Raw genomic sequence first — 47,011 nt, 5'->3', positions numbered from 1 at the left:
CCCACACCACCCAAGGAACCGACAAGCAGGAAGTCCTCCGGATCGCCGGAGCCCTCGAAAACGCCTCCGAACACCCCATCGCCCAAGCCATCGCCGCCGCCGCGACCGACGCCACCGGCCCCCTCCCCACCCCCGAGGACTTCCAGAACATCCCCGGACTCGGCGTCCAGGGCACCGTCGAGGGCCACGCCGTCCTCGTCGGACGGGAACAGCTCCTGGCCGAGTGGGAGATCCGGCTCCCCGACCACCTCGCCGAGGCGAAGCAGTCCGCCGAGGCGGCCGGGCGTACCGCGATCACCGTCGCCTGGGACGGCGAGGCGCGCGCGGTGCTGGAGGTGGCCGACGCGGTGAAGGACACGAGCGCCGAGGCCGTGCGCCGGCTCCGCGCCCTCGGTCTGACCCCGATCCTCCTCACCGGCGACAACCGGGCCGTGGCGGAGTCGGTCGCGGCCGAGGTGGGCATCGACGAGGTGTACGCGGAGGTCATGCCGCAGGACAAGGTCGATGTGGTCAAGCGCCTTCAGGCACAGGGCCGTTCGGTCGCGATGGTCGGCGACGGCGTCAACGACGCCGCCGCTCTCGCCCAGGCCGACCTCGGTCTCGCGATGGGCACCGGGACGGACGCCGCCATCGAGGCCGGGGATCTCACCCTGGTCCGCGGCGACCTCAACGCCGCCGCCGACGCGATCCGCCTCTCGCGCCGCACCCTCTCCACCATCCGCACCAACCTCTTCTGGGCCTTCGCCTACAACGTCGGCGCCCTCCCGCTGGCCGCCGCCGGACTCCTCAACCCGATGATCGCCGGAGCCGCGATGGCCTTCTCCTCCGTCTTCGTGGTCGGCAACTCCCTGCGGCTGCGCACCTTCAAGGGCGCGTGAGCAGAAAGACACGTGAGCGCGGCGGGGCCGTCATCCGGTCCCGCCGCGCTCAGGCGCGTACGAAACGGAGCCGGGTCCCCGGTACCGCCTGCGCCGCCGGGGCGAGGGCCCGTTCGGGGACGACGCCGACGACCGGGTAGCCGCCGGTCGTCGGGTGGTCGTTGAGGAAGACCACGGGCCGGCCGTCCGGCGGCACCTGGATCGCGCCCAGCACCATGCCCTCGCTGGGCAGTTCGCCCGTACGGGACCGCTCCAGCGCCGGGCCCTCCGTCCGCAGGCCGATGCGGTTGCTGTGCGGCGAGACCCGGTAGGCGGCGGTGTGGAGCGTACGGAGCGCGGCTTCGGTGAACCAGTCGTGGCGGGGCCCGGGGTGGACCGGGAGCACCAGCTCGGCGGGGGCGCCGGGCCAGGGAACGGGCCCGGCGGGCGGCAGCGGCCCGCCCGACACCGGTTCTCCCAGCGGGAGTTCGTCGTCCTCGCCCAGCGGTGCCGGCCCGAGCCCCGAGAGCAGGTCGGCCGAGCGGCTGCCCAGCACCGGGTCCGGCGCCAGCCCGCCCGCGAACGCCAGGTAGCTCCGGAGCCCGGTCCCGGCGGGACCCGCGTCCAGCACCGCGCCCGCGGGCACCCGCACCGGCGCGCCCCACGCCACCGGCCGCCCGTCGACCGTCACCCGGCAGCCCGCCCCGCCGACGACGGCCACGACCGGCCGGTCCGGGCGGACCGCGCACCCGGTGAGCGTGGTCTCCAGGACAGCGGCGTCCGGCGGGTTGCCCACCAGCCGATTGGCCAGCCGGGCGGCGGGCGCGTCCAGGAACCCGGCGCGCCCGACCCCGAGGTGGGCCCAGCCGGGCCGGCCCGCGTCCTGCACGGTGGTCAGCGCCCCGGCCCGGACGACGCGCAGGCGGGAGCCGGCGGGCGGCGTCATCCGCTGCCCCTCCGGAAGTCCCCCGCCCGGGAAGCCGGAACCGAGCCCGTCCCGGCCGGCACCACCCCCGCCGCTTCCACTGCCTGCACTGCTTCCACCGCCTCCACCGCCTCCACCGGCACGAACCTCACCGGCGTACCCGGCTCCAGCAGCGCCGCCGGTTCCCGGCCCGGGTCCCACAGCGCACCCGGGTCCGGCATCCGCCCGACGATCTGCCAACCGCCGGGCGAGGGACGCGGGTACACCCCGGTGTACGGCCCGGCGAGGGCCACCGCCCCGGCCGGGACCCGGGTGCGCGGGGTCGTGCGCCGGGGCACGTGCAACGGCTCGGGCAGCCCGGTGAGGTAGCCGAACCCGGGGGCGAACCCGCAGAACGCCACCCGGAACGCGGTACGGGAGTGCAGGGCGGCCACCTCGGCGGCCGGGACGCCCCAGAGCGCGGCGACCTCGTCGAGGTCGGGGCCGTCGTAGACGACGGGGATCTCCACCGCGTCGCGGCCCTCGCGGTGCGGCGGCGGTATCCGCCAGGAGACCAGCTCCCGGGCGAACCGGTCCCGGGCCCCGGGCCCGCCCACCGCGATCCCGTCGAGCAGGACGGTACGGGCGGCCGGGACGATCTCGCGTACGGCGGGGAGTTCACCGCGCTCGCGGCGGCGGAGCAGTTCGGCGTGGAAGGCCTCGGCGTGCTCGCCGTCGGCCAGCTCGACGAGCAGCGCGTGCGGCCCGGCGGGAAGGACGCGTACCTGCGCGGGACCGGGACCGACACGGCGCGCCCCCGAACCCGAACTCGTCCCCGCATCCGGCGTACTCGTACGCGTACCACCCTGGCCGTTCACACGAACGCCCGTACCGCGACGCCCGCTTCCTCCAACGCGGCCCGCACCCGGCGCGCGAGGGCCGCCGCGCCCGGGGTGTCCCCGTGGACGCAGAGCGAGCGTGCCGAGACGGGTATCCGGCTGCCGTCCGCCCCGGTCACCGCCCGCTCGACGGCCATGCCGACGCTCCGGCGTACGACGTCGTCCGGGTCGTGCACCACCGCCCCCGGTTCACCGCGCGGTACGAGGGTGCCCTGCGGGGTGTACGCACGGTCGGCGAAGGCCTCCTCCACGGCGGGGAGTCCGGCGTCGGCCGCGTGGGCGAGCAGCCGGGATCCGGGCAGCCCGAGCACGGCCGGCTTCCCGCCCGCGAGCCGTACGCCCGCGATCACGGCGGCGGCCTGGTCGTCGTCCCAGACGGCCCGGTTGTAGAGCGCGCCGTGCGGCTTGACGTACGAGACGGTGGACCCGGCGGCCTCCGCGAAGACCCGCAACGCGCCTATCTGGTAGGCGATCTCGGCGGTCAGCTCGGCGGCCGGCACGTCCATCGAGCGGCGCCCGAACCCGGCCAGGTCCCGGTAGGAGACCTGCGCCCCGATCCGTACGCCGTTCGCCGCCGCCGCGTCGCAGACCCGCCGCATCACGGAGGCGTCGCCCGCGTGGAAGCCGCAGGCGACGTTGGCGCTCGTGACGCAGGCGAGGAGCGCGTCGTCGTCGGTCAGGGTCCAGGTGCCGAAGCCCTCGCCGAGGTCCGCGTTGAGATCCATCATCTTCATCACGGGCGCACGGTAATGACCGTTCGGCAGGCCGACAAGGGCCGGTCCGGAGGGCGGATGGGCACGGCTCCCACGCCCCCGGGGGCGTCTAGAGTCGCCCCATGACGGACAGCCCCCGCCCTCCGCACGAAGCAGCAGGACCGCGCGAAGCCGCAGAACCGCACGAAACCGCGGGACCGCACGGCACCGCCGCCCTCCGCGACCGCTGGCGGGACACGCTGCTGGCCGCGCGCGCCGGGGCGGACGGCCCCGATCCGCTGCCGTACGCCGAGAATCTCCTCGCCCGCTGGGCCGAGCCGCAGCGCCGCTATCACACGACCGCCCACCTGATCACCGTCCTGGACCGCGTCGACACCCTGGCCGGGTACGCCGACGATGTGCACGCGGTACGCCTCGCCGCCTGGTTCCACGACGCGGTGTACCGGCCCGACCGGAGCGAGAACGAGGAGCGCAGCGCCGCCCTCGCCGAGCGTGCGCTGCCCGAGGCGGGGGTGCCGGAGGCGGTGGTGGCGGAGGTCGCCCGGCTGGTCCGCCTCACCGTCACGCACGACCCGGCGGACGGCGACCGCGACGGCGAGGTGCTGTGCGACGCCGACCTCGCGATCCTGGCGGGCGGCCCGCAGGAGTACGGGGCGTACGCGGCGCAGGTCCGGGAGGAGTACGGCTTCGTCCCGGACGAGGCGTTCCGGGAGGGCCGGGCGGCGGTGCTGCGGCAACTCCTGGACCTGCCCCGGCTGTTCCGTACCCCGTACGGCGCGGCGGAGTGGGAGGCGCGGGCCCGGCACAACCTGGCGACGGAGCTGGAGCTGCTGACGTCGTCCGGCCCCCGCTGACCACCCGCCGGGCCCGGCAAATGTTCCGGTTCGTTCACGGTGTCGTCCCGGTCGAGCCCTGACCAGACCCGGCAACCGGAGTCACGGCTAACGTCTGGCATCGCAGATGCACACACTCTGCAAAGGCAGCCCGCTTCATCTTTCCGCTCATACGACTCCACGGGGGTACGGCGAAATGTCCAAGGGATACGGCAGCACGACGGTCGGCAGATCTTCGCGGCGGCGAGTACTGCGACTGGCCGGGGGCGGTCTCACGATGGCAGTGCTCGGCGCCGGCCTGACCGGCTGCGAGGACGAGCTCGCGACCGGCGGTACGGGCAGCACGCCGCCGCCGCGCAGTGCTTCTCCCGAGGAGAACGGCAAGGCCCCCGAGGACGGCCAGGCCCCCAAGCCGCTGTGGACGAGGACGACGGCGGCGCAGACCTACGGGGACAACGACGAGCTGGTGGCCGTGGACGGCGTCGTGATCGCGAGCGGCGATCCGCTGGCCGCCCTCGACGGCGCGACCGGCGAGGAGCGGTGGTCGCTGTCGGGCGGCGCGGTGCCCGGCGCGCCGCTGCTGCTCGGCGACGGCACCCTGTACCTGGCCAGCGGCAAGTACGACGGCAACGTCATCGGCTACGTACCGGGGTCCGGCAAGGAGGCCTGGCGCAGCCACCTGGGCAAGGAGTACCGGCAGCCGAGGCCGGTCGCGGTGGACGCGGAGCAGGTGTACGTCATCGCCGAGATCCTCGAACTCGACAATTCGTCGCACACCAACGTGATCGCCGCGCTGAACAGCAGCACGGGCAAGGTCGTCTGGAAGGAACAGCGCGACCTCGGCACCGAGCAGAACGGTGTGCACGCCGTCGTGCAGGGCCGCTACCTCGTCTACACCGACTTCAAGAAGAACCTCACGGTCCGCGACACCGCCACCGGCCGGCAGGTGTGGACGCAGAAGACGACGAAGACGAGCTACGGGCCCTTCGTCGTCCACCAGGACCTGGTGATCGTCCCGCAGGGTCAGCGGCTCCAGGCGTTCGCCCTGTCCGACGGGTCCGAGAAGTGGTCCGTGGAGACCGAGAAGTTCACCACGTTCCGGGAGCCGAGCCTCGTGGAGGACGTGCTGTACATCGCGGACAGCGGCCGCACGCTGTGGGCCCTCCAGCCGGGCACCGGGAAGAAGGTCTGGCAGTCCACGGCCCTCAAGGACACGGGCGCGCAGGTGCCGCGGCAGTTCGTCAAGGCGGGCGGCGCCCTCTACGGAGCCACCGACCTCGACAAGCAGGGCGGCGTCCACGCCTTCGACGCGAAGACCGGCGCCCTGCGCTGGACGTTCAACGACAAGTCCGGCGACTACCACGCGTGGCTGGTGGCCACCGACGGCAAGCACGTCTTCGCCCTGCACGGCAAGAAGCTGCACGCCCTTCCCGCGTAACGGGGACGTCGTAGCGGGCGCGGCTCCGCTCCGCGCCGGGGAATGCGGAAGCGTTCCCCGGCGTTGGGACGAGTCATGCCCGACTCTCCCTCCCGCCGCGCACCCATGCCGCTGGCCGTATACATTCTCGGCCTCTCGGTCTTCGCACTCGGCACCAGTGAGTTCATGCTGTCGGGCCTGCTCCCGCCGATCGCCGACGACATGAACGTGTCGATCCCGCAGGCCGGACTCCTTATATCCGCGTTCGCGATCGGCATGGTGGTCGGCGCCCCGCTGCTGGCCGTCGCCACGCTCCGGCTGCCGCGCCGCACCACACTGATCGCGCTGATCTCGGTGTTCGGCCTCGGCCAGATCGCCGGTGCGCTGGCCCCGACGTACGAGATCCTCTTCGTCTCCCGGGTGGTGAGCGCGCTCGCCTGTGCGGGCTTCTGGGCGGTCGGCGCGGCCGTGGCCATCGCGATGGTCCCGGTGAACGCGCGGGCGCGGGCGATGGCCGTGATGATCGGCGGCCTGTCCGTCGCGAACGTGCTGGGCGTGCCGCTGGGGGCCTTCCTCGGCGAGCACCTCGGCTGGCGTTCGGCGTTCTGGGCGGTCGGCGCGGCCTCGGCGGTGGCCCTGGTCGGCGTCGCCACGCGGATCCCGCACATCCCGCTGCCGGAGAGGAAGCCCGAGCTGAAGCGGGAGCTGGCGATCTACCGGGACCGGCAGGTCTGGCTGGCCATCGTGATCACCGCGCTCGCGGCGGGCGGGGTGTTCTGCGCGTTCAGCTACCTGGCGCCGCTGCTCACGGACGTGGCGGGACTCGACTCGGGCTGGGTGCCGTGGATCCTCGGCCTGTTCGGCGTGGGCGCGCTGATCGGTACGGTGATCGGCGGCCGGGTCGCGGACGCGCACCTCTTCGGGGTGCTGCTGAGCGGCATCACGGCGTCCACGGTGTTCCTGGTGGCGCTGGCCCTGTTCGCGTCCAGCCAGATCGCGGTCGTCGCGCTGGCGTTCCTGCTGGGCCTGTCCGCCTTCTTCACGGCCCCCGCACTGAACGCCCGGATGTTCAACGTGGCCGGGGCCGCCCCGACGCTGGCCGGAGCCACCACGACGGCGGCGTTCAACCTGGGCAACACGAGCGGCCCGTGGCTCGGCGGCACGGTGATCGACCTGGACTTGGGCTTCGCGTCCACGGCCTGGGCGGGCGCGGCGATGACGGCCCTGGCCCTGGCGGCGGTGGGGATCGCACTGCACCTCCAGCGCGGCGACGGCGAGGGCGGCCGGTCACGCTCGCGGCTGATCGCGAAGAGCGCGGCAGCCGGTGAGGGGCGTACGGCGGGGGCTGCCCCGCGGGCACGGGTGCCCGCGGCCGAGCGGGCCGGGACGGCCGACTGCGCGGCGGGGAAGCAGGGCAACCCCTCGCTCGCGTAACCCGCGCCTGCTCTCCTCTTTTCTTTATCTTGCTTTCTTGCTTTCTTGCCGGCCGCCTCAGCGATCGTTCGCGGGGGCGGCCGGCGCATACGTGGCGTCGAGGACCAGGGAGAGCAGTCGGCCCGGCTGCCCGGCGTCCCGGCTGTGCGTGGTGGACAGCGCGATCCCGACCACGAGGCGGACGAGATCGTCGGGCGTCAGGTCGCCGCGTGCCGTGCCGTCCGCCTGGGCCCGGGCGAGCAACCCGCTCGCCGCGTCCAGGATGAGGCGGTGGCAGTCCACCAGCCCGCCGCCCGCGTCTCCGCTCCCCTGCTCCTCCTGCTTCCCCTGCTTCCCCTGCTCCTCGACCAGGTGCGCGCCCGCCAGCCCCTGGTTCACCTGGGCATGCACCAGGAACGCGTGCAGCCAGGCCGTCAGCGCCGCGTCCGGGGGCTCCGTGGCGCCCAGCTCATCCGCCCGCGCGCACAGCACCGCGATCCGTTCCCGCAGGACCGCAGCGAGCAGCGCCGGCCGGTTCGGGAAATGCCGGTACAGAGTCCCCGGGCCTACGCCCGCACGCCGGGCGATCTCGTTGAGGGACGCCTCGGGCCCGGATTCGGCGAACACCTCCTGGGCCGCGGAGACGAGACGCTCCCGGTTCAGACGGGCGTCGGCCCGTCGTGGCCGAGGTTCCGTTCCCTGACCGTACGCAGTCGTCATCGTCCGTCTCCTCGTTCCCCGCCACCCCTAGCCAAAACGGAGAGGCTCTCCGTATGGTAGCAATCATCAATACGGAGAACCTCTCCGCTTAATGCCGCCACGGCAACCCGAGGGAGCACGCGCACATGACACCGAATCCGAAGCGCACGACACACACAGCGCACGCATCCGCGGGCGAGCCCCTCGGCCGGGTCGGCATCTGGACGCTCGCCTTCGACGGGCAGCCGGCCGGGCGCGTACGGGAGGCGGCGGCGGAGATCGAGGAGCTGGGCTACGGCACGATCTGGTTCGGCGAGGCCCTGGGCCGCGACACCGCCGGACAGGCGTGGTTACTGCTGTCGGCCACCCGGCGCATCCCGGTCGCCTCCGGCATCGCGAACATCGCCTTCCGCGACCCGATCGCCATGGCGACCGCCACCCGTACCCTCGGCGAGGCCTTCCCCGGTCGGTACGTCCTCGGCCTCGGCGGCCACCGGGTCGACGACACCGTGCACCTGATGGACGGCTACCCGATGCCCGCGCGCGGCCGGGCCGTGACGACGATGCGCGGCTATCTGGACTCCATGGACGCGATCCCGGCCCACGGCCCCCGGCCCGACCCGGCCCCGCGCCGGGTCCTCGCCGCGCTCGGGCCGAAGATGCTGGAGCTGGCCGCCGACCGGACCTGGGGCGCCCACCCGTACTTCGTCCCGGTGCGGCACACGGCCGAGGCCCGCCGGATCATGGGCCCCGACGCGTTTCTCGGAGTGGAGCAGGCCGTGATCCTGGACACCGACCTGGACCGGGCGCGCGCCCTGGCGACGGAGCATGTGGCGATGTACGTGCGGTCGGCGCCGCACCAGGAGGCGAGCGTCCGCCGGCTCGGCTTCGGGGACGCGGACATCACCGGTACGCCGAGCCGCCGCCTGGTCGACGCGATCGTCGCGTACGGGGACGCCGACAGGATCCGCGAGCGCGTCGCGGAACACCTGGCCGCCGGCGCCGATCACGTCTGCCTCCAGGCGCTCACCGCGGACCCGGCGCACCTCCCGCTCACCGCCTGGCGCGAACTGGCCCCGGCGACCCTGACCCCGTAAGCCTTCCGGGCCGAAGCTCCCGGACCACGACGGCGGCTTCCCCGGACCCGGCCGCCCGGAACGACCGTGGGCTACGCCGGCGCCGGCCGCCCCTTAGGCCTCCGGAGCCCCGCCGCCGTCAGCCGCCGGACCAGCTCCTTCGAGCCGATCTCCCGCGCCCCGGCCCGTACGGCATCCGCGTAATGCGCCTCCGGTACGTCGTAATGGTCGCGCTCGAAGGCGCGGGGCGGGCAGCCGATCGCGGCGGCGAAGGCGTGCAGCTCCTCGAACGACACATCGCTGACCAGGTGCGACCAGAGGCGGCCGTGGCCGGGCCAGGTGGGCGGGTCGATATAGAGGGTCACCGCCGCAGCGCCCCGCCCAGCGCCCCCACCGGCGCCACCGCCACCGCCGCCTTGGTGCACACCCAGTGCGGGTCGGGCCCGAGCTCCGGCTCCACGTCGAGCGCGTGCGGCTCCTCGTCGGTGCAGACGGGGCACAGCGGCCACCGCCCGTACCGCTCCAGCAGCGCGTCCTGCACGTCCTGGGCGACCAGCCCGGCCACGAACTCCGCGCCCTCGGGCCACTGCTCCACCCACCACCGCCGGTGGGTCACCGCGTCCTCGACCAGCGAGACGATGTCCGCCTCGGCGACATCGCCCGCCGCCAGATCGGCCATGACGAGCGCGCGGGCGGTGTGCAGGGACTGCTCCAGGGGATTCAACTCCATGCCCCCATTGTGCGGCCCGCGCGAGGGAGCCACTCCCAGGATCCGCCCCCGGAGGCACCGCCAGAGGTAGGGACCAAAGGGGGGTTGACGGACCCCGATGTTGAAAATATCTTTCAGATGTGACCCAAGACGTGAAGGAAATTTTCAGCGGCGAATCCCCGCCGGCCCCCGCGGCCCTCGCCGCCAAGGTCCGGACCCTCGCCCCCTCCATGACCCGTTCGATGCAGCTGGTCGCCGAAGCCGTGGCGGGCGACCCGGCCGGCTGCGCCGCCCTCACCGTCACCGGTCTCGCCGAGCTCACCGGCACCAGTGAAGCCACCGTCGTCCGCACCGCACGCCTCCTCGGCTACCCGGGCTACCGTGATCTGCGCCTCGCGCTGGCCGGCCTCGCCGCGCACCAGGAGTCCGGCCGGGCCCCCGCCGTCACCGCCGACATCGCGGTGGACGACCCGATCGCCGACGTGGTCGCCAAGCTCGCCTACGACGAGCAGCAGACCCTCGCCGACACGGCCGCCGGGCTCGACACCGTACAGCTGGGGGCCGCCGTCGCCGCCGCCTCGACCGCCCGCCGCATCGACATCTACGGCGTCGGGGCGTCCTCCCTCGTCGGCCAGGACCTGGCGCAGAAGCTGCTCCGGATCGGCCTCATCGCCCATGCCCACATGGATCCGCACCTCGCGGTGACCAACGCGGTGCAGCTGCGCAGCGGCGACGTGGCGATCGCGATCACGCACTCCGGCTCCACCGGCGACGTGATCGAGCCGCTGCGGGTCGCCTTCGACCGCGGGGCGACGACGATCGCGATCACGGGACGGCCCGACGGGCCCGTATCGCAGTACGCGGACCATGTGCTGACCACGTCCACGGCGCGCGAGAGCGAGCTGCGGCCCGCCGCCATGTCGAGCCGCACGAGCCAGCTGCTCGTCGTGGACTGCCTGTTCATAGGCGTCGCGCAGCGGACGTACGAGACCGCCGCGCCCGCCCTGGCCGCTTCCTACGAGGCCCTGGCCCACCGCCACAACCCCCGCACCCGCTGACCGCCCCGGCCACGCACCCCCCGTACGCGTACGAGTCCGAGAACACCGAGAAAGCAGAGCCGCACCCCATGACCTCCACCACCGACGCGAACACCGACACCTCCGGCACCCCCGCCACCGGCTCCACCGAGAGCTACGGCGAACTCCGCGCCCAGCTGGCCACCCTCACCACCGAGGCGTTCCGCCCCGAGCTGGCCGAGATCGACCGGCTGGCCACGCAGGAGATCGCCCGGATCATGAACGGCGAGGACGCCACCGTCCCGGCCGCCGTCGCCGAGCGGCTGCCGCAGATCGCCGCCGCCATCGACGCCACCGCCGCGCGCATGGCCCGCGGCGGCCGGCTGATCTACGCGGGCGCGGGCACGGCGGGCCGCCTCGGGGTGCTGGACGCCAGCGAGTGCCCGCCCACCTTCAACACCGACCCGTCCGAGGTCGTCGGCCTGATCGCGGGCGGCCCCTCCGCCATGGTCACGGCCGTCGAGGGCGCGGAGGACAGCAAGGAGCTGGCCGCCGCCGACCTGGACGCGCTGAAGCTGAGCGCCGACGACACGGTGGTCGGCATCTCCGCCTCCGGCCGCACGCCGTACGCGATCGGCGCGGTCGAGCACGCCCGCGCGCAGGGCGCCCTGACCATCGGGCTCTCCTGCAACGCGGACTCGGCCCTCGCCGCCGCAGCCGAGCACGGCCTGGAGGTCGTCACCGGCCCCGAGCTGCTCACCGGCTCGACCCGGCTGAAGGCGGGCACGGCGCAGAAGCTGGTCCTCAACATGATCTCGACGATCACGATGATCCGGCTCGGCAAGACGTACGGGAATCTCATGGTCGACGTGCGCGCTTCCAACGAGAAGCTGCGCGCCCGCTCCCGGCACATCGTGTCCCTGGCCACCGGCGCGTCCGACGCCGAGATCGAGGCCGCGCTCGCCGCCACCGACGGCGAGGTCAAGAACGCGATCCTGGTCATCCTCGGCCAGGTCGACGGCCCCACCGCCACCGGGCTCCTCACCGAGTCCGACGGCCACCTGCGCGCCGCCCTCGCGGCCGTACGCACCACCTGACCCACCCGGGTTCCCCACCCCACCCCCCGCACAGCAAGGCACCGAGCACCATGGCCACAGAAGACAAGAACCGCGCCACCGCCGCCGCGATCCTGCCGCTCGTCGGCGGTGCCGCGAACGTCGCCTCCATCGCCCACTGCATGACCCGGCTCCGCCTCGGGCTGCACGACCGGTCCCTCGTCGACGACGAGGCACTGAAGGCCCTGCCCGCCGTGATGGGCGTCGTCGAGGACGACACGTACCAGATCGTGCTGGGTCCGGGCACGGTCGCCCGGGTCACCCCGGAGTTCGAGCACCTGGTCGAGGAGGCCCGCGAGGCCGCCCCCACGCAGGTCACCGTCTCCGCCGAGGAACTGGCGGCGCAGGGCGCGGCGATCAAGGCCCAGCAGAAGGCGAAGAACGCCACGCCCTTCAAGCTGTTCCTGCGCAAGATCGCCAACATCTTCGTGCCGCTGATCCCGGCGCTCATCGGCTGCGGGATCATCGCGGGCCTCAACGGTCTGCTGGTGAACCTGGAGTGGCTGCCCGCCGTGACGCCCGCGCTGGCGGCGATGGCGTCCGGCTTCATGGCGCTGATCGCGGTGTTCGTGGGCTACAACACGGCGAAGGAGTTCGGCGGCACGCCGATCCTGGGCGGTGCGGTGGCGGCGATCATCGTCTTCCCGGGCGTCGCGAACATCGACGCCTTCGGCCAGACCCTCTCCCCCGGCCAGGGCGGTGTACTGGGCGCCCTGGGCGCAGCGGTCCTCGCCGTGTACGTGGAGAAGTGGTGCCGCCGGTGGGTGCCGGAGGCGCTGGACGTCCTGGTCACCCCGACCCTCACGGTGCTGATCTCCGGCCTGGTGACGATCTTCGGCCTGATGTACGTGGCGGGCGAGATCTCCTCCGCGATCGGTACGTTCGCCGACTGGCTGCTCTCCAACGGCGGCGCGGGCGCGGGCTTCGTGCTCGGCGGCCTGTTCCTGCCCCTGGTGATGCTGGGCCTGCACCAGGCGCTGATCCCGATCCACACCACGCTCATCGAGCAGCAGGGCTACACGGTCCTGCTCCCGATCCTGGCGATGGCCGGTGCGGGCCAGGTGGGCGCGGCCATGGCCGTCTACTTCCGCCTCCCCCGCAACGAGTCGATCCGCCGCACCATCAAGTCCGCGCTCCCGGCGGGCCTGCTGGGCGTGGGCGAACCCCTGATCTACGGCGTCTCGCTCCCCCTGGGCCGCCCGTTCATCACGGCGTGCGTCGGCGGCGCGTTCGGCGGCGGCGTCGTCGGCCTGTTCAACCAGCTCGGCGACACGGTCGGCTCGACGGCCATCGGCCCGTCCGGCTGGGCCCTGTTCCCGCTCCTGGACGGCAACCACGGCCTGGGCTCGACGATCGCGATCTACGCGGGCGGCCTGCTGGTGGGCTACGTCGCCGGCTTCCTGGCCACGTACTTCTTCGGCTTCAGCAAGGACCTGCTGACCGAGTTCAACGTCTCCCAGGAACCGGCCCCGTCCACGGTCGCCGCCACGGGCGGCCCGCAGCCGGCACCGGACGCAGCCCCGGCGGACGGCCCCGATGGCCCCGGCTCCGGCGGCACGGATCCCGGCACGTCCCCGGCCAAGGCCCCGGCGGGGGTCTGACCTCCGGAGACCGACTTCCGGAGACCGACGACTGAGGGCCCGGGATGTTCCCGGGCCCTCAGCCGTGTCGCGGGGAGGCCGCCACAGGACCCGCTCGGCCAGGCGGTGCGCCGCCTCACCGCGCTCCGGTGTTTACCCGACAAAGGCGGTGCGGAGAATGTCGGGTGATCGGGTCCGGTGTCGCCGCACGATGGCGGGCATGGATGACACGACCTTGGTATCCCATTTCCTCCGCGACGGCTTCGTGAAGTTGGAGGGCGCTGTCGCGCCGCGCGTGGCGGCGGACTGCGCGCGGCTGCTCTGGCGAGAGACGGGCTGCGACCCGGACGACCCGTCGACATGGACGCAGCCCGTGCACTGGGTGGCGGGCATGGCGCAGGGGCCGTTCGCCGCCGCACCCAACTCTCCGTCCCTGCACCGCGCGTACGACCTGCTCGTCGGCGCGGGACGCTGGGAGCCGCGCTACTCGCTGGGCACGTTCCCCCTGCGCTTCCCGCACGAGGAGGAGCCGGACGACGCGGGCTGGCACATCGAGGGGAGCTATCTGCCGGAGGGCGAGAGCTGGTACTTCACCAATCTGCGCTCCCAGGGCCGGGCGCTCCTGATGCTGTTCCTGTTCAGCGAGGTCGGTGAGGAGGACGCCCCGACCCGGATCCGGGTCGGCTCGCACCTCGACGTGCCGAACGTGCTGGAGAAGTACGGGGAGGACGGGGCGAGCGGGCTGACCCTCGCGCCCGATCTGGTGGCGGCGTCCGACCACCGGCCACTCGCCCTTGCCACCGGGTCCCCGGGCGACGTCTTCCTGTGCCATCCGTTCCTGGTGCACGCGGCGCAACCGCACCACGGGGTGCGGCCGCGCTTCATGGCCCAGCCGCCGCTGATGCCGGCCGCGCCGTACGAACGGGAGCGGGCCGACGGCACGTACTCACCCGTGGAGATCGCGATCCGCCGGGGCCTGGGACAGGACACCCCCGGTCCGGACGGGGACCGCACCGACCGCGGCGACGCAGCGTAAACGAGCCTCACGACCATCACCGGCAAAGTGGCCGTAAGGGAAGAGCCATAAGGGAAGAGGAGAGAGGCAGGCATGCTGGAGCGGCTGAACCAGGCCATGGAGCACATCGAGTGCCATCTCGACCAGGCCGTCGGCATGGAGGAGGTGGCACGCCTCGCGGCCACCTCCGAGTACCACCTGCGCCGGATGTTCTCCGCGCTCGCGGGCATGCCGCTGTCGGAGTACGTCCGGCGCCGTCGGCTCACCCTCGCGGGCGCCGACGTGCTCGCGGGACATGAGACGCTGCTGGAGATCGCGGTGCGCTACGGCTACAGCTCCGGCGAGGCGTTCGCGCGGGCGTTTCGTGCCATGCACGGCATCGGACCGGGCGAGGCCCGACGTACCGGCGCAGCGCTCAGCTCCCAGTCCCGGATGGCTTTCCGCCTCATCATCGAAGGGAGCAGCAGTATGCGATACCGCGTCGTGGACAAGGCGGACTTCACCGTCGTCGGGCTCAAGACCCGGATACCGCTGGCGCATGCCGGGCCGAACCAGGCGATCATGGACTTTGTCCGTGGGATCGGCCCACGAACCCTGGAGCGCCTGGAGAAGCTGTCGGACCAGGAGCCGCACGGCATCGTCTCGGCCTGCGACGGCATGGACCCCAGCCGCGCCGAGGGCACTGAACTCGTCTACCACCACGGCGTGATCACCTCCGCGGCCGCTCCGGAGGGCATGACCACGTTGGCCGTCCCGACCGGCACCTGGGCGGTCTTCACCACCTCCGGGCCGACACCGCAGGCCATCCAGGAGCTGTGGCGGGACGTGTTCACCGAGTGGTTCCCGTCGAACCCGTATCGCATCCGCACCGGCCCCGAGATCCTGCGCACCCGCCTGTCGCCGGAGAAGACCGAGGCCGACGCCGAACTGTGGCTCCCGGTGGAGCCCGAGCACGGCTGAACCGTCAGGTCACGCCTCCGTGCGGGTATGCATGGCCGAGCAAGGGAGCGGCGGTCTCCTCTCCTGACGCCTGGGTCCGAGGATCCGCCTCGCGCATCGTCCGACCGCAGAACTACGCCTCAGGTGCCGGTCCGCCCCGGTCTCCGGCCCGATACGCCCGCCCGCCCCGCTGACTAGCGTCGTCCCCATGCGTATAGGACTGCTCGGCACCGGAAATGTCGCCCGCGCCCTGGCCCACGGCTGGCGCGCCGCAGGACACGACGTCCTCCTCGGATCACGTCGGCCCAAGGAACGCACCGACCTCGGCCTCCCCGTCGCGGGACTCGACGAGACGGCCGCGCACGCGGAGGCCCTGGTCAACGCCACCCCGGGCGGCGTCTCCGTGGAGCTGCTGCGCTCCATCGGGGCCCCGGCCCTGGCGGGCACCCTGCTGATCGACGTCGGGGTCGGCCTCTCCGACGACTTCAGCGCCCTCACCCACCCCAACAGCAGCCTGGGCGAACTGATCCAGGAGGCCTTCCCCCTGACGCCCGTCGTCAAGACGCTCTGCACGATGGACTCGACCACCATGACCGCCCCGGGCGAACTCACCGAGCCGGGCACGGTCTTCCTCTCCGGCGACGACGCCGAGGCCAAGCGCACCACCGGCCGGCTGCTCACCGACCTCGGCTGGCCGGAGTCCTCCCAGCTCGACATCGGAGGCATCACCACGGCGCGCGGCCAGGAGCACTTCGCGTTCCTCTTCATGGGCATCGCGGGCGGGGTGGGCTCCCACACGTTCAACATCAAGGTGGTCACCCGCCCGGACGCCTCATAGGGCCTTTCGTTTGGATCAGGTCGGGTCAGGGAGCGGGGTCCGGTGCGTGCAGCTGCAAGGCGGAGGATTGAGGCAACGCGGATGGGGCCTCCCCCGCTCGAGCGAAGCCGAGAGCTTGGGGAAGTTGGTGATTGACGACAACGCCGCAGATGTGCGTGCCGGGGCACGCGAGCCCCGGCATGATCCAAACGAAAGGCCCTAGGTCAGGAGGCGCCGGCCGGCGAACATCATCGCAGTGGGCAGTCGCGTGGAGACCACTGACGCGTCGTGCCCGGCGTAGGAGAGCAGCTGGTCCGTGCGGCCCTTCTCCAGGTGGCCACCGGCGGGCACCGTGTCGGCGTGCGATCCGATGAGCAGCCAGGGCCCGGAGGGGCGGTATCAGCGCTTGGCGCCGACGGCGACGCCGGTGATGATCGCGCCCATGCAGAGAATCTGGATGGGCGCTATGTGTTCACCGATCGCGAGGTACGCGACACAGGCGACGAACACGGGCTGGAGGTAGTAGACGATCCCGGCGCGGGTGGCGCCGATGAGGGAGACGGCCTTGTTCCAGGTGTAGAAGGCGATCGCGGACGAGGCGATGCCGATGTAGAGCAGCGGTCCGACGGTGGCGCCGCTGGGCGTGAAGGCCCCCTGGACGACGAGGGACACGACGTACACGGGGGCGAGCATCACGGTGCCCGCGGCGAATGTGGCCAGGAGGAAGCTGGGGCCGGAGATCGTGGACGGCTTGCGCTTGAGGAGTGCCGAGTAGGCGGCGAACGTCGCCATCGCGGCGAGCATCCACAGGTCTCCGGCTCGGAAGTCCATCGAGAGCAGGGCGGTGATGCTCCCCTTGGAGATCAGGGTGACCACGCCGACGAACGCGATGACCATGCCGGTGGCGCGGACGGCGGTCATCCGCTCCCCGTCGAAGAAGGCGAACACCGCGATCACCGCGGGGGAGGCGGCCGCGATCAGGGCCAGGTTCGTGGCGGACGTCGACTGCCCGGCGATGTAGATCAGGGTGTTGAACAGGGTCACCCCCAGCAGGGCGGCGACCACGATCAGACCGGCGTGCCGGCGCACCGCCGGCCAGTCGCGCAGGAGCCCCCGGGCAGCGAAGGGGGCGACGGCGACGAGGGCGATCACCCATCGCCAGAAGGACGTCTGGACGGGGGGAATGACATCGCCCAGATGACGGGCGACGACGAAGTTCCCGGACCAGATGGCGGTCGCGCCGAGCGCCAGGAGGGGGCCGAGCCACAGCCCGGGGCGGAAGCCGGGGGAAGTGGCGGGCGCGGAGGGCGAGCCGGTCACGGAAGGGGTGGCGGCCATGGAAGGGGTGACGGCCGTGGAAGATGTGGTCGGGGTCAACGTAGGTCCTCAGCTGCATCGTCATGCGGTAGTTGTGGTCGGGGCGGGACAGGCCGGGCAGGCGGGCTGACCGCACGGGAGGGCGTCCGCCCTGCGTGGAATCAACACTGCTCGCCCGGCAGCCCGAAAGGAAGAAGATCAACTTGGCAAGGGGTGGTCTGGCAGCCTCCTGCCTCAGGGCCGACCCGGCACCACGTGCCAGCCGGTCAGCGCCGGTGAGTCCGCCAGCGCCCGTCGGGTGATCCCGCGCGCCAACGCCACGGCCTTCTCCCGCGTCGGCGCTTTGACGAAGAACGTCAGATGGCCGATTCCGCCGGCCTCGGGGGAATCGGCGTGCAGATGCTCCACTCCGCGTTCGAAGGAGGCGACGAACCACAGGATGTCCAGCACATCGGCAGGCAGGTCAGCGCTTTGCGGCCCCCTGAGGGCCACGGTCACCATGAGCATGCGCCGATCTTGAAATGCGAGACGGACATTGCCCAGGGTTTCGCCCGGGCAGGAGGTTTACGGGCAGCAAGCTGCCTGGCCGGGGCTATCGTCACCATCGGCGCGACAAGGAACCGAACGGGGGGAACTCCATGTCGCAGCAGCTGCACGCGCTCGGAATCGGCCACACCGCCGAAGCGGTCTACCGGCTCATGCTCGAACAGCCGGAGTACGGCGTCGCCGAGCTCTCGGCAGCCCTGGCTCTGCCCGACGGCGACCTACGCGCAGCCCTCGACCAGCTCGCCGAACTGAGCCTGCTGCACACGTCCCCGCACGCGGAGGACGTACTGCGCCCGGTCCTCCCATCAGTCGGCATCCACCTGCTTCTCTCCATACGGGAGAGAGAACTACGGCGCTCCCAACAGGAGTTCGCGGACGCCCGGATCGCCGCCCTGACCCTGCTGCGCCAGCACACCGAAGCCGAGTCGAGCCGCCACCACGTCGAGGCCCTCACCGGCGTCGAGGAGATCCGGATCCGCTTGGAACAACTGGCCCACGACGCCACGGCACCCCTGATGTCCTTCATGCCCGGCGGCGCTCAGACCCGGGCCACCCTCGACGCTTCCCGCCCTCTGGACGCCGCCCTGCTGGAACGCGGCATCCCCGTGCGCACCCTCTACCAGGCCTCCGTACGCAACGACCCCACGACCCTGGACTACGCCCGATGGCTCACCGCCCAGGGCGCACACGTACGGACCGCCGCGGTCCTGCCCCTGCGCATGGTCCTGTTCACCGGGCGCGCCGCCCTGCTGCCCATCGACCCCGAGGACACCGGCCGGGGCGCCCTCCAGCTGCAGGGCCCCGGCATCCTCACCGCGCTCGCCGCACTCTTCGAAGCCGTCTGGGACCAGGCGGACGACTTCGGCACCGCCACCGACCGCGAACACGACGGCAACGGACTGACCGGCCAGGAACGGCAGTTGCTACGCCTGCTCGCCCAGGGCCACACCGGCACCGCCGTCGCACGAAGGCTCGGTCTGGGGGTGCGCACCACCCGCCGCATGATGGCCGAACTCATGACCCGCCTGGGCGCCCGCTCCCGCTTCGAAGCCGGCGCCGAAGCCGTACGCCGCGGCTGGCTCGACCAGAGCGCGTCCGGCGCGTGGCCGCGCACAGGGAAACGCGCGGCGGACACCGGTCACGAATAATCCCCCTGCCGGCCGGAGATAAATTTGCCGACCCCCTCCGTGTGTAGGTAGGGCGTTAGCGGGCACCTGAATTTCGGAGGTTGATAATCATGGTTCCCCTGCTACTCGTTCTTCTGCTCGCCCTGGTTCTCTTCGGTGCTGGTTTCGCGGTCAAGGCTCTCTGGTGGATAGCCGTGATCGTGCTGGTTCTCTGGATCGTGGGGTTCTTCGCGCGTCCCGCCGCAAGTGGTGGCCGACGGGGCCGGTGGTACCGCTGGTAGTAGCTTCTGGCCAGTGGGAACGGGGGGGGGGGGGGGGGGGGGGGGGGCGCGGGCCCCCCCCCCCCCCCCCCCCCCCCCCCCGCCCCTCCTTCTTTCGTCGGTCGCGTGCTCATCCGCCCAATACGGCGGTGACATCCGCATGGTGGTAGTAGACCTTGCCGGAGACTTTCTGGCGGCGCCACCGGTGCTGGTTGGCGAGCCGGTAGATGCTGCCGGCCGGCATATCGCTCAGGAGCCCGATGTCCGACACGCTGTACCAGGTGCGGCCGGAGGCGGAGCGATTCTGTATCCGCATTTCCAGTGCGGTCCACTCCTCGTAGCCCCACCGATGCGATGCGTCGGCGCTGCACCGTATCTCCGAGGGCCGCGGGTTGATACCCGAAACAGTCTTCACCACGGCCCGGAGTTTCCCGGGGCAGTCGGCCCGCACGCAATTGCCGACCGGGACGGTGCGCACCGGCCGGGGCTCACAGACACGGTGGGCGGCCCGGGCGAGGGCGCCGAATTCCTCGGCCGCCTCGGGCGCCGCGCCGTGGCAGGACAGCCAGGTCAGGTTCGCACCGACGAAGCCGGCCAGCAGGTCCACCCGGCGTGGCGGCGCCTCGATACCGCGCTCGTCCGCGACGAGGGACGCCCAGGACGCCAGCAGCGCGATGATGCGGGAGCGCACGTCGGACGCCGCCGTGTTGAACGGCATTCCCTGTCCGCGACCGGAATTCGACACCTTTTCCCGCGGCGTGTGCGTGCCTCCTAGCAGAGCTCCACAATGGAGGTAGAGGGCGGGGAGTTCCCGCAGGAAGGCGGAGAGCTTTTCCGTGCATGTTTCGCACAGAACTCTCTGTGTGTTCCCTGTGGTACAGCTGTGTGAACGGTCGGTTTCTTTGTGTTTCACATCGCTGGACGGCAGACATCCCATAGCAGTGTTTCACTTCCCCCGGCTCCGGCATGTACCGATTACCTATTCGCGCTTCAAAGGTATTCGACAAGAAGTCCGGACGGCAGTGCATCCATCACGAGCACACAGGGGAAAGTTCCGACTTGATCATGGTAAATTCATGCCGCTTCCGTGCTCGGCTCACTGTCGGGTCGATGGGATCTCGGGTATACCAGTAGCAGGCGTTCGTGCGGCCGTTCCGGACGCACGACGAAGCTCCTGCCGGGGCGGATTCAGGGTCCGGTCCGACAGGAGCTTCGATATCTGACGGGAAGTCACCCGACGGAGGAAGGTGAGGCGGGAGCCGAGATTATTCTTCGCACGATTCCCGCAGGATGGTCACAGCCAGCCGGCATTGAGGGCGATGCGGACAGCGTCCACGCGTGTGCGCGCGTTGAGTTTTGTCGCCACGGTGGTGAGATAGTTGCGTATCGTGCCGGGCGAGAGATGGAGGCGTGCCGCTATATCTGTCACACCCTCACCGCCGGCGGCCAGCCGGAGCACTTCCATCTCGCGGTCGGTGAGTGGAGGAGTCGGTGCCTGCCAGGCGGATACGGCCAGATCCGCGTCGATGACCCGGCGCCCGGCTGCGAGTTCCCGTACCGCGCTGACGAGGTTCTCCGGTGGCGAGCCCTTCAGCAGGAACCCGCCGACTCCCATGTTCAGCGCCCTGCGCACCGTCGCGGGCCGCCAATGGTTGGTGAGAATCAGGGCGCGCGTCTTCGGTAGTTCGGAGTGAACCTTCTCAACGGTTGAGAGATCGCTCTCGCCGGGCATATCAATGTCGATCACCGCGACATCCGGCCGGTGCAGACGGGCCGTGGACAGTATCTTCGAGCTGTCGCCCAGTTCTGCCACGACGTCAATGTCCTTCTCTCGCGTCAGCAGCGCGATCAAAGCCCCCCGTACCATGTGCACGTCTTCGGCGAGCAGAACCTTAATCACATGCCCTCCAGGGTGAACGAAGGGGGATGGCCCCCTTGCGGCACTGGTCGGACAGGATCCTATCTGCTGATTAGAATTTTTTACAGGATTCTTTACCTTACGCGAATGAGTGTCCAGGGAGCGGACGCCCTAGGATTGCCCGTTGAAGCCCGTTCGGGCATGCGTATGCGTTCGAGTGGCCTTCCGATTATTTCAGGCCATGGCCGCTCTCCTGCGCATCACAGCGCCGCTCGGGCCTTCAGCGGCTCCCACCATGTTCGGTTCTCCCGGTACCAGGAAATGGTCTCGGCGAGCCCCGTGGCGAAATCCTTTCGGGGTTGGTATCCCAGCTCGGTCCGGATCTTTGTCCAGTCGACGGAGTAGCGCCGGTCGTGCCCCTTGCGGTCGGTGACGTACTCCACGCTCTCCCACCTCGCGTCGCACCCCACCAGCAGCAGCTTCAGCAGTTCCAGGTTGCTCAGTTCGGTGCCGCCGCCGATGTTGTAGACCTCGCCGGGACGGCCCGCGGTCCGCACCAGTTCGATGCCGCGCACATGGTCGTCGATGTGCAGCCAGTCGCGGACGTTGCCCCCGTCCCCGTAGAGGGGAACCGTCCTCCCGTCGAGCAGGTTGGTCACGAACAGGGGGATGACCTTCTCCGGAAAATGGTGGTGCCCGTAGTTGTTGGAGCAGCGGGTCACCCGGACGTCCAGCCCGTGCGTGCGGTGGTAGCTCAGGGCCAGCAGATCGCTCGAAGCCTTGGAGGCGGAGTACGGGGACGTGGGGTCGAGGGGATGGTCCTCCGACCACGACCCTTCGTCGATCGACCCGTACACCTCGTCCGTGGAGACATGGACGAAGGTCCGGGAGCCGGCCCGCAGTGCCGCGTCGAGCAGGACCTGCGTGCCCAGCACATTGGTCCGCACGAACGCGGCCGAGCCGAGGATGGAGCGGTCCACATGGGATTCGGCGGCGAAGTGCACCACGTGGCTGGCCCGTTCGGTCAGCCGGGTGACGAGCGGCTCGTCGCAGATGTCGCCCCGGACGAAGGAGAACCGGGGGTCGTCGCGGACCTCCCGCAGGTTGTCCGGGTTCCCCGCGTAGGTCAGCTTGTCCAGCACGGTCACCGTGACATCGCCCGGACCGGCGGGGCCGAGGAGCGTCCGTACGTAGTGGGAGCCGATGAAGCCCGCGCCTCCGGTCACCAGGACCGCGGTCGGGCTCATGAGGAGATCTGCACGCGACTGTGGTCGCCGAGGACCAGCCGGTGGGCGTGCGGAACGGCGGGCGCCGGGATGACGGTGACGTTGCGTCCGATCATGGATGCCTCGACCCGTCCGACCCCCACGATCGACGACCCCCGCAGCATGATGGAGAACTCGATCTCGCTGTGCTCGATCCGGCAGTCCTCCGCCACCGAGGTGTAGGCGCCGATGTACGAGTCGCTGATCACGGTGGACCGGCCGATGACGGCGGGGCCGACGATCCGTGATCTGCGGACCTGCGCCCCTTCCTCGATCCGGACCCGGCCGATGATCTGGCTCTCCTCGTCGACGTCGCCCTCGATGCGGAGCTCCAGGGTCTCCAGGACCAGCCGGTTGACCTCCAGCATGTCCATGACGTTGCCGGTGTCCTTCCAGTACCCGGGCACCGTCGTCGAGCGCACGTCCCGCCGTTCGTCGATGAGCCATTGAAGGGCGTGGGTGATCTCCAGCTCCCCGCGCAGCGACGGCCGGATCGCGCGCACCGCCTCGTGGACGGCCGGGGTGAAGAGGTAGACGCCGACGATCGCGAGGTCGCTCCGCGGCACCGTGGGCTTCTCCTCCAGGGACACGACGCGTCCCTCCCCGTCCAGCTCGGCCACGCCGAAGACGGTGGGGTCGGACACCCGGGTCAGCAGGATCTGGGCGTCGGGCCGCTCGCGGCGGAAGTTCTCCACGAGGTCGGTGATGCCGCCCACGATGAAGTTGTCGCCGAGATACATGACGAAGTCGGAGTCGCCGAGGAACTCGCGGGCGATCACGACCGCGTGAGCCAGCCCGAGCGGCTTGTGCTGGGGGATGTAGGTGATGTCGAGGCCGAACTTCGAACCGTCGCCGACCGCCTCGCGAATCTCGTCAGCGGTGTCGCCGACGATGACGCCGACCTCCGTGATCCCCGCCTGGGCGATGGCCTCCAGGCCGAAGAAGAGGACGGGCTTGTTGGCGACGGGCACCAGCTGCTTCGCGGTGGTGTGGGTGAGCGGGAGCATGCGGGTACCGGAACCCCCGGCCAGGACCAGCGCCTTCATGACGCCCCCTCGGGCGGGCGGACGGGTTCTTCGCGTGTCACGGATATATGCAACGACATTCAGCAGCCCCCCAGCGCCGACCGGTCGGATGCCGGCCGTCGCGACGATCACTTGTGTGTGCACGTGCCTGACAGACAAAAACGTGGGTGCTCCGGGCCGGGGCCTCGTCGCCCCGGGGGCGGCCGGGTCGGTCCACCGTGCCCCGCACCACCTATCTCCCTACTGGTGTATCTTCGTCATGAAGATATTTTCCCTCGGGTAAGTTGTCAAACCCGGTGACGGAGCGTGTCACCCAGGCAGATCGGGAAGTTGGAGTATGTCGATGGAGGAAGCGGACTCCGGTGCACTTGAGGCCCAGCGCGACCGCCTCATGGACGGGCTCCGGGCGTTCGGTGCGAACTACACCGAGTTCACGCAGCGTTTCGCGACCTGGCTCGGGCTGCACTCCACGGACGCCGCGGCCCTGACCGAAATCCTCTATGCGGAGGACCAGGGTGTGCCGTTGTCCCCCGCCCGGTTGAGCGAACGGATCTCCCTCTCGTCCGGCGCGACCGCGACCCTGCTGAACCGGCTGGAGACGGCCGGGCACATCGTGCGTACCCGCGAGCACACCGACCGCCGGATCGTGACGCTGCGCAGCAGCCCGGACGTCAGGCCGCGGGCGGAGGAGTTCTTCGGCCCCTACGCCCAGCGCATGGCCGAGGCCATGGCGCGGTACAGCCCCGCACAGCTCCAGCAGTTCGAGGACTTCATCGCCCAGCTCCGCGACACCATGGACTCCCTGCTCGCCGACGAGTACGACGAGCGCCGCCCGAAGGGATCCCACACGAGGAACGGGACTACAGAGTGAGCTCATCGAAAGCGTCAGCACGCGCGGCCGGGTCCGCGGCGGACTTCGACCGGGTGATCCGGGTGAGGGGAGCCCGCGAGAACAACCTCACCGGCATCGACCTCGACATCCCCAAGCGGAGTCTTGTCGTCTTCACCGGAGTCTCCGGCTCGGGCAAGTCCTCGCTCGCGTTCGACACGATCGCCGCCGAGTCGCAGCGCCTCATCAACGAGACCTACCCGGCCTTCCTCCAGTCGCAGATGCCGACGCTGCCCCGTCCCGACGTGGACAGCCTGGAGAACCTCAACGCCGCCATCGTCGTCGACCAGGAGCGCATCGGAGCCAACTCCCGCTCCACCGTGGGCACCGCGACCGACACCTGGACGATGCTGCGCATCGTCTTCGCCCGGGTGGGATCCCCGGCCGTGCCGAGCCCCAGCGCCCTCTCGTTCAACGACCCGGCCGGCATGTGCCAGGAGTGCGGAGGCGTCGGACGTGCCTCCTCCATCGACGTCGAGGGGATCTTCGACCGCTCGCTGTCACTCAACGAAGGCGCCATCACCTTCCCCAACTTCGCCGTGGGCTCGGTGTTCTGGAAGATCTACACCGAGTCGGGATTCTTCGACAACGACCTGCCGCTGGGGAGGTTCACCGAGGAGGACTGGGCGCAACTCCTCACCGGGACCGGCGAGGTCGTGAAGACCGGCGGCTACAACATGGCGTACGAAGGCGTCCTGGACAAGATCAAACGCCTCTACCTCTCCAAGGACGCCGAATCGCTGCGCCCGCACGTCCGGCGCGCCGTCGAGGCGATCGGGACCACAGGCCCCTGCTCCGCCTGCTCCGGAACCCGGCTCAACGAGGCCGCCCGCGCCTGCCGCATCGACGGGGTGAGCATCGCCGACTGCAACGCCCTGCAGATCACCGAACTGAGCCGGTGGGCCGCCACGTTGCCCGCGAACGGGATCGGCCCGCTCAAGGACGGCCTGGTCTCGATCCTCGACAACCTGGTGGAGATCGGGCTCGGCTATCTCAGCCTCGACCGCGCCGCCGGCACGCTGTCCGGCGGCGAGGCCCAGCGGATCAAGATGGTCCGCCATCTGGACTCCAGCCTCACCGAACTCACCTATGTCTTCGACGAGCCCACCGCCGGTCTCCACGCCCACGACACCCGGCGCATGATCGGCCTGCTCGAGCGCCTGCGGGACAAGGGCAACACCGTGCTGGTCGTCGAGCACAACCCCGAGGTCATCGCCGCCGCCGACCATGTCGTCGACATCGGCCCGGGCGCGGGGCTCAACGGCGGACACGTCATCTACCAGGGCGATGTCGCCGGGCTGAAGACGTCGGGCACCCCGACCGGATCCCACCTCTCGGTCCGCCGGCCCCTCAAGACCGAGGTGCGCGAACCCGTCGGCTCGCTCGACATCAAGTCGGCGTCGCTGCACAACCTGCGCGACGTCAGCGTCAGCATCCCGCTCCGCGTCCTCACCGCGATCACCGGCGTGGCCGGAGCGGGCAAGAGCTCCCTCGTGCTCGGGTCCCTGCCCAAGGAGGCGGAGGCCGCGATCGTCGACCAGTCGCCCATCAAGGGGTCCCGCCGGTCCAACCCGGCCACGTACACCGGCATGCTCGACGGCATCCGCGAGGCCTTCGCCGCAGCCAACCGCGTCAAGGCCGGCCTCTTCAGTGCCAACTCCGAAGGCGCCTGCCCCACCTGCAAGGGGCTCGGCGTCACCTACACGGACCTCGGCTACATGACCGCCGTGCCGACCACCTGCGAGAAGTGCGAGGGGCGCCGCTTCACCGACGAGGTCCTCGCCTACCACCTGCGCGGCCGGAGCATCGCCGACGTGCTCGCGATGGCCATCGACACCGCGGCGGACTTCTTCACGGAGCGGTCCGTCACCCCGGTGCTCGCCGCGCTGAAGGACGTCGGGCTCGGATACATCAGCCTCGGCCAGCCGCTCACCACGCTGTCCGGCGGGGAGCGCCAGCGCCTGCGGCTCGCCATCGAGATGCGCAGGAACGCCGGGACCTACATCCTCGACGAGCCGTCCACCGGACTGCACCTGGCGGACGTCGACAACCTGATCCGCCTGCTGGACGGGCTCGTCGACGGCGGCGCCTCGGTCATCGTCATCGAGCACAACCTCGACATCGTCGCCCACGCGGACTGGGTCGTCGACCTCGGTCCCGGCGCCGGGGACGACGGCGGTCGCATCGTCTACGAAGGTCCTCCGGCCCTGATGCCGAAGACCGGGGAGTCGATGACCGGGCGCTTCCTGCACGCGTCCCGGACCTAGGGGGTGTCCGGCCCTGATCCGCCGGACACCCCCCGGGCCCCGGCGCAACGCACCACGCACGACGGGGCCTTCCGGACCGATCGACCGGGATCCGGAAGGCCCCGGAGCGTGCTCAGCCCCGGCGCTCGGCCGTCACATGCCAGACCGGCATCGTCGCCCGTCCCGTCCCGTCCAGCTTCAGCCCCGCCAACTGGTCGGCCGTGACCTCGGCGTCCGGGTACTCCTCCTTGATCATGGCCGCGATGTCCTCGGGCCGCAGCGAACTGGCGTACGCCACCGCCTCGACGGCCACCACGTCCCAGACGCTCCCGACCATCCGGCGCAGGTTCACCGCACTGTGCCGGTGCGGCCCGGGGAAGGGGGCGTCCAGCTCCTCGGCGAAGCAGAACATGTGCAGCCGGGCCCCCGGCCGGCAGGCGTCGTGCAGCACCGTCAGGTAGCGCTCCCGCTCGTCCTCGGCCAGCGCGTGGAAACACGCACTGTCCACGACGGTGTCGAAGCGCCCCTCCACGCCCTGCAGCCGGGTGGCGTCCGCGACGAGGAAGTCGACCTCCACCCCCTTGGCCTCGGCCCTCAGACGGGCCTCGGACACTGCCGTCGCGGACACGTCGACCGCGGTGACGGCGTGGCCCCGGGAGGCGAGGTACGCGGCGTTGTCCCCGAGCCCGCAGCCGACGTCCAGCACGTGCCCGGCGATCAGCCCGGCCTCCGCCACGGCGACCAGGGCCGGCTGCGGCCTGCCGATGTCCCAGGGCTGGACGGGCGGGGCGTCCGCCGCACCGGTGTACATGTCCTCGAAGTCGTACCGGTCGGGGATGTGGTCGGAGGCGTAGGTCATCTGGTTCTCCCGCACTCGGGGCGTGGACGCGGACGTCGTCGTGCCGGACGACGGGAGCCGCACCGACAACTGGTGGTGGAACACGTCCAGGGGATCGAAGGCCGCCTTCACGGCCTGCAACCGGACGTAGTTCTCCTTGTAGTAGAGCTCGTGCCACGGCACGCCCGAGGTGTTGAACTCCGGGTCGGCCAGGTCGATGTCGGGATAGTTGATGTACGAGCCGTCGGCCAGCTCGCCGGAGACCGGCGCGCCGCCCGTGTCGCCGAACAGCTCCCCGTACAGGCCGCGCAGCCAGGCGATGTGGACCTCGTCCTCGCCCGGGTCGTTCCAGGCGGCGGAGTAGGCGGCCTTGATCACCGAGTCTCGCTGGGCGGACGAGGTGTCCCCGGGATCGACCGCGTTGATCGCGCCGCCGTACCCGTTGAGCATCATCAGCGACTCACGGCCGAAGTAGTCCTCGCCGGTGAAGTGCCGGTACAGCCCGGCGATCTGTTCGTCGGTGTGGACACCCCGCAAGTAGGCGGCCTTCGACTTGGTCCGCGCGCCCAGGACCGGACCGGAGTCGCCCTGCCCCATGTGGCGGGCCGCCGTCAGCCACGGCAGCTCGTAGCGGATCGCGAACGGCTCCACCCCGACGCCCTCGTCCACGGCGGCGAGGAAGGACCCCATGGCGGCGTCGGCGTCCGGCGCCGTCGGGTCCATCTGGACGAACATCGTCAGGTCGCCGCCGGAGCGGTGCCGGACCCACAGGGAGGCGAACAGGCCCGCGTACGGGGAATCGGCCCCGCTGTGCTCCACGTGCCAGGCCATGAAGTTCTTGATGATCCGGGTGAACGCCGGCAGCTCCACCTGCTCCCACGACCAGGTGACCATGGCGAGCAGCAGGGAGGCCGGCGGCTTGGGCAGCAGCTCGGCGGGGTCGGTGCCGGTGGCCCCGGGGGAGCGCATCCAGAACCGCGTGACGATACCGAAGTTGCCCCCGCCGCCCCCGGTGTGCGCCCACCACAACTCCCGGTGCGGATCATCCGGTTCGCGGGTGGCGACCGTGACGGCCACCTCGCCGGCCGCGTCGACGTGCACCACTTCGACGGCGTACAGATGGTCGGCGACCAGCCCGTGCAGCCGGGACAGCGGACCGTACCCGCCGCCGCTGATGTGGCCGCCCGCGCCCACCGCGGTGCACACCCCGGCGGGCAGCGTCACGCCCCACTCGCGGTAGAGCGTCTTGTAGATGTGCCCGACGGTCGCCCCGGTCTCGATCGCGACGGCGTCGCGCTCCGGGTCGTGGTACACCGCAGACATCAGCGACAGGTCGAGGACGACCCGCACCCCGGGGTCGGCGATGAACGCCTCGCCGCAGTGCCCGCCGCTGCGGACGGCCACCCGCCGGCCCGCGGCCAGGGCCCGCCGCAGCGCGTCGGCGACCTGTTCGGTGGTGCGGACCAGCTCGACGTGGTCGGGGCTGCCGACGAACCGGTAGTTGTCGCCCCGGACCAGTTCCGCGTAACGGTGGTCCTCGGGCCCGACGACGACCGGCCCGGGAACCGGCCGTGCCCCGGACTTCCCGTCGTGGGCGAACGGGGGGATCGTGGCGGTCACCGGTCACCGGCCGGCTGGTCGGCGGCCGACCGGGAGTACACGACCTCGTAGGTATTCGAGGAACGGGACGTCAGCAGCGGTCGCGCCGCGGCTCGCATCGCCCGGGAGTGGGCCGGGCGGTCCTCCTCGGGCAGCTTGTGGAACCGCTCGTAGGACTCGCGGTCGTCCCACTGCGCGTAGTTGACGACATAGTCGCCGTCGAGGCCGCGCAGGATGGAGTTGGAGCGGAAGCCCGGCACCTCCCGCATCCACTCGTCCGGCTCCGTGAACAGCCCCACCAGGCGCGCCTGGTCCGACGCCGCGACGCCCATGATGACGATCACGGTGAAGTCGTCCCGGTCGGGCCCGATCTCGATGTGCTCCAGCGAGGCGTGCAGCCGGGTGGAGACCACCTCCGTCTTGAGCAGGTGGACCGAGGTGGTCAACTCGCTGAAGTGGGGCACCGTGTTGTGCTTGAAGTTCTCTCCCTCGTAGCGCTCCTGAAGGTCTGCCACGCTGCGCCACTGGATGTAGTTCGCGGCGCACGGTCGGTCCAGCCCGCCGTGCAGGGTGGAAGACCGCCAGCCCGGGTAGTTCGCCCCGTTGATGATCCCTTCCATGGTGTCGAGCAGGGTCTTCTGCGCATCCGGGCCCGTGGTGTCGAACAGGTTGAACACCGTGAGCGATCCGTTGTCCGGTGTGATGAACGGCATGGGTTCCAGTCCTCCGCTTGGTCGGGTCGGGGTCAGGCGCGGACGGCTTCGACGACGCTGTGCAGCCCGGCCCGGACGATCCGGGTGAGCTGGAGGCCGGCCCGCTCGAAGAGGTCCGCGAACTCGGCCCGGGTGCGCTGGCGGCCGCCGCAGAGCACCAGCATGTTGAGGTCCATCAGGGTGACCGTCGGCGACGGCTCGCTCCGGTCCGGCATGACCGCCTCGACCAGCAGCACCCGGCCGCCCTCGGCGAGCGCCTCCCGGCAGTTGCGCAGGATCGTGAGCGAGTGCGCGTCGTCCCAGTCGTGGATGACGTTGGAGAGCAGATAGGCGTCGGCGCCCGGCGGTACGGATTCGAAGATGTCGCCCCCGGCGATCTCGGCCCGGCCGTCGGTGCCGGAGTCCTTGAACGCCGAGCCCGCCCCCGCGACCACGTCCGGCTGGTCGTACAGCACACCGCGCACGTCAGGGTTGGCGGCGAGCACCGCGGCGAGCAACGCGCCGTGACCACCTGCGACGTCGACCAGCGTGCCGATGCCTCCGAAGTCGAACGCGCCGACCACCGGGGCGATCAGCTGGCGCGAGGCCTCGCTCATGGCGTTGTCGAAGACGCCGGAGACATCGGCCCGCTCCCGCATGAAGTCCCAGACGTCCTGGCCGTGCACCTTCGCGAAGGCGGGCTCGCCGGACCGGACGCTGTCGGCGAGACCGGCCCAGGTGTTCCGGTCGGCGGGGAGACCGACCCACCGGGCGAAGTTCCGCATCGAGGTGGGGGAATCACTGCGGAGCGCCTCGCCGACCTCGGTCAGGGCGAACACCTCGTCCGCGCGCTCCTCGACGAGACCGATGTCGGCGCCCGCGCGCAGCAGCCGGTAGAGCGTCGGGCCATGGGCGCCGACCGCCTCGGCGATCTCGTCCACTGGCCGTGCGCCGTCGGCCAGCGCGTCGGCGACACCCAGTTCGGCGAAGGCGCTCACGGCCGCGGCCATCCAGCTCGCCGTGGCGAGCTGCAGCACGCGGACTGAGGGCGGCAGGTGAGGTGGGGTCTGCATGGGTGCGGAACCTTTCGGTCGCGAGAGTACGGAAGGAGTAAGTACGAGGAGGCGTGGTCAGACGCGGAGTGCGGCGCGGACGGCCGTGATCACGTCCGACACGTCCCGGTCGCTCAGATGGGGTCCCATGGGCAGGCTGAGCACCTGCCCGGCGATGGACTCCGCGATCGGGTAGGAACCGGCCGGCCACCGGTGGGCGTCGGCATAGGCCTGTGACAGATGGACCGGGACCGGGTAGTGGACCAGTGTGCCGATGCCCGCTGCGGTCAGGCTCTTCTGCAGCCGGTCCCGGTCGTCGCAGCCGACGACGAACAGGTGCCACGCGGGCTCGGTGTCCGCCGGAGTCTCCGGGAGACGCAGGCCCGGAAGTCCTGCGAGCCCCGCCCGGTACTGCCCGGCGATCCGTGCCCGGCGGTGGTTCCAGCGGTCCAGATGACCGAGCTTGACCCGCAGGAGGGCCGCTTGCAGTTCGTCGAGGCGGGAGTTGGTGGCACGGATCTCGTGGTGGTACTTGCGCCGGGAGCCGTAGTTGCGCAACAGCCGGAGCCGGTCGGCCAGTTCAGCGTCCGCGGTCAGCACGGCCCCGCCGTCGCCGAGCGCCCCGAGGTTCTTGCCGGGGTAGAAGCTGAACGCGGTCGCGGTGGTTCCGGTGCCCACCCGGCGGCCCCGGTAGCGGGCGCCGTGGGCCTGGGCGGCGTCGTCCACCACCGCGAGGCCGTGCGCCTCGGCGGTCCGCCGTAGCGCGTCGAGGTCCGCGGCCTGGCCGTAGAGGTGGACCGGCATGACGGCCCGGGTGGCCGAGGTGATCGCCGCCGCGACCAGGGCGGGATCGAGCAGATGGGTGGCCGGGTCCACCTCGACCGGCACCGGGGTGGCTCCGGCGGCCGATACGGAGAGCCAGGTGGCGATGTACGTCGCGCTGGGGACGATCACCTCGTCGCCCGGGCCGATGCCCAGGCCCCGCAGCGCCAGTTCCAGGGCATCGCAGCCGCTGCCGACGGCCACACAGTGCTCCGCACCGCAGTAGGCGGCGAACTCGGCCTCGAACGACTCCAGTTCGGAGCCCAGGAGGAACCAGCCCGAGTCGACCACCCGGTGGTACGCCGCGTCCAGCTCCTCCCGGATCTCCGCGTGGGGCGCCTTGAGATCGAGGAAGGGAATGTTCACCTCAGCCGTCCGGCATCCGCCGCGAATTCCTGATACTCGCGGTAGTAATCGGCCTCGTCGTAATGTTCGGAGGCCAGGACCAGCGCGACCGCGCCTTCGGAGAAGTTGGTGAGGCCGTTCCACACCATCGGCCCGATGTAGAGGCCCTGATGCGGACTGTCCAGCCGGAAGACCGCCGTTTCGGCGGTGTCGTCGACCGTGACGTCGAAACTGCCGGAAACGGCGATGACCAATTGCTCCAGATTGCGGTGGGCGTGATCGCCGCGCATCGAGTCCACCGGCAAGGAGTAGAGGTAGAAAAGCCGCTTGATATCGAAGCCGATGTCCTTGATTCCCTCGACCACGGACAGGTGGCCGCGGTTGTCGGCGATGGTCTGGAGATCCATCAGCTCGCAGGGGCGCACCGTGCCGACCCGACCCGGCGCGGCGGCGGCTGTCATCGCCCCTCCCGCGCCTCGTCGCCGGACGGAGCGGAGGGCGCGGTGGCGAGGAACAGCCCGCGCCCCGAGGGGCCGCCGACCACGTACGCGACATCCAGCCCGGCCCGCTCGAAGGCGGTCTCGTAACTCTCGCGGGTGAACAGCGACAGCACATGAGTGTCGGAGAACCGGCGCAGCCCGGTGGTGGGCTCGCCCACCGTGTACTCCACGGTCATCCGGGTGGAGTCGCCCTCACGGACCGTGTGCGAGACGCGGGCGATGGTGCGGCCGTCCACCTCCACGACGGCGGCCCCGATGTACCCGTCGAGGAACTCCTCGGGGAACCACCACGGCTCGACCAGCACCACCCCGCCCGGCGTCAGATGGCGCCGGAACACCGCCAGGGTGCGGTCCAGCTCCTCGGTCGACTGCAGATACCCGACCGAGCTGAACATGCAGGTGATCGCGTCGAAGGTGCGGCCCAGGTCGAAGGAGCGCATGTCGTCGTGGTGGACCGCCACGCCCGGCAGCCGCTCCACCGCCAGCGCGTGCATCGCGGGGGCGAGTTCGACGCCCTCCACGTGGTCGACCGACTTGCGCAGTGCGTCCAGATGGGCACCGGTGCCGCAGGCGACATCCAGCAGACTGCCGATGTCGGGCCGCCGCTCGCGCAGCAGCCGCAGAACGTCGTCCGCCTCCGCCCCGTAGTCCTTGCCCCGGCCTCGGTAGACGGCGTCGTACACGTCCGCGTGGTCCGCTCCGTAACTGCTCACGACTGCACCAGCCTCTCCAGGTCGGCGACGACCGCGTTCGGCGTCGGCAACGAGTGGAGCTCGGCGGCGAGTTCGCGCGCCTGCCGTGCGTAGCGCTCGTCGGACAGGATCGTGCCGCACGCCTCGAACGTGCCCTCGGGGGAACCGGCGTCCCGGTGCAGGACGAGTGCCGAACCCTGCTGCTCCAGCAGCCGCAGCGAGGGCTGGAACGCCTCGAACTGATTGAGCACGACCTGCGGTGTGCCGGCGGCCATCGCGTTGAGCGCGGTCAGCCCGCCGCTGTGCACGATCGTGTCGCAGGTGCGGACGAGGAACTCCAGCGGCACCCAGCCGCTGCGGACCTGCGGGAAGCGGGCGCGCAGCTTCTCGGCCGCCTCGTCGTTGGCCGCCACCACGATCTCGGCGTCCAGGTCGGTGAGCCGGGATATCAGCCCGCAGAGGTGGTCGAAGATCTCGGGCATGGCGGTCCGGAAGCTGCCGTAGGTGACGCAGATCCGGGGGCGCTCACCGCGTTCGTACATCCACGGTTCCAGCGTGCGCTGCCGGTTGCCCGGCACCCACCGCATCGGGATGCCCGGGGTCGCGCCGGGCGGCAGCAGGCTCGGCGGGCAGAGGTCGATGAACAGGTCGGGGTCGGGCAGCCGGTCGAGCCCGATGGCCGACAGCTCGGGGGCGAGCTCCTCGTTCGCGTACCGCTCCCCGCCGTCGAAGTGCAGCCAGTCCCAGGCCTGCCGGACATGCGGGATGCCGAGGTGGGCCCCGAGCAGCGCGGCGGCGTACGCGTCGGTCCCGCCGATCACCAGATCCGGGCTCCAGCTCTTGGTGAGTGCCAGGAGCCCTTCCAGGCTCACCGCTGCCTGTCGGCCGAACCACCGGCCGACATAGGGGAGTTCCTGTTCGGGGGACCACGGGAACTCGATGGGTCCGCCGGGCCGGTCCAGTTGCTTGATGCTCTCGGTGGTGTGCTCGGTCACCACGGCCACCGGGGGCAGTCCCACACCCTCGATGGCCGGGGTGAGTTCGTCGAAGGCTGCGACGATGATCTCGTGACCGGCGTTGCGCAGTGCCGTCGCGAGCGGAGCCAGGGCGAATACGCCCGCAGGGCTCGTTCCCGCTGCAATGAAGAGGGCTTTCATTCTTCTCCTTTTGGGCACACGAAAAAACGCCGAGAAAATATCTCGGCGTTCGCTGTCCGCTGCGGGTCGATGGGAAACCGTGGTGTCGGGATCGGGGGCCGTAAATCAAGGCCCGGACACACACATTCCAATATGAACAACATCTTCTTCATCGCAGGTCGTGTTGTCAAGGCCCCTTGTTCCCTGCGGTGTTGCCCACCTGGACTAACGAACGGGCCGGCCCCCGCCGCCATGGCGGGGGCCGGCCCGGGGCGCCGGGGCTACCGGGCCGGGGCGTGCAGCGCGAGGATCTCGCGGTGCAGTTCGATCAGGCGCGGTACGTCCTCGCGGTCCGCCCGAGCCATGCCGCACTCGGTGCAGATGCCCCAGGGGTGAGCGTCCGCAGGCAGGTAGCGGTCGATGAGGGCGATCTGCCGTCCGGTCGTGCCTTCGGCCTGGATCCCGGGATGGTAGGGCACGACCGACAGGTAGATCTCGGTCTCCGGGGCGGTGCGGAGGCCGGCCAGCGGCGCGAAGTAGGCCTCGTCGTCGCGGTCCTGCGGGACGGTGAACGAGATCCAGGCCGGGGCGCGCCCGGCGGCCACGGTCACCGCGTTGGCGATGGCGACCTGGTTCGCCAGGGATTTCGGCTCGACCATGTGACGGTGCTCGAAGTCGCCGTAACACAGGTGCAGTCCGGCCGGCACGGCCGCGGGCAGGTGGTCGACGAGCGCCGCGAGCCGGGCGGTCAGCGGTTCGAGCAGCTCGGGCTGCTGGTCGATCGTGACGGTCTCCACCGCCACGTCCCACTGCACGGCGAGATCGTCGTGCGGAACGCTCCGCACGAGCTCGTCCAGGTCGGCGAGGAGCGCGCGCTCGTAGGACGGTGCGATCCGGTCCTTGTCGTCGGGGTGGAAGAGCATGCCGACCGCGACCGGGGTCGGGTACTCGGCCTGCATCCGTACGCCGGCGGGGATGACGCCCTCGTCGCGCAGCCCCGTGAAGACCTCGTAGGACTTCCGGTACTCGGTGGCGTAGCCGAGATCGCCCCAGTCGATCGTGTCCGGGTCGGTGTTCCCGGCGAGGGCGGCGGTGGGGCCGCCCGTGTACGCGTCGTCGTCGCCGCCGACCTCCCGCAGGCCGGATGCGGCGAGGACGCGGGGGAGCTGGAAGCCGATCCACTGGGAGCGGCCGCCGGTCTCCCCGTCGGGCAGCCGGCGGACGCCGACGGGGACCCGTTCGGCGAGTACTCGCATCACCGTGGCGGGGTCCGGCAGGTTGACCCCGCCGTTGAAGTGAACTGCTGAGGGGGGCATGGGAGGGCCTCTCGGTTGTGCAGGTGCCTTGCTGCCGCGGTCAACGGCCCCCACCCCTCTTTGGTTACCCCGCCACGCTCGCTACCCGAGTTGACAAGGCACAGCGCGCAGAGTTACCTTCGCTGTAAAGATACACCAGGGTGGAGGAACCGTGAGCGCCACAGAAGAATCCCCGTCCATGCGTCAATGGCTCGGCCTCGTCGCCGTGTCCTTGGGCGTGGCTCTGATCGTTGTCGACATCACCATCGTCAACGTGATCCTCGCCCCGATCATCGAGGACCTGGAGGTCACCTCGGTCGAGGCCCAGTGGGTCCAGGAGTCCTACGCGATCATCTTCGCGGCCCTGCTCCTGATCGCCGGGCGCCTGTCCGACCTGCACGGAGCCCGCAAGATCTTCCTCATCGGTCTCGTCGTCTTCGGGTTCACCAGTCTGGTCGCGGCGGTCGCCCCCAACGGCGGCCTGCTGATCCTGGCCCGCTTCCTGCAGGGAATCGGCGGGGCCATGATCCTGCCGACCTCGCTGGCCCTGGTGAACGCGACGTTCACCGGCAAGGCCCGAGGGCAGGCGTTCGCCGTCTGGGGCTCGACCATCGGAGCCGCGGCGGCCGTCGGTCCACTGCTGGGCGGCTGGCTCGCGGACTTCTCCTGGCGCTGGGCCTTCGGTATCAACATCCCACTCGTGGCGCTGATCATCGCCGCAGCCCTGTACTACCTGCCCGCCTCTCCCCGTACGCGGGGCAGCATCGACGTCCTCGGCGGCGTCCTGTCGGCGATCGGGCTCGGTTTCCTCGCGTTCGGGCTGATCGAGGGCCGTACGTACGGCTGGCTCAAGACCATCGAACCGCTGGAGGTCGGCGGCATCTCCTGGAGCGGCGGCCCCTCCCCGGTGTTCGTCGCGTTCATCGTGTCCGTCCTCGTCATGGTCGTCTTCTGGCGGCGCCAGGCAGCACTCAGCCGGCGCAACGAGGAGCCGCTGATGGACGTGCGGCTGTTCTCCATCGCTTCCTTCCGCAACGGCAACGTCGTCACGCTGGTCGTCGGCCTCGGCGAGTTCGGCATCATCGCGGTGATGCCGCTCTGGCTGCAGTTCGCCCTCGACTACAGCGCGTTCCAGGCGGGTCTGGCGCTCGTGGCCCTCGCGGCGGGCAGCTTCTGTGCCAGCGGCGCGAGCTTCTCGATGTCCAGCACACCGATCACCCTGGTGCGCCTCGGCCTGGTCCTCGAAGCGGCGGGCCTGGCCATGCTGGGTCTGATCGCGGCCACCGACAGCGCCTGGTGGCTGATCGCGATCGCCCTGTTCATCTACGGCATCGGGGTCGGCTTCGCCACCGCACAGGTCACCAACATCGTGCTCGTGGACGTGCCCGCCGAGAGTGCGGGGCAGGGGTCGGGCATCCAGAGCGCGTCCCGCGAACTCGGCGCCGCGCTCGGAATCGCCGTGCTGACCACCCTGTTCTTCACCACGATCACCTCCAATCTGCGGGACAGTCTGACCGGCTCCGGGGTTCCCGACGAACAGGCCCGGGAGCTGAGCGGTGTCGTGACCGACAGTGCGGGTTCGGTCATCCCGGGTCTCGCGGCGGACCCGCAGACCTCGTCCGTCGCCGACGCGGCACGCCAGGCGATGGCCGACGCGATCGAGGTGTCCAGCTATGTGTGTGCCGGGCTGCTGCTCCTGGCGCTCGCGGCCACGCTGTTCGTCAAGCCCCGCAACCCCGGCGGCGGGAGCGCCGCCGAGGAGAAGAACGAGGTGACGAAGCCGGAACCGAGCGCGCACTGACGCGACCCGGCACGCCCCGCACCAGCCCGCACCGGCGCCTCGGCCGGTGTCCCTGATCGACCCGGTCGGGGGGCCATCCCCCGTGCCCTCTGACCGGGTCTTCCCCGTGTCCGCCCACCGGCGGGCGAGACCGTCCGCCGTGAGGCCGCCCGGATGTCCGGGCGGCCTCACGGCGTTCAGCTGTCGGGTCGGTCGGCGGGCGGGCCCACCGCGGCCTTCGCCCGCGGTCCGGTCGGTACGCCCGCGGCCTCCGGCGGTGGCTCCGACCCCGGCCGGCCCCGCAGCATCCTGGTCATCGGCACCTCCACCCACCGGTACAGGGCCCAGGCCGCCAGCCCCGCGGCGGCTGCGTAGAGGACGAGGAAGCCGAGCGTTGCCCAGAGAGGAAGCGCCTGGGTCGGCCGCGAGATCAGCCCGAGATCGAACAGCCACGGCTTGAGACGGCCGAGCGTGTTCAGTACGAAGATCATGTGCACCGCGTAGAAGCAGAAGGAGATCTTCCCGAGGAACACCATCAGCGGCCCGCGGAACGGCGTCCACTTCCCGGCCCGGTCCGCGTCGGCCAGGGCGGCGATCAGCAGGGCGATGGGGATGAGCATCCCGGCCGCCCGCTGGAGCGGCGGCGGCAGCTCCCGGTTCAGCAGGAAGCCCACCGCGCAGATCCCCAGGGCCACCCGGAGGCCGGGCCCCCGCCAAGCCCCTCTGCGTACGAGCAGCGCGACGATCATCCCGATGACGAACTCGGTGAGCCGCATCAGGGGGAAGACCTCGGTGAACCAGAGCATGAACTGGCTGTCGTACCCCTCCAGCGGCACGACCGGCGCAGGCTCGGGGGTCCGGAGCGCGAAGACCCGGTCGGCCAGGGTCGGCCCCAGGAAGGTCAGCGCCACGCAGACGACGGCTGTGACCTGCAGGGTGCGGGTGGTCGCTCGCACCATCGCCACCAGCAGCGCCGGGAAGCACAGATAGAAGAACGCCTCACAGCTCAGGGACCACATCACCGGGTTGAGCCCGAAGACGTAGGACTGGTCCGGGATCCACGACTGGACCAGGAAGGTGTGCGCCAGGACGGTGCGCCAACTGGGCCAGAGCTCCGCGGATATGAAGGTCAGTAGCACGGCCAGGACCGAGCCCGCGACGTACACCGGGAAGATCTTCGCGAACCGGTGCCGCCAGAACAGCCGTGCCCGGCGGTCCGTCGGGGTGGACCAGGTCAGCACGAAACCGCTGAGGACGAAGAAGAAGGAGACCCCGATGAATCCGGTGCCGAAGACGCTGCTGACGCCGCGGTCCACCCCGGAGGGCTCCTGCGCTCCGACCTCCGTCCCCAACTGCAGGGCGGTGAAGTGGAGTCCGAAGACCAGGAGCGCGGCGATCCAGCGCAGACCGGTGAGAGAGGGGAGCATCCCCCGCCCGGGGGACTCGGTGCGTAATTCGGTGCTCATGCCGTTGGTCCTTTCGTGAACCGCGATGGGCGGGACCGGGCCCCGGGCCACAGGGCGGGGACCGGCAGGGCGCGTGGGCCCGTGGGCGGACGGTGAACGACCGCGCCCGCGGAGGGCGCGGACCGGATACGCGCGGCAGCTTCGCGGTGCGGCGACGTGAGGAAGGAGAAGAAAGACGTGAGGTGGGCCGGCGCGACGAACGCGATGCGGGCCGAGGGATCCTGCCGGCGAAGACGGGCCGGTACGGCGATGCGCAGGCATCCCCAGGATGAACCGAATCTTCTTCACCGCAGGCCGACGTGTCAAGGACGGGCCGGGAGAAGGCCGTCGCGCCGTTCGGCGAGGACGTCCTCGACCGACGAAAAGGCCCTCCTGCGTGGAGGGCCTCACGGTCGTGCGGTCGGTGCGCCCCCGGCAGGACTCGAACCTGCGGCCAAGCGCTTAGAAGGCGCCTGCTCTATCCACTGAGCTACGGGGGCCGGGAGTCCTGATCGGTGGTTCCGTGGCCGTGCCGGGACAAGGATAGGGCTCCGATCCCCTGGACCCGGTTGCTTCACCTGCGTGGCACGATGTGGAGGTTCGGTGAAGCGAACCGATAATCGCAGGTAGGTGCGATTCCTGCATCGGTTTTCGCCCCCCTCGCGCCGGGTGTTGTGCACTCGTTATGCCCCCGCCCCACTCGTCCCCTCTGTCCTGACTCTGTCCAGAGGGTGGAACCGCCGCGCAGAGGGGGCTATACGCTTCAAAAAGCCGCCAAAATTGGGCATTCTTCGCATGTGGTGACCATGGACGTACGGCCTCAGCTCATCGACGCACTTTCCGCCCTGCGCGACCGTGTCGCCGCCGTGCGTCTTCCACTGCCCCTGCCGGGGGCCGAACGCGCCCGGCAGACCAGGGTCGAACTCCTCGCCCAGCTCGACGACTACCTCCTGCCGCGCCTCAAGGATCCCGAGGCGCCGCTGCTCGCCGTGATCGGCGGATCCACCGGGGCCGGGAAGTCCACCCTGGTCAACTCGCTGGTGGGCTGCCGGGTCAGCCAGGCCGGGGTGCTGCGGCCCACCACCCGGACCCCGGTGCTGGTCTGCCACCCGGACGACCACCACTGGTTCGCCGGGGTGCGGGTGCTGCCGCAGCTGACCCGGATCTGGCTGCCGCCGGGGCAGGCCCCCGACCCGGACGGGCTGGACGACCTCGCCGCGCGGGGAGGGGACGGGGAGACCGCGCTGCGGGTGGAGACCGCGGTGAGCCTGCCCCGCGGGCTCGCGCTCCTGGACGCCCCCGACATCGACTCGCTCGTCGTCCGCAACCGCGTCCTCGCCGCCGAGCTCATCTGCGCCGCCGACGTCTGGGTGATGGTCACCACCGCATCGCGCTACGCCGACGCGGTGCCCTGGCATCTGCTGCGTACCGCGAAGGAGTACGACGCGGCCCTCGTCACCGTCCTCGACCGGGTGCCCCACCAGGTCATCGCCGAGGTGTCCCGGCAGTACGCGGCGCTGCTGACCCGGGCCGGACTCGGGGACGTACCCCGGTTCACCATCCCGGAACTGCCCGAGTCCGCGGGCGGCGGCAGCGGACTGCTCCCCACCACCGCGGTCGCCCCGCTGCGTGCCTGGCTCGCCCACCGGGCCCAGGACCCCGCCGCCCGGCAGCAGGCGGTGGGGCGCACCGCCTCCGGCGTCATCGAGTCGCTCAACGTACGGATGCCAGGACTGGCCTCCGCCGTCGCCGCCCAGTACGCCGCCTCCGTACGGCTGACCGGGGTGGTCGAGGACGCGTACGGCAAGGAGGCCGCCCGGATCCGGCGGCGTCTCAAGAGCGGGGCGGTGCTCTCCGGGGACGCGCGGACCCGGTGGCGCGGCTACCCGCTCTACAGCTCGCCCGAGGAACTCCTCGAAGCCCTCGTCGACAGCCTGGTGGCCCTGCTCCAGTGCTCGGTCTCCGCGGCCGACGAACAGATCCGCACCCAGTGGCGCCGCGAACCCGCCGGGGCCCTGTTCCGGTTCGAGGAGGCCGGGCGGGAGGCCGGTGGCTGGGGGCCCGCCGAGGACGTCGAAGGGCGCATCGCCGTCGCCGTACGCCGGTGGCGACGGGTCCTGGAGGAGCTGGCAGAGGAGGAGGTGCGCCAGCTCGACCGCAGCGTGGCGCCCGCCCCCGAGAGCGTCGCCGCACTGCTCGCGGCCGCCCTCCTCGGCGGACGGCGCGCCCGTGCGGCGGGGGAGCAGCTCGCCGAACGCATCGGGGCCCAGGGCGCGCTGCGCCTCCGCGACAAGGGCGGCGATCTGCTGACGACCTACCTCGACCAGGTCTTCGGCGGCGAACGCGACCGCCGCCTCGCCCCCCTCGACGCGCTCGACGTCGCCCCCGAACCCCAGGCCGAACTGATCGCCGCGCTTTCCGTACTGCAGAAGGAGAGGTGGCAGCGATGACTGCCGTCACGGACGAGGACCAGGGCAAGGGGAGAGGGAAGAAGATGAAGGGGGAGGGGGCGGCTCCTGCGGACGGGGACGGGCGCGGGCGCAAGGACGGGCGCTGGGACGACGGGCTGATCGCCCGGCGCGCCGCGGCGGCCGAGGCCCGCGAGGCCGGGGAACCCGCGCCCGGTACGCCCGACGAGGACGACCCGGAGCCGCAGGTCGAGGCGTATGTCCCCTCCGGCGGGCCGCTGCCGCCCCGGCTGGACGCCCTGCGCGAACTCGTCGGACTCTCCCGCGCCCGGCTCGACCGGGACACCCTCGCCGAGGCCGGACGCGTGCTCGACGAGGCCGCAGCCCGGCAGCGGCTCTCCTCACGGCACACGGTCATCGCCATCGCGGGAGCGACCGGCAGCGGGAAGTCGACCCTGTTCAACGCGCTCGCCGGGGCCCCGATCTCCGACACCGGGCTGCGCCGGCCCACCACCTCCCAGCCCATCGCGTGCAGCTGGACCGACGGGGCCGCCGGGCTGCTGGACCGGCTCGCCGTCCCCGGGCGGCTGCGGCGCAGGCCCCACCCCGGGCCCGCCGCGTCCGACGAGGCGCTCCAGGGGCTCGTCCTGGTCGACCTTCCCGACCACGACTCGGCGGCCACCGAACACCGCGACCAGGTGGACCGGGTGCTGGCCCTGGTCGATGCGGTGATCTGGGTCGTCGACCCGGAGAAGTACGCCGACGCCGCCCTCCACGAGCGCTATCTGCGCCCGCTCGCCGGACACGCGGAGGTCACCTTCGTCGTCCTCAACCAGACCGACCGGCTGCCCGGCGAGGCGGCCGACCTCGTCCTCGACGACCTGCGCCGCCTCCTCGACGAGGACGGCATCGCCCTCGGCGAGCACGGCGAACCCGGTGCCACCGTCACGTCCCTGTCCGCGCTCACCGGCGACGGGGTGCCCGAACTCCGCGAGCTGGTCGGCCGCTTCGTCCAGGACCGCACGGCCGCCACCCGCCGGCTCTCCGCCGACGTCGACGCGGCGGCGGCGCGGCTGCGCCCGGTGTACGTGGCCGAGGGCCGGCCCGGCCTCGGCGAGCGGGCCCGCGAGGAGTTCACCGACCGGCTGGCCGAGGCCGTCGGCGCGGCGGCCGCCGGACAGGCCGCCGAGCGGGAGTGGCGCAGGAACGCCGGGCGGGCCTGCGGGACGCCGTGGCTGCGGCTCTGGCGCTGGTACGAGAACCGGGGCCTGCCCGGCAGCCTGGACCGGATGGGCCAGGCGCTCACCCCGCCCGAGGAGGAACTGACGGCCCGGCAGCGGGTCGAGCAGGCGGTCCGGATCGTCGCGGACGACGCCGCCGACGGGCTGCCGGGACCCTGGGCACAGGCGGTGCGCGAGGCCGCGTTCAACGGGGCGGAGGGGTTGTCCGAGGCGCTGGACGAACTGGCGGTCAAGGCCGGGGTCCCGGCCTCGGGGGCGGCCGGGCGGGGCGGTGGAACGGCGGGCGCCCAGGGCATCAGCGGGACGCCGCTCGGCGGCCGGGCGGCCAAGCCGCCCCGGCCGAAGTGGTGGCCGGCCGCGGTGCTGGCCCAGGTGTCGATGACGCTCCTTCAGATCTTCGGCGGCCTGTGGCTGGTCGGCCAGATCATCGGCGTCCTGGAGCCGGGGCTCGTCACGCCCGCGCTCATCATGCTGGCCGGAGTCGTCGGCGGCCCGCTGGTGGAGTGGTCCTGCGCCGCGGCCATCCGGGGACCGGCCAGACGGTACGGGCAGGACGCCGAGCGGCGACTGCGCGAGGCGGCCGCCGGATGCGGCCGGGCCAGGGTCCTGGACCCGGTCGCCGCCGAGCTGGTGCGCTACCGCGAAGTGCGCGAGCGGTACGTGACGGTGACGGAGTTCTCCACAACCGGCCGGTAGTCCACAGGCCCCGACGCGATTCCCGCCCGGCGTCCACCATGGAGACCGCACACGGTACGGAGTCGCCCGACGCCGTACGAAGCGGTGCGACAAGGAAAGCGGGGGCGGGAAATGAACGAGACCCTGGTGACGCTGGTGGGAAACGCCGCCACGGCGGTGGAGTTCCGGGAGACGGCCACCGGCGGAATGGCGCGATTCCGTTTCGCCGTCACTCCGCGGCGCTGGGACCGTGAGAAACAGCTCTGGACCGACGGCCGCACCAGCTTCTACACCGTCTGGTCCTGGCGGACGCTCGCCGCGAATCTGGCCGGTTCCGTTTCGGTCGGGGAACCCCTGGTCGTGCACGGCCGGTTGAAGGTCCGCGAGGAGGAACAGGCCGGTCAGCGCAGGACGTTCGTCGACGTCGAGGCCGTCGCCGTCGGCCACGACCTGAGCCGGGGAACGGCCGCGTTCCGCCGGGCGGCCAGAATGGAACCCGTTCTGACGGAGCGTTCGGAGCGGGTCACGGACGGCGACGCGGAGGAGTCGCCGAAACAGCTCGAACAGGCGGGCGCAATGGCGGCAGTGTCCTGAAAAGGCTGATCGGCGACAAACGCGCCGGCCATCCCGCGATAACGATTCCGATTCGGAATGGTTGTGCAAGGGCAGTACGGGGGACTGCTCTTCGCCCGTTCTTTAGGATTCCCAGTGCTCACGGGTCACTTGGGTCTGCTGGCGAGGCATTCCCCACACGCGCACCATGCGCGAGGGCCTCGCCCGGAGGGGAATTCTGTGTTTTCTGCGTCTTCAGCGTCCGCTGCGTCGTCCGGCACGACAGGGGCGCCCCCGGGCCGCGGGATCCTCCGCCCGGTCGCCGCGCTGCTGCTCTCCGGTCTCGTCGCGGCTGCCGCACTCGTCGGCGCCGGACCGGCGGCGGCCGACGACCCGGGCCGGCACCAGGGCGGCGCGGCCGCGGTGCTCGACGGGCTCAAGACCTTCGACAGCGCCGTGCTCCGCATCGCCGGGAAGCACGGTGCGCCCGACCGCACCCAGGAACTGCCCGCCGGACTGTTCGAGATGACCGTGGACGGCGGCGGCAAGCTCAAGACCTACTGCATCGACCTCCACAACCCCACCCAGGACCAGGCGAAGTACCTGGAAGCCCCCTGGGCCGAGACATCGCTCGGCACCAACCGGAACGCGGGGAAGATCCGCTGGATCCTCCAGCACTCCTACCCCCAGGTCGACGACCTGGCCGCGCTCGCCGACGCGGCCGGCACCGGCCCGCTGACCGAGCGGACCGCCGCCGCCGGCACCCAGGTCGCCATCTGGCGCTACTCGGACAACGCCGATGTCACCGCATCGGACAAGCAGGCGGAGAAGCTCGCCGACTGGCTGCACCGCAACGCGCGCAGGGCGAAGGAACCCCGGGCCTCGCTCACCCTGGAACCGGCCGCCGTCGCCGGGCGGGCCGGTGAGCTGCTCGGCCCCGTGACCGTCCGCACCGACGCGGACCAGGTCTCGGTGTCGCCCCCGGTGGACGCGGCGGCCAGCGGCATCGCCGTCACGGACAAGAAGGGCACCCCCGTCACCCAGGCGTCGGACGGGGACCGCCTCTACTTCGCCGTGCCGAAGGACACCGCCGACGGCACGGCCTCGCTGGCCGTCCAGGCCACCACCTCCGTGCCGGTCGGCCGGGCCTTCGTCGGGACCGGCCGTACCCAGACCCAGATCCTGGCCGGCTCCAGCGAGTCCACGGTCTCCGCCCGAGCCGGCGCCACGTGGGCCGAGACCGGTGCCGCCCCCGCCGTGACCGCGCGGAAGAACTGCGCCGCGGGCGGCGTGGACGTCACGGCGGTCAACCGGGGCGACCGGCCGTTCACCTTCGAGCTGGCCGGAGCCGAGCACACCGTCGCCGCCGGGGCCACCGGCACGGTGACGGTCCCCGTCGCCGAGGACCAGGCGTACGACTTCACCATCACCGGGCCCGCCGGGTTCAGCAGGACCTTCACCGGGGTGCTGGACTGCGCCACCAGCGGCAGCGTCCTGGACCAGGAGGGCGAGGGCGGCGTCGGCAACGACGTCGGCACCCGGAGCGCCCAGCAGTCCGTCCCGGCCACGACCGGCTCCGTCACGTCGGGGCTGGAGGGCGACCTCGCCGCGACGGGCGGCTCCAGCGCCACTCCGATGATCGCGGCGGTCGCCATCGGGCTGCTCGTCGTGGGCGGCGGCGCGGTCTTCCTCCTCCGCCGGAAGCAGTCCGGCGCCGACGGTGAGTGAGAGCCCGGACGCATGAAGTGACCCCGTCGCTGTGTCGATCCCCGGACGGGTTTCCGTCCGGGGACGGCTGTCAGGCAAGATGGGGTGTATCTGCCCACACCTCTATTGCTGCCGGACGGTTTCTCTTGGCTGAGTTCATCTACACCATGCGCAAGACGCGCAAGGCGCACGGCGACAAGGTGATCCTTGATGACGTCACCTTGAACTTCCTGCCCGGTGCGAAGATCGGTGTCGTGGGGCCCAACGGCGCCGGTAAGTCCACGGTGCTGAAGATCATGGCGGGCCTGGAGCAGCCGTCCAACGGTGACGCGTTCCTGTCGCCGGGGTACAGCGTCGGCATCCTCATGCAGGAGCCGAAGCTGGACGAGGAGAAGACCGTCCTGGAGAACGTCCAGGACGGCGCCGCCGAGATCATGGGCAAGCTCAAGCGCTTCAACGAGGTCGCCGAGCTCATGGCGACCGACTACTCCGACGCGCTGATGGAGGAGATGGGCAAGCTCCAGGAGGACCTGGACCACGCGAACGCGTGGGACCTGGACGCCCAGCTGGAGCAGGCCATGGACGCCCTGGGCTGCCCGCCCGGCGACTGGCCGGTCACCAACCTCTCCGGTGGCGAGAAGCGCCGCGTGGCGCTCTGCAAGCTGCTCATCGAGGCCCCGGACCTGCTCCTCCTCGACGAGCCCACCAACCACCTGGACGCCGAGTCGGTGAACTGGCTGGAGCAGCACCTCTCGAAGTACGCGGGCTGCGTCATCGCCGTCACCCACGACCGGTACTTCCTGAACAACGTCGCCGAGTGGATCCTCGAGCTCGACCGCGGCCGCGCCATCGCCTACGAGGGCAACTACTCCACGTACCTGGAGAAGAAGCAGACCCGCCTCAAGGTCGAGGGCCGCAAGGACGAGAAGCGCCAGAAGCGGCTCAAGGAAGAGCTGGAGTGGGTGCGGTCCAACGCCAAGGGGCGTCAGACCAAGTCCAAGGCCCGTCTCGCCCGGTACGAGGAGATGGCTGCCGAGGCCGACAAGATGCGGAAGCTGGACTTCGAGGAGATCCAGATTCCGCCGGGCCCGCGGCTCGGATCCATCGTCGTCGAGGTCGAGAACCTCTCGAAGGCCTTCGGCGACAAGGTCCTCATCGACGACCTGTCCTTCACGCTGCCCCGTAACGGCATCGTCGGCATCATCGGTCCGAACGGCGCGGGCAAGACCACGCTGTTCAAGATGATCCAGGGCCTGGAGACGCCGGACAGCGGCGCCATCAAGGTCGGCGACACGGTCAAGATCTCCTACGTCGACCAGTCCCGCGCCAACATCGACCCGAAGAAGACCCTCTGGGCCGTCGTCTCGGACGAGCTGGACTACATCAACGTCGGCCAGGTCGAGATGCCGTCCCGCGCCTACGTCTCCGCGTTCGGCTTCAAGGGCCCGGACCAGCAGAAGCCGGCCGGCGTCCTGTCCGGTGGTGAGCGCAACCGCCTCAACCTGGCCCTGACGCTCAAGGAGGGCGGCAACCTGCTGCTCCTCGACGAGCCCACCAACGACCTCGACGTGGAGACCCTGTCCTCGCTCGAGAACGCGCTGCTGGAGTTCCCGGGCGCGGCGGTGGTCATCTCCCACGACCGTTGGTTCCTGGACCGCGTCGCCACGCACATCCTCGCCTACGAGGGTGACTCCAAG

General features: G+C 71.1%; 43 protein-coding genes and 1 tRNA gene (1 of these 44 cut by a window edge). 21 read left to right on the top strand and 23 right to left on the bottom strand.

Going from position 1 to position 47,011, the window contains the following annotated elements:
- Positions 1-878: HAD-IC family P-type ATPase (locus ACIQPT_RS27955; protein WP_401159724.1), on the top strand; the 878-nt coding region annotated here is incomplete at its 5' end.
- A 49-nt stretch (positions 879-927) separates the two neighbouring features.
- Here ACIQPT_RS27955 and ACIQPT_RS27950 read toward each other — a convergent pair.
- Genes ACIQPT_RS27950 through ACIQPT_RS27940 form a run of 3 tightly spaced genes read right to left on the bottom strand, consistent with a single transcriptional unit; the run spans position 928 to position 3,385 of the window.
- On the bottom strand, positions 928-1,803 hold the full coding sequence (locus tag ACIQPT_RS27950; protein ID WP_401159722.1) for a biotin-dependent carboxyltransferase family protein: 876 nt from the start codon (positions 1,801-1,803) through the stop codon (positions 928-930).
- Positions 1,800-2,639, bottom strand: coding sequence for an allophanate hydrolase subunit 1 (locus tag ACIQPT_RS27945; RefSeq protein WP_401159720.1), 840 nt, complete (start codon positions 2,637-2,639; stop codon positions 1,800-1,802). Before ACIQPT_RS27945 ends, ACIQPT_RS27950 begins: the two co-directional genes overlap by 4 nt.
- On the bottom strand, positions 2,636-3,385 hold the full coding sequence (locus ACIQPT_RS27940) for a LamB/YcsF family protein (RefSeq protein WP_401159733.1): 750 nt from the start codon (positions 3,383-3,385) through the stop codon (positions 2,636-2,638). The genes ACIQPT_RS27945 and ACIQPT_RS27940 overlap by 4 nt, the downstream gene beginning before the upstream one ends.
- Positions 3,386-3,495: 110 nt before the next feature.
- Here ACIQPT_RS27940 and ACIQPT_RS27935 point away from each other — a divergent pair, with 110 nt between their 5' ends.
- From ACIQPT_RS27935 to ACIQPT_RS27925, 3 genes are all read left to right on the top strand, one after another.
- Positions 3,496-4,227, top strand: coding sequence for a hypothetical protein (locus ACIQPT_RS27935; protein WP_401159718.1), 732 nt, complete (start codon positions 3,496-3,498; stop codon positions 4,225-4,227).
- 175 nt (positions 4,228-4,402) lie between these two features.
- Entirely contained in the window at positions 4,403-5,644 is a 1,242-nt protein-coding gene (locus tag ACIQPT_RS27930; protein WP_401159717.1) for a PQQ-binding-like beta-propeller repeat protein, read from the top strand.
- Between the two features lie 105 nt (positions 5,645-5,749).
- Positions 5,750-7,057 carry a Cmx/CmrA family chloramphenicol efflux MFS transporter gene (locus ACIQPT_RS27925; protein ID WP_401159732.1) on the top strand — a complete coding sequence of 436 codons (1,308 nt, stop codon included), beginning with the start codon at positions 5,750-5,752 and terminating at the stop codon, positions 7,055-7,057.
- Positions 7,058-7,114: 57 nt separating this feature from the next.
- On the opposite strand, the gene ACIQPT_RS27920 is transcribed toward ACIQPT_RS27925, so the two are convergent.
- The gene (locus tag ACIQPT_RS27920; protein WP_401159715.1) at positions 7,115-7,756 is read right to left on the bottom strand and encodes a TetR/AcrR family transcriptional regulator; all 642 of its coding nucleotides are present in this window, start codon (positions 7,754-7,756) and stop codon (positions 7,115-7,117) included.
- A 125-nt stretch (positions 7,757-7,881) separates the two neighbouring features.
- Between ACIQPT_RS27920 and ACIQPT_RS27915 the strand changes: the two genes are divergently transcribed.
- Positions 7,882-8,832, top strand: a complete 951-nt coding sequence (locus tag ACIQPT_RS27915; RefSeq protein ID WP_401159714.1) for a TIGR03620 family F420-dependent LLM class oxidoreductase — start codon at positions 7,882-7,884, stop codon at positions 8,830-8,832.
- A gap of 71 nt (positions 8,833-8,903) precedes the next feature.
- On the opposite strand, the gene ACIQPT_RS27910 is transcribed toward ACIQPT_RS27915, so the two are convergent.
- Together ACIQPT_RS27910 and ACIQPT_RS27905 are read right to left on the bottom strand one after the other, a co-directional pair.
- Positions 8,904-9,176: a DUF4031 domain-containing protein gene (locus tag ACIQPT_RS27910; protein WP_401159712.1), complete on the bottom strand. Its 273-nt coding sequence runs from the start codon at positions 9,174-9,176 to the stop codon at positions 8,904-8,906.
- Positions 9,173-9,541 carry a hypothetical protein gene (locus ACIQPT_RS27905; protein ID WP_401159710.1) on the bottom strand — a complete coding sequence of 123 codons (369 nt, stop codon included), beginning with the start codon at positions 9,539-9,541 and terminating at the stop codon, positions 9,173-9,175. Before ACIQPT_RS27905 ends, ACIQPT_RS27910 begins: the two co-directional genes overlap by 4 nt.
- Before the next feature lie 119 nt (positions 9,542-9,660).
- Between ACIQPT_RS27905 and ACIQPT_RS27900 the strand changes: the two genes are divergently transcribed.
- From ACIQPT_RS27900 to ACIQPT_RS27875, 6 genes are all read left to right on the top strand, one after another.
- Entirely contained in the window at positions 9,661-10,578 is a 918-nt protein-coding gene (locus ACIQPT_RS27900; protein ID WP_401159708.1) for a MurR/RpiR family transcriptional regulator, read from the top strand.
- Between the two features lie 68 nt (positions 10,579-10,646).
- Positions 10,647-11,633 carry an N-acetylmuramic acid 6-phosphate etherase gene (murQ, locus tag ACIQPT_RS27895; RefSeq protein ID WP_401159707.1) on the top strand — a complete coding sequence of 329 codons (987 nt, stop codon included), beginning with the start codon at positions 10,647-10,649 and terminating at the stop codon, positions 11,631-11,633.
- Between the two features lie 50 nt (positions 11,634-11,683).
- Positions 11,684-13,252 carry a PTS transporter subunit EIIC gene (locus ACIQPT_RS27890; protein ID WP_401159706.1) on the top strand — a complete coding sequence of 523 codons (1,569 nt, stop codon included), beginning with the start codon at positions 11,684-11,686 and terminating at the stop codon, positions 13,250-13,252.
- Between the two features lie 199 nt (positions 13,253-13,451).
- Positions 13,452-14,267, top strand: a complete 816-nt coding sequence (locus ACIQPT_RS27885) for a phytanoyl-CoA dioxygenase family protein (protein ID WP_401159704.1) — start codon at positions 13,452-13,454, stop codon at positions 14,265-14,267.
- Between the two features lie 72 nt (positions 14,268-14,339).
- On the top strand, positions 14,340-15,206 hold the full coding sequence (locus ACIQPT_RS27880; RefSeq protein WP_401159703.1) for a GyrI-like domain-containing protein: 867 nt from the start codon (positions 14,340-14,342) through the stop codon (positions 15,204-15,206).
- Positions 15,207-15,393: 187 nt separating this feature from the next.
- Positions 15,394-16,023, top strand: coding sequence for an NADPH-dependent F420 reductase (locus ACIQPT_RS27875; RefSeq protein ID WP_401159701.1), 630 nt, complete (start codon positions 15,394-15,396; stop codon positions 16,021-16,023).
- 198 nt (positions 16,024-16,221) lie between these two features.
- Here ACIQPT_RS27875 and ACIQPT_RS27870 read toward each other — a convergent pair whose 3' ends face one another.
- The 3 genes from ACIQPT_RS27870 to ACIQPT_RS27860 all read right to left on the bottom strand — a co-directional run bounded on the left by ACIQPT_RS27870 (position 16,222) and on the right by ACIQPT_RS27860 (position 17,826).
- Entirely contained in the window at positions 16,222-16,353 is a 132-nt protein-coding gene (locus ACIQPT_RS27870) for a hypothetical protein (RefSeq protein WP_401159699.1), read from the bottom strand.
- A 48-nt stretch (positions 16,354-16,401) separates the two neighbouring features.
- On the bottom strand, positions 16,402-17,379 hold the full coding sequence (locus ACIQPT_RS27865; protein ID WP_401159697.1) for a DMT family transporter: 978 nt from the start codon (positions 17,377-17,379) through the stop codon (positions 16,402-16,404).
- Positions 17,380-17,553: 174 nt separating this feature from the next.
- On the bottom strand, positions 17,554-17,826 hold the full coding sequence (locus tag ACIQPT_RS27860) for a hypothetical protein (protein WP_401159695.1): 273 nt from the start codon (positions 17,824-17,826) through the stop codon (positions 17,554-17,556).
- 131 nt (positions 17,827-17,957) lie between these two features.
- Between ACIQPT_RS27860 and ACIQPT_RS27855 the strand changes: the two genes are divergently transcribed.
- On the top strand, positions 17,958-19,013 hold the full coding sequence (locus ACIQPT_RS27855) for a LuxR C-terminal-related transcriptional regulator (protein WP_401159694.1): 1,056 nt from the start codon (positions 17,958-17,960) through the stop codon (positions 19,011-19,013).
- A gap of 89 nt (positions 19,014-19,102) precedes the next feature.
- The gene (locus ACIQPT_RS27850) at positions 19,103-19,273 is read left to right on the top strand and encodes a DUF5670 family protein (protein ID WP_401159693.1); all 171 of its coding nucleotides are present in this window, start codon (positions 19,103-19,105) and stop codon (positions 19,271-19,273) included.
- A 109-nt stretch (positions 19,274-19,382) separates the two neighbouring features.
- On the opposite strand, the gene ACIQPT_RS27845 is transcribed toward ACIQPT_RS27850, so the two are convergent.
- From ACIQPT_RS27845 to ACIQPT_RS27830, 4 genes are all read right to left on the bottom strand, one after another.
- Positions 19,383-19,970, bottom strand: a complete 588-nt coding sequence (locus tag ACIQPT_RS27845) for a hypothetical protein (RefSeq protein WP_401159691.1) — start codon at positions 19,968-19,970, stop codon at positions 19,383-19,385.
- A gap of 576 nt (positions 19,971-20,546) precedes the next feature.
- Complete coding sequence (locus tag ACIQPT_RS27840; protein ID WP_401159690.1) at positions 20,547-21,152, bottom strand: DNA-binding response regulator; 606 nt, start codon at positions 21,150-21,152, stop codon at positions 20,547-20,549.
- A 218-nt stretch (positions 21,153-21,370) separates the two neighbouring features.
- Positions 21,371-22,357: a dTDP-glucose 4,6-dehydratase gene (gene rfbB, locus ACIQPT_RS27835; RefSeq protein WP_401159688.1), complete on the bottom strand. Its 987-nt coding sequence runs from the start codon at positions 22,355-22,357 to the stop codon at positions 21,371-21,373.
- Entirely contained in the window at positions 22,354-23,421 is a 1,068-nt protein-coding gene (locus tag ACIQPT_RS27830; RefSeq protein ID WP_401159687.1) for a glucose-1-phosphate thymidylyltransferase, read from the bottom strand. Before ACIQPT_RS27830 ends, rfbB begins: the two co-directional genes overlap by 4 nt.
- Before the next feature lie 316 nt (positions 23,422-23,737).
- On the opposite strand from ACIQPT_RS27830, the gene ACIQPT_RS27825 reads away from it, so the two are divergent.
- The gene (locus ACIQPT_RS27825; RefSeq protein WP_401159685.1) at positions 23,738-24,271 is read left to right on the top strand and encodes a MarR family winged helix-turn-helix transcriptional regulator; all 534 of its coding nucleotides are present in this window, start codon (positions 23,738-23,740) and stop codon (positions 24,269-24,271) included.
- Entirely contained in the window at positions 24,268-26,556 is a 2,289-nt protein-coding gene (locus ACIQPT_RS27820) for an ATP-binding cassette domain-containing protein (RefSeq protein ID WP_401159683.1), read from the top strand. The genes ACIQPT_RS27825 and ACIQPT_RS27820 overlap by 4 nt, the downstream gene beginning before the upstream one ends.
- Before the next feature lie 112 nt (positions 26,557-26,668).
- Here ACIQPT_RS27820 and ACIQPT_RS27815 read toward each other — a convergent pair whose 3' ends face one another.
- The 8 genes from ACIQPT_RS27815 to ACIQPT_RS27780 all read right to left on the bottom strand — a co-directional run bounded on the left by ACIQPT_RS27815 (position 26,669) and on the right by ACIQPT_RS27780 (position 35,527).
- Positions 26,669-28,993, bottom strand: coding sequence for a methyltransferase domain-containing protein (locus ACIQPT_RS27815; RefSeq protein ID WP_401159681.1), 2,325 nt, complete (start codon positions 28,991-28,993; stop codon positions 26,669-26,671).
- Positions 28,990-29,685, bottom strand: a complete 696-nt coding sequence (locus tag ACIQPT_RS27810) for an antibiotic biosynthesis monooxygenase family protein (protein WP_401159679.1) — start codon at positions 29,683-29,685, stop codon at positions 28,990-28,992. Before ACIQPT_RS27810 ends, ACIQPT_RS27815 begins: the two co-directional genes overlap by 4 nt.
- A gap of 32 nt (positions 29,686-29,717) precedes the next feature.
- Positions 29,718-30,737 (bottom strand): methyltransferase, encoded by a 1,020-nt coding sequence (locus ACIQPT_RS27805; protein WP_401159677.1) that lies wholly within the window; start codon positions 30,735-30,737, stop codon positions 29,718-29,720.
- A 57-nt stretch (positions 30,738-30,794) separates the two neighbouring features.
- Positions 30,795-31,904 (bottom strand): DegT/DnrJ/EryC1/StrS family aminotransferase, encoded by a 1,110-nt coding sequence (locus ACIQPT_RS27800; RefSeq protein WP_401159675.1) that lies wholly within the window; start codon positions 31,902-31,904, stop codon positions 30,795-30,797.
- The gene (locus ACIQPT_RS27795) at positions 31,901-32,344 is read right to left on the bottom strand and encodes a sugar 3,4-ketoisomerase (RefSeq protein WP_401159672.1); all 444 of its coding nucleotides are present in this window, start codon (positions 32,342-32,344) and stop codon (positions 31,901-31,903) included. The genes ACIQPT_RS27800 and ACIQPT_RS27795 overlap by 4 nt, the downstream gene beginning before the upstream one ends.
- Complete coding sequence (locus ACIQPT_RS27790; protein WP_401159669.1) at positions 32,341-33,096, bottom strand: class I SAM-dependent DNA methyltransferase; 756 nt, start codon at positions 33,094-33,096, stop codon at positions 32,341-32,343. The genes ACIQPT_RS27795 and ACIQPT_RS27790 overlap by 4 nt, the downstream gene beginning before the upstream one ends.
- On the bottom strand, positions 33,093-34,232 hold the full coding sequence (locus ACIQPT_RS27785; protein WP_401159667.1) for a glycosyltransferase: 1,140 nt from the start codon (positions 34,230-34,232) through the stop codon (positions 33,093-33,095). Before ACIQPT_RS27785 ends, ACIQPT_RS27790 begins: the two co-directional genes overlap by 4 nt.
- Before the next feature lie 260 nt (positions 34,233-34,492).
- The gene (locus tag ACIQPT_RS27780; protein WP_401159664.1) at positions 34,493-35,527 is read right to left on the bottom strand and encodes a hypothetical protein; all 1,035 of its coding nucleotides are present in this window, start codon (positions 35,525-35,527) and stop codon (positions 34,493-34,495) included.
- A 178-nt stretch (positions 35,528-35,705) separates the two neighbouring features.
- Between ACIQPT_RS27780 and ACIQPT_RS27775 the strand changes: the two genes are divergently transcribed.
- Positions 35,706-37,307: a DHA2 family efflux MFS transporter permease subunit gene (locus tag ACIQPT_RS27775; protein WP_401159730.1), complete on the top strand. Its 1,602-nt coding sequence runs from the start codon at positions 35,706-35,708 to the stop codon at positions 37,305-37,307.
- A 176-nt stretch (positions 37,308-37,483) separates the two neighbouring features.
- On the opposite strand, the gene ACIQPT_RS27770 is transcribed toward ACIQPT_RS27775, so the two are convergent.
- Both ACIQPT_RS27770 and ACIQPT_RS27765 read right to left on the bottom strand, forming a co-directional pair.
- Entirely contained in the window at positions 37,484-38,752 is a 1,269-nt protein-coding gene (locus ACIQPT_RS27770) for an acyltransferase family protein (RefSeq protein ID WP_401159661.1), read from the bottom strand.
- 406 nt (positions 38,753-39,158) lie between these two features.
- Positions 39,159-39,231 (bottom strand) — tRNA-Arg (locus ACIQPT_RS27765).
- Between the two features lie 306 nt (positions 39,232-39,537).
- On the opposite strand from ACIQPT_RS27765, the gene ACIQPT_RS27760 reads away from it, so the two are divergent.
- From ACIQPT_RS27760 to ettA, 5 genes are all read left to right on the top strand, one after another.
- Positions 39,538-41,181, top strand: a complete 1,644-nt coding sequence (locus ACIQPT_RS27760; RefSeq protein ID WP_401159659.1) for an ATP-binding protein — start codon at positions 39,538-39,540, stop codon at positions 41,179-41,181.
- The gene (locus ACIQPT_RS27755) at positions 41,178-43,076 is read left to right on the top strand and encodes a GTPase (RefSeq protein WP_401159656.1); all 1,899 of its coding nucleotides are present in this window, start codon (positions 41,178-41,180) and stop codon (positions 43,074-43,076) included. Before ACIQPT_RS27760 ends, ACIQPT_RS27755 begins: the two co-directional genes overlap by 4 nt.
- A 111-nt stretch (positions 43,077-43,187) precedes the next feature.
- Positions 43,188-43,649 carry a single-stranded DNA-binding protein gene (locus tag ACIQPT_RS27750; protein WP_401159653.1) on the top strand — a complete coding sequence of 154 codons (462 nt, stop codon included), beginning with the start codon at positions 43,188-43,190 and terminating at the stop codon, positions 43,647-43,649.
- 198 nt (positions 43,650-43,847) lie between these two features.
- Complete coding sequence (locus ACIQPT_RS27745) at positions 43,848-45,335, top strand: Cys-Gln thioester bond-forming surface protein (RefSeq protein ID WP_401159650.1); 1,488 nt, start codon at positions 43,848-43,850, stop codon at positions 45,333-45,335.
- A 125-nt stretch (positions 45,336-45,460) separates the two neighbouring features.
- Positions 45,461-47,011, top strand: the 5' portion of a protein-coding gene (gene ettA, locus ACIQPT_RS27740; RefSeq protein WP_381135299.1) for an energy-dependent translational throttle protein EttA. It continues 114 nt past the right edge of the window; only the first 1,551 of its 1,665 coding nucleotides appear in the window; it begins with the start codon at positions 45,461-45,463; its stop codon lies off the right edge, out of view.

It is taken from the genome of Streptomyces sp. NPDC091289 (assembly GCF_044757365.1).
In the GTDB taxonomy this organism is placed as follows: domain Bacteria; phylum Actinomycetota; class Actinomycetes; order Streptomycetales; family Streptomycetaceae; genus Streptomyces.
Note: the sequence above shows the minus strand (reverse complement) of the source record. Positions and strands in the feature narration are given on the sequence as shown.

Coding starts and splice junctions, on each gene's coding strand:
- ACIQPT_RS27850 (WP_401159693.1), top strand. CDS start 19,103: ATGGTTCCCCTGCTACTCGTTCTTCTGCTCGCCCTGGTTCTCTTCGGT.
- ACIQPT_RS27805 (WP_401159677.1), bottom strand. CDS start 30,737: ATGCAGACCCCACCTCACCTGCCGCCCTCAGTCCGCGTGCTGCAGCTC.
- ACIQPT_RS27845 (WP_401159691.1), bottom strand. CDS start 19,970: ATGCCGTTCAACACGGCGGCGTCCGACGTGCGCTCCCGCATCATCGCG.
- ACIQPT_RS27760 (WP_401159659.1), top strand. CDS start 39,538: ATGGACGTACGGCCTCAGCTCATCGACGCACTTTCCGCCCTGCGCGAC.
- rfbB (WP_401159688.1), bottom strand. CDS start 22,357: ATGAGCCCGACCGCGGTCCTGGTGACCGGAGGCGCGGGCTTCATCGGC.
- murQ (WP_401159707.1), top strand. CDS start 10,647: ATGACCTCCACCACCGACGCGAACACCGACACCTCCGGCACCCCCGCC.
- ACIQPT_RS27785 (WP_401159667.1), bottom strand. CDS start 34,232: ATGAAAGCCCTCTTCATTGCAGCGGGAACGAGCCCTGCGGGCGTATTC.
- ACIQPT_RS27780 (WP_401159664.1), bottom strand. CDS start 35,527: ATGCCCCCCTCAGCAGTTCACTTCAACGGCGGGGTCAACCTGCCGGAC.
- ACIQPT_RS27950 (WP_401159722.1), bottom strand. CDS start 1,803: ATGACGCCGCCCGCCGGCTCCCGCCTGCGCGTCGTCCGGGCCGGGGCG.
- ACIQPT_RS27915 (WP_401159714.1), top strand. CDS start 7,882: ATGACACCGAATCCGAAGCGCACGACACACACAGCGCACGCATCCGCG.
- ACIQPT_RS27930 (WP_401159717.1), top strand. CDS start 4,403: ATGTCCAAGGGATACGGCAGCACGACGGTCGGCAGATCTTCGCGGCGG.
- ACIQPT_RS27810 (WP_401159679.1), bottom strand. CDS start 29,685: ATGCCGTTCATCACACCGGACAACGGATCGCTCACGGTGTTCAACCTG.
- ACIQPT_RS27830 (WP_401159687.1), bottom strand. CDS start 23,421: ATGAAGGCGCTGGTCCTGGCCGGGGGTTCCGGTACCCGCATGCTCCCG.
- ACIQPT_RS27855 (WP_401159694.1), top strand. CDS start 17,958: ATGTCGCAGCAGCTGCACGCGCTCGGAATCGGCCACACCGCCGAAGCG.
- ACIQPT_RS27885 (WP_401159704.1), top strand. CDS start 13,452: ATGGATGACACGACCTTGGTATCCCATTTCCTCCGCGACGGCTTCGTG.
- ACIQPT_RS27860 (WP_401159695.1), bottom strand. CDS start 17,826: ATGCTCATGGTGACCGTGGCCCTCAGGGGGCCGCAAAGCGCTGACCTG.
- ACIQPT_RS27795 (WP_401159672.1), bottom strand. CDS start 32,344: ATGACAGCCGCCGCCGCGCCGGGTCGGGTCGGCACGGTGCGCCCCTGC.
- ACIQPT_RS27750 (WP_401159653.1), top strand. CDS start 43,188: ATGAACGAGACCCTGGTGACGCTGGTGGGAAACGCCGCCACGGCGGTG.
- ACIQPT_RS27875 (WP_401159701.1), top strand. CDS start 15,394: ATGCGTATAGGACTGCTCGGCACCGGAAATGTCGCCCGCGCCCTGGCC.
- ACIQPT_RS27935 (WP_401159718.1), top strand. CDS start 3,496: ATGACGGACAGCCCCCGCCCTCCGCACGAAGCAGCAGGACCGCGCGAA.
- ACIQPT_RS27940 (WP_401159733.1), bottom strand. CDS start 3,385: ATGGATCTCAACGCGGACCTCGGCGAGGGCTTCGGCACCTGGACCCTG.
- ACIQPT_RS27775 (WP_401159730.1), top strand. CDS start 35,706: ATGCGTCAATGGCTCGGCCTCGTCGCCGTGTCCTTGGGCGTGGCTCTG.
- ACIQPT_RS27825 (WP_401159685.1), top strand. CDS start 23,738: ATGTCGATGGAGGAAGCGGACTCCGGTGCACTTGAGGCCCAGCGCGAC.
- ACIQPT_RS27920 (WP_401159715.1), bottom strand. CDS start 7,756: ATGACGACTGCGTACGGTCAGGGAACGGAACCTCGGCCACGACGGGCC.
- ACIQPT_RS27880 (WP_401159703.1), top strand. CDS start 14,340: ATGCTGGAGCGGCTGAACCAGGCCATGGAGCACATCGAGTGCCATCTC.
- ACIQPT_RS27905 (WP_401159710.1), bottom strand. CDS start 9,541: ATGGAGTTGAATCCCCTGGAGCAGTCCCTGCACACCGCCCGCGCGCTC.
- ACIQPT_RS27755 (WP_401159656.1), top strand. CDS start 41,178: ATGACTGCCGTCACGGACGAGGACCAGGGCAAGGGGAGAGGGAAGAAG.
- ACIQPT_RS27770 (WP_401159661.1), bottom strand. CDS start 38,752: ATGAGCACCGAATTACGCACCGAGTCCCCCGGGCGGGGGATGCTCCCC.
- ACIQPT_RS27925 (WP_401159732.1), top strand. CDS start 5,750: ATGCCGCTGGCCGTATACATTCTCGGCCTCTCGGTCTTCGCACTCGGC.
- ACIQPT_RS27890 (WP_401159706.1), top strand. CDS start 11,684: ATGGCCACAGAAGACAAGAACCGCGCCACCGCCGCCGCGATCCTGCCG.